Source organism: Ornithinimicrobium carbonis (assembly GCF_050703245.1).
Taxonomy (GTDB): domain Bacteria; phylum Actinomycetota; class Actinomycetes; order Actinomycetales; family Dermatophilaceae; genus Ornithinicoccus.
The window spans coordinates 2,374,956-2,432,626 of the sequence record NZ_CP192647.1 but is presented as its reverse complement, the minus strand read 5'-3'; the positions used below and the strand labels follow the sequence as shown (position 1 = coordinate 2,432,626).

The 57,671-nt window shown below is 73.0% G+C and carries 41 protein-coding genes, 3 rRNA genes and 8 pseudogenes (2 of these 52 cut by a window edge); 45 read left to right on the top strand and 7 right to left on the bottom strand.

Features of this window, described 5'->3' with window-relative positions; translation table 11 throughout:
- From ACQ95T_RS12125 to ACQ95T_RS12105, 5 genes and pseudogenes are all read left to right on the top strand, one after another.
- A pseudogene (locus ACQ95T_RS12125) lies at positions 1–2,091 on the top strand (bifunctional [glutamine synthetase] adenylyltransferase/[glutamine synthetase]-adenylyl-L-tyrosine phosphorylase) (its annotated part extends 870 nt beyond the left edge of the window); the annotation flags it as partial.
- A 201-nt stretch (positions 2,092–2,292) separates the two neighbouring features.
- Positions 2,293–2,964, top strand: a complete 672-nt coding sequence (locus ACQ95T_RS12120) for a hypothetical protein (protein WP_425944226.1) — start codon at positions 2,293–2,295, stop codon at positions 2,962–2,964.
- Positions 2,965–3,031: 67 nt separating this feature from the next.
- Positions 3,032–3,223: pseudogene (locus ACQ95T_RS12115) on the top strand (HisA/HisF-related TIM barrel protein); the annotation flags it as partial.
- On the top strand, positions 3,133–3,747 hold the full coding sequence (locus tag ACQ95T_RS12110; RefSeq protein WP_431473829.1) for a HisA/HisF-related TIM barrel protein: 615 nt from the start codon (positions 3,133–3,135) through the stop codon (positions 3,745–3,747). The pseudogene ACQ95T_RS12115 and the gene ACQ95T_RS12110, both read left to right, overlap by 91 nt.
- Positions 3,744–4,538: an SseB family protein gene (locus ACQ95T_RS12105; protein WP_431472962.1), complete on the top strand. Its 795-nt coding sequence runs from the start codon at positions 3,744–3,746 to the stop codon at positions 4,536–4,538. Before ACQ95T_RS12110 ends, ACQ95T_RS12105 begins: the two co-directional genes overlap by 4 nt.
- Before the next feature lie 78 nt (positions 4,539–4,616).
- Here the strand turns inward: ACQ95T_RS12105 and ACQ95T_RS12100 are convergent, their stop codons facing one another.
- Entirely contained in the window at positions 4,617–6,233 is a 1,617-nt protein-coding gene (locus ACQ95T_RS12100) for a catalase (RefSeq protein ID WP_425944220.1), read from the bottom strand.
- Entirely contained in the window at positions 6,230–6,739 is a 510-nt protein-coding gene (locus tag ACQ95T_RS12095; protein ID WP_425944218.1) for a Fur family transcriptional regulator, read from the bottom strand. The genes ACQ95T_RS12100 and ACQ95T_RS12095 overlap by 4 nt, the downstream gene beginning before the upstream one ends.
- A 391-nt stretch (positions 6,740–7,130) precedes the next feature.
- Between ACQ95T_RS12095 and infC the strand changes: the two are divergent.
- The 4 genes and pseudogenes from infC (at position 7,131) to ACQ95T_RS12075 (ending at position 9,355) form a co-directional block, all read left to right on the top strand.
- Positions 7,131–7,809, top strand: a pseudogene (gene infC / locus ACQ95T_RS12090) (translation initiation factor IF-3).
- Positions 7,810–7,888: 79 nt separating this feature from the next.
- Positions 7,889–8,083, top strand: a complete 195-nt coding sequence (gene rpmI / locus ACQ95T_RS12085) for a 50S ribosomal protein L35 (RefSeq protein WP_425944214.1) — start codon at positions 7,889–7,891, stop codon at positions 8,081–8,083.
- Between the two features lie 43 nt (positions 8,084–8,126).
- Positions 8,127–8,513, top strand: coding sequence for a 50S ribosomal protein L20 (gene rplT, locus ACQ95T_RS12080; RefSeq protein WP_425944212.1), 387 nt, complete (start codon positions 8,127–8,129; stop codon positions 8,511–8,513).
- A 29-nt stretch (positions 8,514–8,542) separates the two neighbouring features.
- The gene (locus ACQ95T_RS12075; protein ID WP_425944210.1) at positions 8,543–9,355 is read left to right on the top strand and encodes a TrmH family RNA methyltransferase; all 813 of its coding nucleotides are present in this window, start codon (positions 8,543–8,545) and stop codon (positions 9,353–9,355) included.
- A 22-nt stretch (positions 9,356–9,377) separates the two neighbouring features.
- Here the strand turns inward: ACQ95T_RS12075 and ACQ95T_RS12070 are convergent, their stop codons facing one another.
- Entirely contained in the window at positions 9,378–10,244 is an 867-nt protein-coding gene (locus ACQ95T_RS12070) for a DUF368 domain-containing protein (RefSeq protein WP_425944208.1), read from the bottom strand.
- A gap of 56 nt (positions 10,245–10,300) precedes the next feature.
- On the opposite strand from ACQ95T_RS12070, the gene pheS reads away from it, so the two are divergent.
- The 26 genes and pseudogenes from pheS to ACQ95T_RS11940 all read left to right on the top strand — a co-directional run bounded on the left by pheS (position 10,301) and on the right by ACQ95T_RS11940 (position 42,576).
- The gene (pheS, locus tag ACQ95T_RS12065) at positions 10,301–11,395 is read left to right on the top strand and encodes a phenylalanine--tRNA ligase subunit alpha (RefSeq protein ID WP_425944206.1); all 1,095 of its coding nucleotides are present in this window, start codon (positions 10,301–10,303) and stop codon (positions 11,393–11,395) included.
- Positions 11,395–14,004 carry a phenylalanine--tRNA ligase subunit beta gene (locus tag ACQ95T_RS12060; protein WP_425944204.1) on the top strand — a complete coding sequence of 870 codons (2,610 nt, stop codon included), beginning with the start codon at positions 11,395–11,397 and terminating at the stop codon, positions 14,002–14,004. The genes pheS and ACQ95T_RS12060 overlap by 1 nt, the downstream gene beginning before the upstream one ends.
- Before the next feature lie 27 nt (positions 14,005–14,031).
- Complete coding sequence (locus ACQ95T_RS12055) at positions 14,032–14,817, top strand: SDR family NAD(P)-dependent oxidoreductase (RefSeq protein WP_425944202.1); 786 nt, start codon at positions 14,032–14,034, stop codon at positions 14,815–14,817.
- Positions 14,818–14,898: 81 nt separating this feature from the next.
- Positions 14,899–15,066 (top strand): annotated as a pseudogene (locus tag ACQ95T_RS12050) (hypothetical protein); the annotation flags it as partial.
- A gap of 107 nt (positions 15,067–15,173) precedes the next feature.
- Complete coding sequence (locus ACQ95T_RS12045) at positions 15,174–15,434, top strand: hypothetical protein (protein WP_431473828.1); 261 nt, start codon at positions 15,174–15,176, stop codon at positions 15,432–15,434.
- Between the two features lie 55 nt (positions 15,435–15,489).
- A complete protein-coding gene (gene argH / locus ACQ95T_RS12040) occupies positions 15,490–16,911 on the top strand; it encodes an argininosuccinate lyase (RefSeq protein WP_425944200.1) in 1,422 nt (473 codons plus the stop codon).
- A gap of 46 nt (positions 16,912–16,957) precedes the next feature.
- Entirely contained in the window at positions 16,958–17,611 is a 654-nt protein-coding gene (locus tag ACQ95T_RS12035; protein ID WP_425944310.1) for a DNA-3-methyladenine glycosylase, read from the top strand.
- A 78-nt stretch (positions 17,612–17,689) separates the two neighbouring features.
- Entirely contained in the window at positions 17,690–19,033 is a 1,344-nt protein-coding gene (tyrS, locus tag ACQ95T_RS12030; protein ID WP_425944198.1) for a tyrosine--tRNA ligase, read from the top strand.
- 362 nt (positions 19,034–19,395) lie between these two features.
- Positions 19,396–20,918, top strand: a 16S ribosomal RNA gene (locus ACQ95T_RS12025).
- Between the two features lie 456 nt (positions 20,919–21,374).
- Positions 21,375–24,513: ribosomal RNA gene (locus tag ACQ95T_RS12020) — 23S ribosomal RNA — on the top strand.
- A gap of 116 nt (positions 24,514–24,629) precedes the next feature.
- Positions 24,630–24,746, top strand: a 5S ribosomal RNA gene (gene rrf, locus ACQ95T_RS12015).
- The 16S, 23S and 5S rRNA genes sit together here, the layout of an rRNA operon.
- A gap of 418 nt (positions 24,747–25,164) precedes the next feature.
- Positions 25,165–25,932: a tetratricopeptide repeat protein gene (locus ACQ95T_RS12010; RefSeq protein ID WP_425943726.1), complete on the top strand. Its 768-nt coding sequence runs from the start codon at positions 25,165–25,167 to the stop codon at positions 25,930–25,932.
- The gene (locus tag ACQ95T_RS12005) at positions 25,929–26,780 is read left to right on the top strand and encodes an HAD-IIA family hydrolase (protein WP_425943725.1); all 852 of its coding nucleotides are present in this window, start codon (positions 25,929–25,931) and stop codon (positions 26,778–26,780) included. The genes ACQ95T_RS12010 and ACQ95T_RS12005 overlap by 4 nt, the downstream gene beginning before the upstream one ends.
- The gene (locus ACQ95T_RS12000; RefSeq protein WP_425943723.1) at positions 26,777–26,974 is read left to right on the top strand and encodes a hypothetical protein; all 198 of its coding nucleotides are present in this window, start codon (positions 26,777–26,779) and stop codon (positions 26,972–26,974) included. Before ACQ95T_RS12005 ends, ACQ95T_RS12000 begins: the two co-directional genes overlap by 4 nt.
- Positions 26,971–27,819, top strand: coding sequence for a TlyA family RNA methyltransferase (locus tag ACQ95T_RS11995; RefSeq protein ID WP_431472961.1), 849 nt, complete (start codon positions 26,971–26,973; stop codon positions 27,817–27,819). Before ACQ95T_RS12000 ends, ACQ95T_RS11995 begins: the two co-directional genes overlap by 4 nt.
- Positions 27,816–28,748, top strand: a complete 933-nt coding sequence (locus ACQ95T_RS11990) for an NAD kinase (RefSeq protein WP_425943719.1) — start codon at positions 27,816–27,818, stop codon at positions 28,746–28,748. Before ACQ95T_RS11995 ends, ACQ95T_RS11990 begins: the two co-directional genes overlap by 4 nt.
- Positions 28,745–30,613, top strand: a complete 1,869-nt coding sequence (gene recN, locus ACQ95T_RS11985; RefSeq protein WP_431472960.1) for a DNA repair protein RecN — start codon at positions 28,745–28,747, stop codon at positions 30,611–30,613. Before ACQ95T_RS11990 ends, recN begins: the two co-directional genes overlap by 4 nt.
- Before the next feature lie 16 nt (positions 30,614–30,629).
- Positions 30,630–31,811, top strand: a complete 1,182-nt coding sequence (gene steA / locus ACQ95T_RS11980) for a putative cytokinetic ring protein SteA (protein WP_425943715.1) — start codon at positions 30,630–30,632, stop codon at positions 31,809–31,811.
- Positions 31,812–32,978, top strand: coding sequence for a copper transporter (locus ACQ95T_RS11975; RefSeq protein WP_425943713.1), 1,167 nt, complete (start codon positions 31,812–31,814; stop codon positions 32,976–32,978).
- A gap of 804 nt (positions 32,979–33,782) precedes the next feature.
- On the top strand, positions 33,783–35,465 hold the full coding sequence (locus tag ACQ95T_RS11970) for a lipid II flippase MurJ (RefSeq protein WP_431472959.1): 1,683 nt from the start codon (positions 33,783–33,785) through the stop codon (positions 35,463–35,465).
- A complete protein-coding gene (locus ACQ95T_RS11965; protein ID WP_425943707.1) occupies positions 35,462–36,667 on the top strand; it encodes a glycosyltransferase in 1,206 nt (401 codons plus the stop codon). The genes ACQ95T_RS11970 and ACQ95T_RS11965 overlap by 4 nt, the downstream gene beginning before the upstream one ends.
- A 16-nt stretch (positions 36,668–36,683) precedes the next feature.
- The gene (locus ACQ95T_RS11960) at positions 36,684–38,378 is read left to right on the top strand and encodes a CTP synthase (RefSeq protein WP_425943705.1); all 1,695 of its coding nucleotides are present in this window, start codon (positions 36,684–36,686) and stop codon (positions 38,376–38,378) included.
- A 33-nt stretch (positions 38,379–38,411) separates the two neighbouring features.
- The gene (locus tag ACQ95T_RS11955) at positions 38,412–39,017 is read left to right on the top strand and encodes an NUDIX domain-containing protein (protein ID WP_425943703.1); all 606 of its coding nucleotides are present in this window, start codon (positions 38,412–38,414) and stop codon (positions 39,015–39,017) included.
- 209 nt (positions 39,018–39,226) lie between these two features.
- A pseudogene (aspS, locus tag ACQ95T_RS11950) lies at positions 39,227–41,060 on the top strand (aspartate--tRNA ligase).
- Between the two features lie 41 nt (positions 41,061–41,101).
- Positions 41,102–41,206 (top strand): annotated as a pseudogene (locus ACQ95T_RS11945) (FAD-dependent oxidoreductase); the annotation flags it as partial.
- A gap of 575 nt (positions 41,207–41,781) precedes the next feature.
- Positions 41,782–42,576: a phytoene desaturase family protein gene (locus ACQ95T_RS11940; RefSeq protein WP_431473917.1), complete on the top strand. Its 795-nt coding sequence runs from the start codon at positions 41,782–41,784 to the stop codon at positions 42,574–42,576.
- A gap of 81 nt (positions 42,577–42,657) precedes the next feature.
- Here the strand turns inward: ACQ95T_RS11940 and ACQ95T_RS11935 are convergent, their stop codons facing one another.
- The 4 genes and pseudogenes from ACQ95T_RS11935 to ACQ95T_RS11920 form a co-directional block, all read right to left on the bottom strand.
- The gene (locus ACQ95T_RS11935; RefSeq protein ID WP_425943697.1) at positions 42,658–43,428 is read right to left on the bottom strand and encodes a hypothetical protein; all 771 of its coding nucleotides are present in this window, start codon (positions 43,426–43,428) and stop codon (positions 42,658–42,660) included.
- Between the two features lie 235 nt (positions 43,429–43,663).
- Positions 43,664–44,011: pseudogene (locus ACQ95T_RS11930) on the bottom strand (hypothetical protein); the annotation flags it as partial.
- A gap of 334 nt (positions 44,012–44,345) precedes the next feature.
- Positions 44,346–45,767, bottom strand: a complete 1,422-nt coding sequence (locus tag ACQ95T_RS11925; protein WP_431472958.1) for an MMPL family transporter — start codon at positions 45,765–45,767, stop codon at positions 44,346–44,348.
- Complete coding sequence (locus ACQ95T_RS11920) at positions 45,689–46,618, bottom strand: MMPL family transporter (protein WP_431472957.1); 930 nt, start codon at positions 46,616–46,618, stop codon at positions 45,689–45,691. Before ACQ95T_RS11920 ends, ACQ95T_RS11925 begins: the two co-directional genes overlap by 79 nt.
- A 109-nt stretch (positions 46,619–46,727) precedes the next feature.
- Here ACQ95T_RS11920 and ACQ95T_RS11915 point away from each other — a divergent pair, with 109 nt between their 5' ends.
- The 10 genes and pseudogenes from ACQ95T_RS11915 to efp all read left to right on the top strand — a co-directional run.
- The gene (locus tag ACQ95T_RS11915) at positions 46,728–48,023 is read left to right on the top strand and encodes a replication-associated recombination protein A (RefSeq protein ID WP_425943738.1); all 1,296 of its coding nucleotides are present in this window, start codon (positions 46,728–46,730) and stop codon (positions 48,021–48,023) included.
- Positions 48,024–48,069: 46 nt separating this feature from the next.
- A complete protein-coding gene (gene alaS, locus ACQ95T_RS11910) occupies positions 48,070–50,763 on the top strand; it encodes an alanine--tRNA ligase (RefSeq protein WP_425943693.1) in 2,694 nt (897 codons plus the stop codon).
- Positions 50,760–51,251 carry a Holliday junction resolvase RuvX gene (gene ruvX / locus ACQ95T_RS11905; RefSeq protein WP_425943691.1) on the top strand — a complete coding sequence of 164 codons (492 nt, stop codon included), beginning with the start codon at positions 50,760–50,762 and terminating at the stop codon, positions 51,249–51,251. Before alaS ends, ruvX begins: the two co-directional genes overlap by 4 nt.
- A 13-nt stretch (positions 51,252–51,264) precedes the next feature.
- Positions 51,265–52,506: an endolytic transglycosylase MltG gene (gene mltG / locus ACQ95T_RS11900; protein ID WP_425943689.1), complete on the top strand. Its 1,242-nt coding sequence runs from the start codon at positions 51,265–51,267 to the stop codon at positions 52,504–52,506.
- A 38-nt stretch (positions 52,507–52,544) separates the two neighbouring features.
- A complete protein-coding gene (locus ACQ95T_RS11895) occupies positions 52,545–53,381 on the top strand; it encodes a shikimate dehydrogenase (RefSeq protein ID WP_431472956.1) in 837 nt (278 codons plus the stop codon).
- Positions 53,374–54,093 carry a prepilin peptidase gene (locus ACQ95T_RS11890; protein ID WP_425943685.1) on the top strand — a complete coding sequence of 240 codons (720 nt, stop codon included), beginning with the start codon at positions 53,374–53,376 and terminating at the stop codon, positions 54,091–54,093. The genes ACQ95T_RS11895 and ACQ95T_RS11890 overlap by 8 nt, the downstream gene beginning before the upstream one ends.
- A 115-nt stretch (positions 54,094–54,208) precedes the next feature.
- Entirely contained in the window at positions 54,209–55,513 is a 1,305-nt protein-coding gene (aroC, locus tag ACQ95T_RS11885) for a chorismate synthase (protein WP_425943683.1), read from the top strand.
- Positions 55,510–56,037 (top strand): shikimate kinase, encoded by a 528-nt coding sequence (locus tag ACQ95T_RS11880; RefSeq protein WP_425943681.1) that lies wholly within the window; start codon positions 55,510–55,512, stop codon positions 56,035–56,037. Before aroC ends, ACQ95T_RS11880 begins: the two co-directional genes overlap by 4 nt.
- Positions 56,034–57,112: pseudogene (gene aroB / locus ACQ95T_RS11875) on the top strand (3-dehydroquinate synthase). The gene ACQ95T_RS11880 and the pseudogene aroB overlap by 4 nt, the downstream one beginning before the upstream one ends.
- A gap of 155 nt (positions 57,113–57,267) precedes the next feature.
- Positions 57,268–57,671 carry the 5' portion of an elongation factor P gene (efp, locus tag ACQ95T_RS11870; protein ID WP_425943677.1) on the top strand. Its footprint extends 157 nt past the window's final position, so 404 of the gene's 561 nt are visible here — the first part of the coding sequence; the start codon lies at positions 57,268–57,270; its stop codon lies beyond the right edge, outside the window.

Sequence of the window (57,671 nt, the reverse complement as noted above, 5' to 3'; positions counted from 1 at the left end):
GGCCAAGACCTGGGAGTTCCAGGCGCTGCTCAAGGCCCGTCACGTCGCGGGGGACCAGGAGCTCGCGGAGCGGTGGGCCGAGCTCGTCGGTCCGCTCGTCTGGGAGGCCGCCGGGCGGGAGAACTTCGTCGACGACGTGCAGGCGATGCGCCGCCGGGTCGAGCGCAACGTCCGGTCGGGGGAGGCCGACCGCGAGCTCAAGCTGGGCCCGGGCGGTCTGCGCGACATCGAGTTCAGCGTCCAGCTGCTGCAGCTGGTCCACGGCCGCACCGACGAGACCCTCCGCTCGCGCACCACGCTGGATGCGCTGGCCGCCCTCCGGGACGGTGGGTACGTGGGCCGCGACGACGCGCGGGTCCTCGACGAGGCCTACCGTCTGCTGCGCACCTTGGAGCACCGGTTGCAGCTGCACCGCATGCGCAGGACGCACGTCATGCCGACCTCGGAGGTCGAGCTGCGCCGGCTGGGCAGGTCGCTGGGGGAGCGGGGCGAGGCAGACCGCGCGGTGGTGCAGCGGTGGCGCGCCGTGCAGCGCGACGTGCGGCGGCTGCACGAACGGCTCTTCTACCGGCCGCTGCTGGGGGCCGTGGCCCGGCTGACCACCGACGAGGTGCGGCTCTCGCCGGAGGCCGCGCGGGAGCGCCTGTCCGCCCTGGGCTTCCGCGACCCCGAGGGTGCCATGCGCCACCTGGGGACGCTGACCGAGGGTCTGAGCCGGCGGGCCACCATCCAGCGCCACCTGCTGCCGGTGATGCTGGCCTGGTTCGCGGACGGGGCCGACCCCGACGCGGGCCTGCTGGCCTTCCGGCGGATCAGCGACGCGCTGGGCACCACGCACTGGTACCTGGGCATGCTGCGGGACGAGGGGACGGCCGCCGAACGGCTCGCGAGGGTCCTGTCCACCAGCCGGTATGCCGTCGACCTGCTGCTGAGGGCGCCGGAGACCGTCGCGCTGCTCGGCGACCCCGGCGCCCTCGTCGTCCCCGAGCAGGAGGCCCTGCTCGCCCGCATGTCCGCCGCGGCCACCCGTCGGGCGGACCCGGGCGAAGCCTTCGTGGCCGTCCGGACGGTACGGGCCCGCGAGCTGGTCCGCACCGTGCTGGGCGACCTCGTGGGCGGGTGGTCCGGTGAGCAGGTCCGGCGCGCCCTGACCGACGTGACCGACGCGACGCTCCGGGGCGCCCTCCAGGTGGCCTCCCGCGTCGTGGAGGAGCGCGACGGCGGGCTCGTCACCGACCTGCTGGTCGTCGGCATGGGCCGGCTGGGCGGGCGCGAGCTGGGCTACGCCAGCGACGCGGACGTGCTCTACGTGCACCGCCCGCACCCGGGGGCCGACCCCGAGCTGGCCACCCGGCAGGCCGGCGACGTCGTGGCCGAGCTGAGGTCCGGCCTGTCCGGACGGGCCGGACCGGACCCGGCGCTGGAGCTGGACGCCGACCTGCGCCCGGAGGGACGGTCCGGGCCGCTGGTGCGGACGCTGGAGAGCTACGCCACCTACTACGCCCGCTGGTCCGCCGGCTGGGAGTCGCAGGCGCTGCTGCGCGCCCGGCCGGTCGCCGGCGACGAGGACCTGGGGCGGGCCTTCACCGAGCTCGTCGAACCACTGCGCTGGCCGCGCGGCGGGGGATCACCCCGGAGGCCGTGCGCGAGATCCGCCGGCTGAAGGCGCGGATGGAGGCCGAGCGGCTGCCCCGGGGGGCGGACCCCCGGGCCCACCTCAAGCTCGGACGCGGCGGCCTCTCCGACGTGGAGTGGGTGGCCCAGCTCCTGCAGCTGCAGCACGCCCACGAGCACGCGGGGCTGCGCACGACCAGCACCCTGGCTGCGCTCGAGGCGGCGGTGGAGGCCGACCTGCTGTCGGCCGAGGACCAGGCGACGCTGGCCCGCGCGTGGACGCTGGCCTCCCAGCTGCGCGACGCCGGGGTGATGTGGCGGGGGCGGGCCGTCGACTCGGTCCCCAGCGCCCTGCGTGACGCCGAGGGGATGGCCCGGGTGATGGGACGCTCCCCCGGCCACGGGTCGGAGCTGGCCGAGGAGTGGCGGCGCACGGCCCGGCACGCCCGGCAGGTCGTCGACCGTCTCTTCTACGGCGACGCGCCACCCTCGCCCGGGGGGCGCAGCCCGGTGTCGACACCGGGGGCCCAGCGGTCCCGCCCGGGTCGGGCGGCCGGCTTCGACCGGGCGCCCGGGGGCCCACCGCGCTCGGCCTCGCGCTTCCCCCGTCCGAGCCGGGGCCGGGGCGGTCACGACGGCGGTCCGTCCGGTGGCCGGGGGCGTTCGTAGGATGTCCGGGTGACCACCCCCAGCACCCGTCCCTCGGACGACCGGACGTCGGCGTCGGCGTCGGCGACGCTGCCGACCGCGCTCCTGCTGCTGGGCGGCCCGCGTGAGCGGGTGGCGGACTGGGTCGGACGGTCCGTGGTCCCGCTGGTGTGGGCACCGGCCGGCCGGTGGAGCCTGGTCGTCGCCGTGGGAGGCACCCGCACCGGCCCGCCCTACGACGACGGCGCCCTCCTGCTGGCCGGGCGCCCCGTGCCGGGCCGGACCGGTCCGGCCCTCGGGTTCTTCGAGGTCGGCGGGCGGGCGGTGGTCACCCTGCACACGGCCGGTCGACGCCGGGGGCCGGGCTGGGTGGTCTGGGAGCCGGAGGTGGGTCTGGTCCGCCCGCCGGGTCTGGACCTTGCCGGCCCGGGGGAGATCGTCCGGGCCGCCGGTTGCCCGGCCCGCAGCAGGGAGGAGCTCGTCGACCTGCTCCACGAGACGAGACCACGCCCGGTGACCATGCTGCAGGCGGTGATGGCCACGCTCGGCCTTCCCGGACCCCGGCTGCTGCAGGATCCCGCCCGGGCCGAGGACCTGCCGGGGGCGGCCCGGCACGAACCCTCCGGCCGTCAGGTGACGTGGTTCGAGGACGCCGTCGCCGACTCCGTCAGGCTGCGGCGCGAGCTGGGGGTGCTCGAATGAGCGGCCGCCCGCGGGCGAGGGTGCCGGTGGGACTCCCCGAGGGGAAGGCGGCGGGGCGGGTCCGCCGATGAGCTCGTTCGAGCTCCTGCCGGCCGTGGACGTGGCCGGACGGCGGGCCGTGCAGGTCGTCGGTCCCGGGCCCGCCGATCCGCTCGAGGTGGCCCGGCACTGGATCGAGGAGGGCGCCGAACGGATCCACCTGGTCGACCTGGACCGCGCGTTCGGGAGGAGCCCGGACCCGGCCTTCCTCGCCGGCCTGGTGCAGGCTCTGCCGGTCCCGGTCCAGCTCTCCGGAGGGTTGGACGACGGCGCGGCGGTCTCGCGCAGGCCCTGGCGACCGGGGCGTGGCGCGTCAACCTCGCGACCACGGCGCTGCAGGACCCGGTCGCGGTGGGTCGGCTGCTCGCGGCCGAGGGCCCGCGGATCGCCGTCGGGGTGGACGTGCTCGGGGACCGGGTGGTCGCGCGGGGCTCGGGCGTCGACCTCGGCCCCCTCGTGGGGGTCCTCGACCTGCTCGTGGAGCTGCTCACCCCGACGACCGCCGGCGCGGTCGTGCTCGCCGACGCGGGCCGCGACGGCCGCCGAAGCGGTGCGGACGTCGGCCTGCTCGCCCGCGTCGTGGCACGGCTGGGGACGCGCGTGCCCGTGGTGTCCTCGGGCGGGATCGCGGAGCTCGACGACCTCCGGGCCCTGCGGGCGGCCGGGGCGTCCGGCGCGGTCCTGGGCGCCGCCCTGTACCACGGCGCCTTCACCCTCTCGCAGGCCAAGGAGGCCGTCGCATGACCCACCGCTTCAGCGCCCACGACCCGCGGGCCGGGCACGACAGCGCAGGGGTCCCCTGGACGGGGCGGACCCTCACCGGCACCGGGTTCGAGGGGGACACCGGTGCGGCGGACGAGACGCTCGCGGCACTCCTCGCGGCCCACGGCCGGGCGGCGTCCGGGGGTGCGGACGCCGGGGTCGACCCGGCCGAGCTCGTCGCCGCCGTGGCCACGGCGCGGCTCGTGGTGCCCGTGGTGGCCGTGCCGGGCGAGGTGGACGACAGTTCGGGCGTGCCCGTGGACGTCTCCAGCGACATGGCCTCGGTGACGCTGGTGGCCCCCGACGGGGCGCGCGCCCTGCCGGCCTTCACCTCCACGGCGGCCCTGGCCGCCTGGAACGCCGACGCCCGCCCGGTGCCGGTGACTGCCCAGCGCGCCGCGCTCGCCGCCGTCCAGGAGGGGTGCTCGGTCATCCCGCTGGACCTGCCCGCGCCGCCGGGCACGGCGGCATACCTGCTCCGGCCGTCCATGGTGTGGGCCCTCGCGACGGGTCGTCGTCCGTGGGTCCCGGCGCACGAGGACGACCAGGTGCGGGCCGCTGTCGCCGCGGCGGTGGCCGGGGAGGAGGCGGTCGTCTCCCACGACTGCGCCGCCGGCCCGGACCTCGCGCTCCAGGTCGGGCTGACGCTCGTGCCAGGGCTGACCCAGGACGAGGTCCGCCGGCTGGTCACGTCGGTGGGGGAACGGATCGCCGCCGACGGCGAGACGCGTGCGCGCATCGACGCGGTGACCTTCCGGCTGCGGGGCGCCTGAGGCCCGGCTGCGGCCCGGACCGACGACGGGCGCGCCACCCCCGCAGGAGCGACGCGCCCGTCCGGACCGGTCCGACGATCAGCTGTGGGCGGCGTGGCCCGGCTGGGCCGAGGCCGCGACCTCGGGCCGCACACCCTCGGCGTCCGGGCTGCCGGTGTCCGCGTCCTTGGGACCGGCGCCCGGGACCTGGTCGCCCTTGGCGGCCCGGTAGGCCTCCTCGACGCGGCGACCGATGCCCTCGTCCACGTTGCGCCAGTACTCGAAGACGCGGGAGAGCACGGGCTCGCGCACGTCGTCGGGCATCAGCGAGCCGACGACGGTCTCCACGAGCCGACCGCGCTGCTCCTCGCTGTACACCTCGCGCACGAGGATCCCCGGCTGGGTGAAGTCGTCGTCGTCCTCGCGCAGCGTGTAGGCCTGCCGCACGAGCTCGCCGTCGGCCTCCCAGCCGTTCTCGACCGGGCCGGTCTCGTCCGACCACGGACGGTCGTAGGAGTTGGGCGCGTAGGTGGGCTGGTTGCCCGAGTGCAGGAACGCCATCGGACCGTCGAACTGGTAGGCGTTCGTCTGCACCTTCGGCTGGTTGACCGGCAGGTGCTGGAAGTTCGCACCGATCCGGTGCCGCTGGGCGTCCGGGTAGGAGAACACGCGGGCCAGCAGCATCTTGTCGGGGGAGACCCCGGTGCCGGGCACCTGGTTGGACGGGGAGAACGCCGCCTGCTCGATCTGGGCGTGGAAGTTCACCGGGTTGCGGTCCAGGGTCAGGGTGCCGACCTTGACCAGCGGGTAGTCCGCGTGCGGCCACACCTTGGTGAGGTCGAACGGGTTGATCCGGTAGGTCTTGGCCTCCTCGTACGGCATGATCTGCATCGACAGCGTCCAGGAGGGGAGGTCGCCCGCCTCGATCGCGTCGAAGAGGTCGCGCCGGTGGAAGTCGGCGTCCTCGCCCGCGAGCTGACCGGCCTCCTCGTTGGTGAGGTTCTCCACACCCTGGTGGCTGTGCCAGTGGTACTTGACGAAGAAGCGCTCACCCTGGGCGTTGACCCACATGTAGGTGTGCGAGGAGTAGCCGTTCATGTGCCGCCAGGTCTTCGGCAGACCACGGTCGCCCATGAGGTAGGTGACCTGGTGGGCCGACTCCGGCGTCGAGGTCCAGAAGTCCCACTGCATGTTGTTCGAGCGCAGGCCGCTGTCGGGCAGGCGCCGCTGGCTGCGGATGAAGTGCGGGAACTTCATGGGGTCGCGCACGAAGAAGACCGGCGTGTTGTTGCCGACCACGTCGTGGTTGCCCTCGCTCGTGTAGAGCCGCACCGCGAAGCCGCGCACGTCCCGCCAGGTGTCCGGAGACCCCTGCTCACCGGCGACGGTGGAGAAGCGCACGAGGGCCTCGGACTCCGCACCCTTCTGGAAGCCGGCTGCGCTGGTCCAGCGGGAGACGTCCTCGGTGACGACGAACCGGCCGAAGGCGCCCGAGCCCTTCGCGTGGGGCAGGCGCTCCGGAACCTTCTCCCGGTCGAAGTGGGCCAGGGTCTCGATGAGGCTCACGTCGTGCAGGAGCAGCGGCCCGTCGGCGCCGACGGACAGGGAGTTGCGGTCCGAGCCCGAGGGCACGCCCGCCGTGGTGGTGGACCCCGTGGTGCGGGGGTGCTCCTCGGAATGCAGCTGGTTGACGAACCCGTGCTGGGTCTGGCTCATGCGTTCTCCTTCGCGTGGTGGATGGGCGTGGTGGTTCGGGTGGTCGCCGGTGGTGCACCGGCGGCGCCGACGTCGTCGGTGCGGCAGTCCGGACAGAGCCCCCAGTAGATGACCTCGGCCTCGTCGACGAGGAACCCGAGGGCCTGGGGTGCGGTGGGGTCCAGGCAGGGCACCGAGCCGGTGGAACAGGGCACGTCGTGCAGGTGGCCGCAGCCGCGGCAGACGACGTGGTGGTGGTTGTCCCCGCCGTCGATCTCGTAGCGGGCCACCGAGTGGGCCGGCTGGATGCGGCGGAGCAGGCCGGCCCCGTCGAGGGTGGACAGGACGTCGTAGACCCCCTGCACCGAGACGCCCGCCGCTCCGGCGGTGGAGCGGGCCCGGACCTGCTCGAGCACCCGGGCGGCGTCGGCGTGCGGGTGATCGGCGAGCACGTCCAGCACGGCCACCCTGGGCCCGGTGACGCGCAGCCCGGCGGCGCGCAGCAGGTCAACGGGGGCGGTCGGCACACCCCCATCGGACCATGTTTTCTTGAACGGTTCATGTGGAGCCCCCGCGCGGGCAGGGCAGTCGGAACGCGGCGGTCGGGCCGAGCGCGGACGGGCGGCTGCGCGTCGCCCCGTCGCGCGGGGCCCCGGGGTGGATCTGCTAGCATGATCAATGACCAGTCGGACGTCCGCGCGTCCGACGTGCAAGAGGGGCCTCGGCCCCCACCCGCGTCGACCTCAGGGTCGCCGGGTCCGGGTCCGGCACCGCAGTGGTGCCAGGGTATGACGTGGCGAACCCACGGCATACCCCTCCTGCCGACCGACGGCCGGGTGGGACCCGTGTCAGGCCTCTTGCGCACCTGGTGCCAGGAGGCCTTTCTGGTGCCTGGTCGTCGCGAACGGACGAAGGAGCATGCACATCAGCGAGCCTCGCATCAACGACCGGATCCGCGTTCCCGAGGTCCGTCTGGTGGGACCGAACGGGGAGCAGGTCGGCATCGTGCGCGTCGAGGACGCGCTGCGGCTGGCGGCCGAGGCAGATCTCGACCTCGTCGAGGTGGGCCCCGGAGGCCCGTCCTCCGGTCGCCAAGCTCATGGACTTCGGCAAGTACAAGTACGAGACCGCCATGAAGGCCCGGGAGTCCCGCAAGAACCAGGTCAACACGGTCATCAAGGAGATCAAGCTCCGGCCCAAGATCGACGACCACGACTACGGCACCAAGAAGGGTCACGTCGTCCGCTTCCTCAAGGGAGGCGACAAGGTCAAGGTCACGATCATGTTCCGCGGTCGCGAGCAGTCCCGGCCCGAGCTGGGCTTCCGGCTCCTGCAGCGCCTGGCCGAGGACGTCGCCGAGCTCGGTTTCGTCGAGAGCGCCCCGCGACAGGACGGCCGCAACATGGTCATGGTCCTGGGTCCGACCAAGAAGAAGACGGTCGTGCGCCAGGAGAAGCGCCGTGAGGCCGAGCGGACCAAGGGCGGTGAGGGCACCGCGACGACCCAGGACGGGACGGCTGCGGCCCCGGCCGATGACGAGACCGTCGGAGCCACCCCCGGGACCGACGTCCCGTCCACCCAGACCGAGCAGGTCTGACGGCGCTGCGGCGCCCCCACCTGCGCACCACCACGCCCGCGGCAGCCCGCGGGGAACCACGCACGAAGGAGATCGGCCCATGCCGAAGATGAAGACCCACAGCGGCGCCAAGAAGCGCTTCCGGGTGACCGGGACGGGCAAGGTCATGCACCAGCGGGCCCGCCACGTCCACAAGTTCCAGGAGCGCAGCTCCTCGGCCGCCCGTCGTCTCGTGAACGACAAGCTGGTCGCCCCGTCCGACGTCCGCAAGGTGAAGAAGATGCTCGGCCTCTGAGCCGCAGCACCTTCCCACCCCAGCACTAGCAAGGAGACATCACGTGGCACGCGTGAAGCGGGCTGTCAACGCCCACAAGAAGCGTCGGGTCGTCCTGGAGCGCGCCAGCGGCTACCGCGGCCAGCGCAGCAGGCTCTACCGCAAGGCCAAGGAGCAGGTCACCCACTCCCTGGTCTACTCGTACAACGACCGCCGCAAGCGCAAGGGCGACTTCCGTCGCCTGTGGATCCAGCGGATCAACGCCGGCGCCCGCGCGAACGGCATGACCTACAACCGGTTCATCCAGGGCCTGAAGGCCGCCGGGATCGAGGTCGACCGCCGCATGCTGGCCGAGCTGGCCGTGCACGACGAGGCCGCCTTCGTGGCGCTCGTCGACCTGGCCCGGGCCAACGTCCCCGCCGAGGGCGAGAAGGCCACCTCGGCCGCCTGAGCGTCGACGCACCCGACCGCCCCAGCCCCGTGACCGAGCCGCCGCCGCTGCGCACCCCGCGCAGCGAGCGCGTCAGGCAGGTCGCGGCGCTGGGGCGTCGTGCTGCCCGGGACCGGCAGGGCCGTTTCCTCGTCGAGGGACCCCAGGCGGTCCGGGAGCTGGTCGGGTATGCCGCGTCGGCGGCGGAGGCCCTGTACGTCACCCCGGCGGCGCTGGAGCGGCACGGCCCGCTGGTCGAGGAGGCCAGGGCCCTCGGCGTGCGCGTGCAGGAGTGCACCGAGGAGGTGCTCCGGGTGATGGCGGGCACCGAGCACCCGCAGGGGCTGCTCGCGGTCGCGGGGCGGGTGGACGTCCCCCTCGACCGGGCGCTGGACGCCGTCGGGACGACCGGGTTCGTCGTCGTCCTGGCCCACGTGCGCGACCCCGGCAACGCGGGGACGGTGCTGCGGGCGGCGGACGCGTTCGGGGCCTCGGCCGTGCTCGTCAGCGCGGCCTCCGTCGACGTCTACAACCCCAAGGTGGTGCGCTCGACGGTCGGCTCGCTGTTCCACCTGCCCGTGAGCGTGGGGACGCCCGTGGGCGAGCTGCTGGAGGCCTGCCGGGCCAGGGGGATCCGGCTGCTCGCGGCCGACGGGTCGGGCCCGACGCCGCTGCCGGACGTGGACCTCACCGGCCCGCACGCGTGGGTGATGGGCAACGAGGCCTGGGGCCTGCCGCCCGAGGTGCTCGACGGGTGCGACGACGTGGTGTCCGTGCCGATCCGACGGGCGGAGTCCCTCAACCTGGCGATGGCGGCGACGGTCTGCCTGCACGCCTCGTCGGCGCGGACCCACGCCGGCTGACCAGCGCGGGCGGGTCCCCGACCTACTCCCGACGGCGTCCGAGGACGGCCAGGACCATGACCACGAGGGCCCCCACGACCGCCAGGGTGACGGTGAGGCCGACCTGCCCGTCGGGGGGGAGGGGGGTGCGGTCCTCCTCCTGCCAGGGCCACAGCGCCCGCAGCGCTCCGACGATCACGCCCGTGAGCACGACGAGCGTCGTCGCGTGGTGGTGCTCCAGGAGCCGCTGCAGCAGGCGGAGGAACGACGCCAGGCCCACGGCCGCCCCGGCCCCGAAGACCAGCAGGTACCCCCAGTCCCGGTCGTTGAGGGCGGCCAGCGTGGGTTGGTAGAGACCGAGCGTCAGCAGCAGGAAGGAGCCCGACAGCCCGGGGAGCGCGAGCGCGCAGACGGCGACCGCGGCGGCGGCGAAGATCACGGCCGGGTGGGCCGGCAGCTCCTGGGGCGGCAGCCCCACGAGGACGGCCGCCACCACGGCGGCCAGCACGGCGAGCCCCACCCTGGGGGCCGTCCACGCCCGGCCGACCATCGTGGCCGGCACGAGCACCGCGGCGGCGCTCATCCCCAGGAACAGCCCGAGCGTGGGCACCGGGTGCCGCTCGGCGACGGGGGCGACGAGCGCGGCCGTGAGCAGCGCGGCGGGGACCATGCCGAGGATCACCGGGAGCACGACGTCCCAGCGCACCCGGGCCAGCTCGGCCCGGGCGGCGGCCCGGTCCGTGAGCAGCAGACGCAGCCCGCCCACGAAGTGCCCGGCCGAGGTGACGAGCCGTTCGTAGACGCCGACGATGAGCATGACGGTGCCTCCGCTGATCCCCGGCACCACCTCGGCGGCGCCGATGAGCGTGCCGCGGGCGGCGTGCAGGAGCGAGGTCGTCACGGGGGGCATGGCGGAAGCCTAGGTGCTCGTCCGGGTCCGTCCCGCCGCCGCCTACACTTGCGCAGGTGTCCGGACCCAACACCAGCTACGACCCCGTCGAGGTCGCCGCGCTCGCCCCGGAGGCGGTCGAGCAGGCCGTCGCCGACGCCCTCGCCGCGATCGCGGCCGCCGACTCCCTGGAGGCGCTCAAGGCAGCGCGGCTCGCGCACGCCGGTGAGCGCTCTCCGCTGGCCCTGGCCAACCGGGAGATCGGGGCCCTGCCCCCCAGCGCGAAGGCGGACGCGGGCAAGCGGGTGGGCCAGGCCCGCGGCCGGGTCGGCGCCGCGCTGACGGCGCGGCAGGCCCAGCTCGAGGCCGAGCGCGACGAGCGGATCCTCGTCGAGGAGGCCGTCGACCTCACGGCGGTGCCCGCCCGCCGGCCGCTGGGTCGCCGGCACGTCCTCACCGTCACCGCCGAGCGGATGGCCGATGCCATGGTCGGTATGGGGTGGGAGATCGCCGAGGGCCCGCAGGTCGAGGCGGAGTGGTTCAACTTCGACGCGCTCAACTTCGACAAGGACCACCCCGCGCGGCAGATGCAGGACACCTTCTTCGTCGACCCGGCCGAGGCGGGGCTGGTGCTGCGGACCCACACCTCGCCGGTGCAGGCCCGGTCCCTCCTCGAGCGCGGTGTGCCGCTCTACGTCGCGGTCCCGGGCAAGACCTTCCGCACGGACGAGCTGGACGCCACACACACGCCGGTCTTCCACCAGCTGGAGGGCCTGGCGGTCGACGAGGGGCTGACGATGGCGCACCTGAAGGGCACCCTGGACCGCCTCGCCGAGGCGATGTTCGGGCCCGGGATCGTCTCGCGGCTGCGCCCCGCCTTCTTCCCGTTCACCGAGCCCAGCGCGGAGATGGACTTCCGCTGCTTCGTCTGCCGGGGGGAGGACGCCGGGTGCCGGACCTGCGGCGGCACGGGCTGGATCGAGTGGGGCGGCTGCGGCATGGTCAACCACAACGTCCTGCGGGCGTGCGGCGTGGACCCGCAGCGATACCAGGGCTTCGCCTTCGGCATGGGGGTGGAGCGCACGGCGATGTTCCGGCACGGCGTCACCGACATGCGGGAACTGATCGAGGGAGACGTGCGCTTCAACGCGCAGTTCGGGATGGAGATCTGATGCGGGTTCCGGTCGACTGGCTGGGCGAGTACGTCGAGCTGCCGCAGGGCGTGACCGGTGCGCAGATCGCCGCCGACCTCGTGGCCGTGGGGCTGGAGGAGGAGGGCCTGCACACCAGCGGGGTGGGCGGCCCCCTCGTCGTCGGGAGGGTGCTCGAGAAGCACCCCGAGCCGCAGAAGAACGGCAGGACGATCAACTGGTGCCAGGTCGACGTTGGGGACGCCAACGGCAGCGGCGAGCCGCAGGGGATCGTCTGCGGTGCGCACAACTTCGAGCCCGGCGACCTCGTCGCGGTGATCCTGCCCGGTGGTGTCCTCCCAACGCCCCAGGGTCCGCAGACCATCGCCGCGCGCAAGACCTACGGCCACGTCTCGGCCGGCATGATCTGCTCGGTCCGCGAGCTGGGGATCGGGGACGACCACGACGGGATCATCGTGCTGCCACGCCTCCTGGGGCAGGACCGGGTCGATGAGCTGGGCCTGGCGCCGGGCGACGACCTGGTGGGCGTCCTCGGCCTGGACCGCGAGGTCGTCGAGGTCAACGTCACGCCCGACCGCGGCTACTGCTTCTCCGTCCGCGGCGTCGCCCGGGAGTACTCCCACTCCACGGGGGCCGCCTTCGTCGACCCCGCGGACCTGCCCGTCGACCCGGCCACCGACGCGGGGTATGCCGTGGAGCTGGCCGACCAGGACCCGCTGGACGGGGTGCCCGGCTGCGACCGGTACGTGGCCCGGACCGTGCGCGGCATCGACCTGACCCGGCAGACCCCGGAGTGGATGGCCCGCCGCCTCACCGAGGCCGGGATGCGCCCGATCGGCCTGGCCGTGGACGTGACCAACTACGTGATGCTGGCGCTGGGGCAGCCGCTGCACGCCTTCGACCTGCAGACGCTCGACAGCCCGATCCTGGTCCGCCGGGCGCGGGCGGGGGAGCGGCTGCGGACCCTCGACGACGTCGACCGGCCCCTGGACCCCGAGGACCTGCTGATCACCTGCGGGTCGGACGGGGAGCGGATCCTGGCCCTCGCGGGCGTGATGGGCGGAGAGGACGGCGAGATCACCCCCGGCACGACCACCGACGTGCTCATCGAGTCCGCCCACTTCGACTCCCGGACCGTCGCCCGCAGCTCGCGCCGCCACCGGCTGTCGAGCGAGGCGGCCAAGCGCTTCGAGCGGGGGGTGGACCCGGCGGTCGCCGACGCCGCCGCCCAGCTGGCCGTCGACCTCCTGGTCGAGCACGGAGGCGGGTCCGCCGACCCGGCGATCACCGACCGGGACCTCCGTGCCGGGGGACCGGCCGTCATCCCCCTCGACCTCGGCCTGCCCTCGCGCTACGTGGGTGTGGACTACCCCGAGGAGCGCGTGCGCGAGATCCTGGGGATGATCGGCTGCCGGCTCGAGGACGCGCCGGCAGAGGCGTCCGACGACCGCGGTGCCCCCGGGTCCCCGGAGACGTCCGCGACCCCGTCCGCCGCCCGGGTGCTCGTCACCCCGCCCAGCTGGCGGCCGGACCTGACCGACGCCCCGACGCTCGTCGAGGAGGTCGCCCGGATCGACGGGTACGACCGGATCCCCTCGGTCGTCCCCCGGGCCGTCGGTGGCCGCGGGCTCACGCACGGCCAGCGGTCCCGCCGGACCGTGGCGGCCGCCCTGGCGGGCCAGGGACTTCACGAGGTGCTCACCTACCCCTTCGTGGGCGAGCAGCGCCTCGACGAGCTGGCGCTGACGGAGAGCGACCCGCGGCGTCGGGCGCTGAGGCTGGCCAACCCCCTCTCGGACGAGTCGCCCCTGATGCGGACCGAGCTCCTGCAGACGCTCCCGGACATCCTGCGCCGCAACCTCTCCCGCGGCGCGAAGGACGTGGCGCTCTTCGAGATCGACACGGTGACCCTGCCGGACGGCGCGGCCGCGGCACCGGTCCCCGGTGTCGGCGTTCGACCGGATGACGGTGTGCTGCAGCAGATCCGGGCCGCCGTGCCCACTCAGCCCTGGCACGTGGCGCTCATCGCCTCAGGGCAGGCCGAGCGCTCCGGGTGGTGGGGGGCGGGCCGTCCGCTCGACGTCACCGACGTGGTCGCCTGGGCCCACACGGTCTGCGACGCTCTCGGTGTGCCGGTGGTGCGACGCCCTGCCGGACGGCCTCCCTTCCATCCGGGACGGTGTGTCGAGCTGGCCCTCCAGGACGGAACCACGGTCGGGTGGGCGGGGGAGCTGCACCCCCAGGTGCTCCAGCGGCTGGGGCTCCCACCGAGGACGGCCGCGGCGGAGCTGGACCTGGACGTGCTCGTCACGGCCAGCGACCACCGCACCCAGGTGCGTCCGCTGTCCACCCAGCCGATGGCGTCCTCCGACGTGGCGCTCGTCGTCGGCCGCGCCGCGCGCTACGCGGACGTGGCCGGGTCGCTCCGGCTCGGGGCGGGCCCGCTGCTGGAGTCGCTCGAGCTCTTCGACGTCTACGTCGGCGACCAGATCGGGCCGGACCAGCACTCCCTGGCCTTCCGGATGCACTTCCGCGCCCCGGACCGGACCCTGACCACCGAGGAGGTCAACGCGGCGCGCGACGCCGCCGTGGCCCGCGCCGCCGAGGACCACGGCGCCGTCCAGCGCTGACCGGCGGGGCGTGGCACCCTGGGCACCATGGACGCCGACGCAGCCACCGACCGGACCGCCCTCGTCACCGGTGCCTCGCGCGGCATCGGGGCCCACGTCGTCGACGCCCTGCTCGGGGCCGGGTGGACGGTCGTGGGCCTGTCCCGCTCGGGCACGGTCGCCCCGGGGGCCGAGGGGCTGGCGTGCGACGTCACGGACGCCCGGGCCGTGGAGGCGGCCGTCGCGCAGGTCCTCGACCGGCACGGGCGGATCGACCTGCTCGTCAACAACGCCGGTCTGATCGAGACCGAGCAGCCGCTCTGGGACGCCGACGTGGACGAGTGGTGGCAGGTCATGGTGACCAACGTCAAGGGCCCCTTCCTGCTCATGCGCGCCGTCGTGCCGCACATGCTGGCGGCCGGCGGCGGTCGGGTCATCAACCTCAACTCCGGGTCCGGCACGCGGGAGAGCGACGTGCTCACGGCCTACCACGCCTCCAAGTCCGCCCTCGCCCGGCTCACGGGCGGGGTCGCCATGGCCGGCGCCGAGCACGGGGTGCTCGCCTTCGACCTGGCCCCCGGCGTGATCGAGTCCGACATGACGCACTCGATGCAGATGCACCGGGACCGCACCGAGTGGACCGACCCCGACGACGTCACGGCGCTGGTCCTGGCCCTGGCCGGCGGCGAGCTGGACGGCTTCAGCGGCCGGTTCGTCCGGGCGGGCACCGACGATCTCGACGTCCTGCGGGAACGCTCACGCGCAGGCCTCGGCGAGGGGGAGCGGATGCTCCGTCTGCGGCCCTGGGGCCAGGACGACCCGCTGCGGGGCTGACGTGCACGGCGCGCGCCCGTCGCGAGGGGCACCTCGGGGGCGGGGCGGCGCGTGCACCCGGGCACGACCGCATACTCATGCATGCTCTTGTATAGTCACGCCGTGACCAGCATTCCGATGACGCGGGCGGCGCGGCACCAGCGGATCGCCGACCTGCTCGAGCGCCACGCGGTGGGGTCGCAGGGCCAGCTGCTCGACCTCCTCGCCGAGGACGCCATCCACGTCACCCAGGCGACCCTGTCGCGCGACCTCGTCGACCTGGGGGCGGTCAAGGTGCGCCGGGGACGCCAGCTGGTGTACGCGGTCCCCGTGAGGGCGGGGACACCACGCCACGACCCGCCCAGGACGCGCAGGAGGTGTCCGCCCGGCTGGTGCGGCTCCTGCAGGAGCTGCTGGTCAGCGCCCGTGCCGTCGGCAACCAGGTGGTCCTGCGCACCCCGCCCGGCGCCGCCCAGTTCCTCGCCGCGGCGATCGACCGCAGCGACGACCCGGACGTCCTCGGCACCATCGCGGGGGACGACACCATCCTGGTCATCACGACGGCGCCGGACGGCGGACCGGGAACCGCCGAGCGGCTGCTCTCCATCGCCGACGTCGGGGACCAGGGCCAGGGATGAGCGCCGGGCGCCCCGGTGCGGGGTCGCACCCCCGGCGATGGGGGAGACTGGGCCCATGACGGTAAGCCTGTGGGGAGGCCGCTTCACCGGCGGCCCCAGCGACGCCCTGGCGGCGCTCAGCAAGAGCACGCACTTCGACTGGCGCCTGGCGCCGTACGACCTCGCCGGTTCGCGCGCCCACGCGCGGGTGCTGCACCGGGCCGGTCTGCTCTCGGACGAGCACCTGGCGGCCATGCTCGACGGCCTGCGCCAGCTCGGTGAGGACGTGCGGACCGGGGCCTTCACCCCGGCCCCCGACGACGAGGACGTGCACACCGCCCTGGAGCGTGGGCTGATCGAGCGGGTCGGTCCCGACGTGGGCGGCCGGCTGCGGGCGGGCCGGTCCCGCAACGACCAGGTCGCCACCCAGTTCCGGATGTACCTGCGCGACCAGGCGCGGCTTCTGTCCGGCAAGGTGCTCGACGTCGTGCAGGCCCTCCTGGACCAGGCGGCGGCCCACCCGGCCACGGCGATGCCCGGACGGACGCACCTGCAGCACGCGCAGCCCGTGCTGCTGGCCCACCACCTGCAGGCGCACGCCTGGCCGCTGGTCCGGGACGTCGAGCGCTGGACGGACTGGGACGCCCGGGCCGCGGTGTCCCCCTACGGTTCAGGCGCGCTCGCCGGGTCCTCCCTCGGACTGGACCCGGGGTCGATCGCGCACGACCTCGGGATGGACAGGTCGAGCGAGAACTCCATCGACGGGACCGCCTCCAGGGACTTCGCCGCCGAGTTCTCCTTCGTCGCCGCCATGGTCGCGGTGGACCTGTCCCGCATCGCCGAGGAGGTCATCCTCTGGGCGACGGCCGAGTTCGGTTTCGTCACCCTCGACGACTCCTTCTCCACCGGGTCCAGCATCATGCCCCAGAAGAAGAACCCGGACGTCGCCGAGCTCGCCCGGGGCAAGGCCGGCCGTCTCATCGGGGACCTCGCCGGCCTGATGGCCACCCTCAAGGGACTACCGCTCGCCTACAACCGCGACCTGCAGGAGGACAAGGAGCCGGTGTTCGACGCGATCGACACCCTCGAGGTCCTCCTGCCCGCGGTGGCCGGGATGCTGGCCACCCTGACCTTCCACCGGGAGCGGCTCGAGGAGCTCGCCCCCCGGGGGTTCTCGCTCGCCACCGACGTCGCCGAGTGGCTGGTGCGCCAGGGCGTCCCCTTCCGCGTCGCCCACGAGGTCGCGGGGGAGTGCGTCCGCGTCTGCGAGGGGCGGGGCATCGGTCTGGACGAGCTCACCGACGAGGACCTCGCCGCCATCAGCCCGCACCTCGACCCGCGGGTGCGCGAGGTGCTGACCGTCCACGGTTCGCTGGCCTCGCGCAACGCCCACGGCGGCACCGCGCCGGCCAGGGTCAGCGAGCAGCACGCCCACCTGCTCAAGCAGGTCGCCCGGCACCGTCACTGGGTCCAGGACCTCCCGCGGGTGCGTGACTGAGGGCGCCCGCGACCGGGCCGCGCACGCGCGGCCGGCCGCTCCGGTGATGGTGGAGCCCGACCGCGACTGGTTGGCGCGTCCCGTCCTCGAGGTGGCACCGTCGCTGCTCGGCGCCCATGTCACGGCCGGCGGGGTGACCGTCAGGCTCACCGAGGTGGAGGCCTACGCAGGCACCCGCGACCCGGGTTCGCACGCGTTCCGAGGACCGACGCCGCGGACCGAGGTCATGTTCGGTCCCCCGGGGCACCTCTACGTCTACTTCTCCTACGGGATGCACTGGTGCTGCAACGTGGTCTGCGGCCCGGACGGTGAGGCGAGCGCGGTGCTCCTGCGGGCCGGCGAGGTCGTGCGGGGCATCTCCTCCGCCCGCGGTCGGCGGGACGCGGGCCGCGCCAGGCCGCACCCCGTCCGCGACCTCGCCCGCGGTCCGGCGCGCCTGGCGTCCGCCCTCGGACTGGCCCGGGAGCACGACGGCCTCGACCTCTTCGACGCCTCGAGCCCCGTCCAGCTGCGGATCGCGACCGGAGGGGTAGGCCCCGTGCGGCAGGGACCGCGGGTGGGGGTCTCCGGGGAGGGTGGTGACGCGCGGCTCCACCCGTGGCGCTTCTGGCTCGACGGGGACCCGACGGTGTCGGCCTACCGACCGGGGGCGACCCGGGGACGCGCCCGAGGGACCGGGACCGGACGGTCGCGGACGTAGGCTGGGCGCGCACCGCACCCTGTCCTGGGGCACCGCGACGACCTCCCAGGACCCGCCCCCCCGGAAGGACCAGCGAGCGTGACCAACATCCTCGACGAGCTGCAGTGGCGAGGTCTGGTGGCACAGTCCACCGACGAGGCCTCCCTCCGCGAGGCGCTCGACGACACCCTCACGGTCTACTGCGGGTTCGACCCCACGGCCCCCAGCCTGCACTTCGGCAACCTGGTGCAGCTGATCGTGCTGCGGCACCTGCAGCGCGCGGGGCACCGGGTCCTGTGCCTGGTGGGTGGATCCACCGGACTCATCGGCGACCCGAGGCCCACCTCGGAGCGGGTGCTGAAGACCAAGGAGACGACGGCCCAGTACGTCGAGCGGATCCGGGAGCAGGTGCAGCCCTTCCTGGACTTCGAGGGGGCCAACCCGGCGGTCGTGGTCAACAACCTGGACTGGACCGCGCCGCTGAGCGCGCTCGACTTCCTCCGCGACGTCGGCAAGCACTTCCGCGTCAACCAGATGATCCGCAAGGAGGCGATCGCCGCCCGGCTGGAGAGCCAGGAGGGCATCTCCTACACGGAGTTCAGCTACCAGCTCCTCCAGGCGCTGGACTTCCTGCACCTCTACCGGGAGCACGGGTGCACCCTGCAGACGGGTGGGCAGGACCAGTGGGGCAACCTGACGGCCGGGGTCGACCTCATCCACCGCGCGGAGGGCGCGACGGCCCACGTGATGACGACGCCGCTCGTCACCGACGAGAACGGGGAGAAGTACGGCAAGTCCGCCGGCAACGCGGTCTGGCTGGCCGCCGACATGACGAGTCCCTACGCGTTCTACCAGTACTGGATCAACGTGGCGGACAGCCAGGTGGGCAAGCTGCTGCGGGTGTTCACCGACCGCGACGAGTCCGGGATCGCCGATCTGGAGTCCGCTGCCGCGGAGCGTCCCCACCTGCGCGAGGCCCAGCGCGCCCTGGCTGCCGACGTCACCACCCTGGTCCACGGGGCGGCGGCGACGGCCCAGGTCGAGGCGGCCAGCCAGGTGCTCTTCGGCAGGGGGGAGCCGTCGGCGCTCGACCCGGACACCGTGCGGGACGCCACCGCCGAGCTGCCGGGGGCCGAGGTGCCCGTCGGGAGCAGCGTCGTGGAGGCGCTGGTGCTGACCGGACTGGCCGACAGCCGGGGAGCGGCGCGCCGGCTCGTGGCCGAGGGAGGGGTGAGCCTGAACAACGCCAAGGTGGCCGACGCAGAGCGCCTCCTGTCCGAGACCGACTTCCTGCACGGCCAGGTGGCGCTGCTGCGTCGCGGACGCAAGAGCCTCGCGGCGGCACGGCGCACCGTCCGCGCCGGCTCGGGGCAGGGCGGCATCACGGCCGAGGAGCTCACAAGCGCGACCGACGGGACCCCGACACCGCCGACAGGGCGCTGACCTGCAGATTTGTGTTCCCCCGAGGAGCGCCCTAAAGTTGTCTCTCGCCGCACCGACAGGGAGGCACGGACACCAGACAGGTGGCCGGTCCCGGGTCGGCATCCTCTCCGACCGCGCGGTCCTCGACCGCGACGCGGACTTGACCGCAGAGCGTCGGAGAGACTAGCCTGAAGAGGTTGCCCCGGATGAGGCTTGCACGGTTGTGTGGGTGTTCTGATGGTGTGTGTCCGATCTTTGAGAACTCAACAGCGTGTCAGTTTATTGATGCCATGTATTTGTTTTGCCACCGCGCTTCTGCCCCCCGGTGGGGTGTGGTGGTTTGTTTGTCAGGAAACTGGGTTCTTTGGTAAGAGTTTTGGTTTTTATCGGAGAGTTTGATCCTGGCTCAGGACGAACGCTGGCGGCGTGCTTAACACATGCAAGTCGAACGATGAAGCGGTGCTTGCACCGTGGATTAGTGGCGAACGGGTGAGTAACACGTGAGTAACCTGCCCTTCACTCTGGGATAACTCCGGGAAACCGGTGCTAATACTGGATATGACTCCAACTCGCATGGGTATGGAGTGGAAAGCTTTTGTGGTGGAGGATGGACTCGCGGCCTATCAGCTTGTTGGTGGGGTAATGGCCTACCAAGGCGACGACGGGTAGCCGGCCTGAGAGGGTGACCGGCCACACTGGGACTGAGACACGGCCCAGACTCCTACGGGAGGCAGCAGTGGGGAATATTGCACAATGGGCGAAAGCCTGATGCAGCGACGCCGCGTGAGGGATGACGGCCTTCGGGTTGTAAACCTCTTTCAGCTCTGACGAAGCTTTATCGTGACGGTAGGAGCAGAAGAAGCACCGGCTAACTACGTGCCAGCAGCCGCGGTAATACGTAGGGTGCGAGCGTTGTCCGGAATTATTGGGCGTAAAGAGCTTGTAGGCGGTTTGTCGCGTCTGCTGTGAAAGCCCGGGGCTTAACCCCGGGTCTGCAGTGGGTACGGGCAGGCTAGAGTGTGGTAGGGGAGACTGGAATTCCTGGTGTAGCGGTGGAATGCGCAGATATCAGGAGGAACACCGATGGCGAAGGCAGGTCTCTGGGCCACTACTGACGCTGAGAAGCGAAAGCGTGGGGAGCGAACAGGATTAGATACCCTGGTAGTCCACGCCGTAAACGTTGGGCGCTAGGTGTGGGTCCCATTCCACGGGGTCCGTGCCGCAGCTAACGCATTAAGCGCCCCGCCTGGGGAGTACGGCCGCAAGGCTAAAACTCAAAGGAATTGACGGGGGCCCGCACAAGCGGCGGAGCATGCGGATTAATTCGATGCAACGCGAAGAACCTTACCAAGGCTTGACATGTACCGGAAACTCTCAGAGATGGGGGCCCCGCAAGGTCGGTACACAGGTGGTGCATGGTTGTCGTCAGCTCGTGTCGTGAGATGTTGGGTTAAGTCCCGCAACGAGCGCAACCCTCGTTCTATGTTGCCAGCACGTGATGGTGGGGACTCATAGGAGACTGCCGGGGTCAACTCGGAGGAAGGTGGGGATGACGTCAAATCATCATGCCCCTTACGTCTTGGGCTTCACGCATGCTACAATGGCCGGTACAGAGGGCTGCGATACCGCGAGGTGGAGCGAATCCCTTAAAGCCGGTCTCAGTTCGGATTGGGGTCTGCAACTCGACCCCATGAAGTCGGAGTCGCTAGTAATCGCAGATCAGCAACGCTGCGGTGAATACGTTCCCGGGCCTTGTACACACCGCCCGTCAAGTCACGAAAGTCGGTAACACCCGAAGCCGGTGGCCCAACCCTTGTGGAGGGAGCCGTCGAAGGTGGGACTGGTGATTGGGACTAAGTCGTAACAAGGTAGCCGTACCGGAAGGTGCGGCTGGATCACCTCCTTTCTAAGGAGCACATCTGGCCCCAGCTGGTCCGTTCCCGTTCGGGGGTGGGCCTGGGGTCTGGTGCCCGTGTCGTGGGCGTTCGTCCCGCGGCGGGTGCTCGGGTGGAACATCGATATTCCGTCGCCTCACCGGCGCTCCTGCTGTCCTGACCTGGTACGGCCCGTCCCCCTTTTCGGGGGGGTGGGTGTGGAACGGTCGGCGCGGGGGTGGTTGGTGCTGGTGCTGACACGTTGTTGGGTCCTGAGGGATCGGGCGGCCCCCGTTGGTGGGGGTCTTCTGGTTGCTCTGGTTCGTCCGGGACCCTGGGTGCTGCCGTACCCGTCCGGTGCCGGTGCGTGCCTCGCGTAGAGCGGGGTGTGGACCGGTGGTGGGTGTGTGGCGGTGGTGTTTGCCTGGGGTTGGCCTGGTCGTGTGTTGAGAACTGTACAGTGGACGCGAGCATCTTTGTGGCTTTTTTGTCAAGTTTACAAGGGCGCACGGTGGATGCCTTGGCACCAGGAACCGAAGAAGGACGTGGGAATCTGCGATAAGCCTCGGGGAGTCGATAACCAGACTTTGATCCGAGGATTTCCGAATGGGGAAACCCGGCTGGACTCATCTCCAGTCACCCGCACCTGAATATATAGGGTGCGTGGAGGGAACGCGGGGAAGTGAAACATCTCAGTACCCGCAGGAAGAGAAAACAACATGTGATTCCGTGAGTAGTGGCGAGCGAAAGCGGACGAGGCCAAACCTCAGCTGTGTGATCACCTGGTAGGGGTTGCAGCTGGGGGGTTGTGGGAGTGTGTGTACCGGTGCTACCACGCCGGTGCGGAGTAAGAAATCGAGTTCATAGGCGAAAGGTCTGGGAAGGCCTGGCACAGACGGTGAGACCCCGGTAGCCGAAATGTTCTCGACTCCGTATCGCACGTCCCAAGTAGTACGGGGCCCGAGAAATCCCGTACGAATCTGGCAGGACCACCTGCCAAGCCTAAATATTCCCTGGTGACCGATAGCGGACAAGTACCGTGAGGGAAAGGTGAAAAGTACCCCGGGAGGGGAGTGAAATAGTTCCTGAAACCGTGTGCCTACAATCCGTCGGAGCCGGCCCGTGGGCTGGTGACGGCGTGCCTTTTGAAGAATGAGCCTGCGAGTTAGTGCTCAGTGGCGAGGTTAACCCGTGCGGGGTAGCCGTAGCGAAAGCGAGTCCGAACAGGGCGAATGAGTCGCTGGGTCTAGACCCGAAGCGGAGTGATCTACCCATGGCCAGGGTGAAGCGCGGGTAAGACCGCGTGGAGGCCCGAACCCACTTAGGTTGAAAACTGAGGGGATGAGCTGTGGGTAGGGGTGAAAGGCCAATCAAACTCCGTGATAGCTGGTTCTCCCCGAAATGCATTTAGGTGCAGCGTCATGTGTTTCTTGCCGGAGGTAGAGCTACTGGATGGCTGATGGGCCCCACCGGGTTACTGACGTCAGCCAAACTCCGAATGCCGGTAAGTAAGAGCATGGCAGTGAGACTGCGGGGGATAAGCTTCGTAGTCGAGAGGGAAACAGCCCAGATCACCAGCTAAGGTCCCTAAGCGTGTGCTAAGTGGGAAAGGATGTGGAGTTGCGAAGACAACCAGGAGGTTGGCTTAGAAGCAGCCACCCTTTAAAGAGTGCGTAATAGCTCACTGGTCAAGTGATTCCGCGCCGACAATGTAGCGGGGCTCAAGCACACCACCGAAGCTGTGGCAACGACACCTTTGCCCGGCCCTCCCCTTCGCGGGTGGGTCCAGGCGTGTCGTTGGGTAGGGGAGCGTCGTGCCGCGGGAGAAGCATCCGAGTGATCGAGATGTGGACGCGGCACGAGTGAGAATGCAGGCATGAGTAGCGAAAGAAGAGTGAGAAACTCTTCCGCCGAATGACCAAGGTTTCCAGGGTCAAGCTAATCTGCCCTGGGTAAGTCGGGACCTAAGGCGAGGCCGACAGGCGTAGTCGATGGACATCCGGTTGATATTCCGGAACCGGCGAAGGACCGCCCAGTACCGAATCATGTGATGCTAAGCGCCTGAAGCCTTCGCAGACCCTGTCCCCTTCGGGGGGTTGGTGAGCGGGGGTGGAACGCGTGGCCCGAGCGTGTAGTAGGTAAGCGATGGAAGGACGCAGGAAGGTAGCCTCCGCGTGGCGATGGTAGTCCACGTCCAAGAGCGCAGGACCGGGGAGAGGTAAGTCCGCCCCATCGGTGTCCGAGGCTTGATGGTGACCGTGTATGCGGGAAGAAGGGTGATCCTATGCTGCCTAGAAAAGTTCCTAGCGAGGTCCGAGCCGCCCGTACCCCAAACCGACCCAGGTGGTCAGGTAGAGAATACCAAGGCGATCGAGTGAATCGTGGTTAAGGAACTCGGCAAAATGCCCCCGTAACTTCGGGAGAAGGGGGGCCCGACGTGTGAGACCCCTTTGCGGGTTGGCACGGAGGGCCGCAGAGACCAGGGAGAAGCGACTGTTTACTAAAAACACAGGTCCGTGCGAAGTCGCAAGACGATGTATACGGACTGACGCCTGCCCGGTGCTGGAACGTTAAGGGGACGGGTCAGCCGCACTTGTGCGGCGAAGCTCTGAACTTAAGCGCCAGTAAACGGCGGTGGTAACTATAACCATCCTAAGGTAGCGAAATTCCTTGTCGGGTAAGTTCCGACCTGCACGAATGGCGTAACGACTTCTCCACTGTCTCAACCACGAACTCGGCGAAATTGCACTACGAGTAAAGATGCTCGTTACGCGCAGCAGGACGGAAAGACCCCGGGACCTTTACTATAGCTTGGTATTGGTGTTCGGTACGGCTTGTGTAGGATAGGTGGGAGACTGTGAAGCGGGCACGCCAGTGTCCTGGAGTCAACGTTGAAATACCACTCTGGTCGTTCTGGATGTCTAACCTCGGTCCGTGATCCGGATCAGGGACAGTGCCTGGTGGGTAGTTTAACTGGGGCGGTTGCCTCCCAAAAGGTAACGGAGGCGCCCAAAGGTTCCCTCAGCCTGGTTGGTAATCAGGTGTCGAGTGTAAGTGCACAAGGGAGCTTGACTGTGAGACAGACATGTCGAGCAGAGACGAAAGTCGGGACTAGTGACCCGACGGTGGCTTGTGGAAGCGCCGTCGCTCAACGGATAAAAGGTACCCCGGGGATAACAGGCTGATCCTGCCCAAGAGCTCATATCGACGGCATGGTTTGGCACCTCGATGTCGGCTCGTCGCATCCTGGGGCTGGAGTCGGTCCCAAGGGTTGGGCTGTTCGCCCATTAAAGCGGTACGCGAGCTGGGTTTAGAACGTCGTGAGACAGTTCGGTCCCTATCCGCTGCGCGCGGAGGAAACTTGAGAAGAGCTGTCCCTAGTACGAGAGGACCGGGATGGACGAACCTCTGGTGTGTCAGTTGTCCTGCCAAGGGCACCGCTGATTAGCTACGTTCGGACGTGATAACCGCTGAAAGCATCTAAGCGGGAAGCACACTTCAAGATGAGGTTTCCATACCCCTTGTGGGTGAGAGGCTCCCAGCTAGAACACTGGGTTGATAGGCCGGACGTGGAAGCACAGCAATGTGTGGAGCTGACCGGTACTAATAAGCCGACAACTTGACTTAAACCCAAGCCCGAAGATGTTACGCGTCCACTGTACGGTTCCCGAGACACGAACCACCACCACCCCCACCACAAAATGTGGGGGTCGGCCCCGGAACGTTCGTGAACTCCATAAAGTTACGGCGGTCATAGCGTCAGGGAAACGCCCGGTCACATTCCGAACCCGGAAGCTAAGCCTGACAGCGCCGATGGTACTGCACCGGGGACGGTGTGGGAGAGTAGGACACCGCCGGACCACCATTGATTGGTCGTGGGCCCTCAGGCCCGGTCAACACCACGTGTTGACCGGAGGCTGGGGGCCCACAGCCATGTCCAGACCAGGTGCACCGGCGTAGGTTTCCGGACCTTCGCCTGAACCGGTCTGCGATGATGAGCCGGTCGTCCCACGAGAAGGAGCCAGGGTGAACGAGCAGCGAGACCGCGCGACAGGGGGGCGGAGGGACCGAGAGCCTGCGCGCCGGGACGACCGTGGGGGGCCCCGTCGTGACGACCGTGATGGGCCCCGTCGTGAGGACCGTGGTGGACCTCGTCGTGACGACCGCGATGGGCCCCGTCGTGACGACCGCGATGGGCCGCGCCGTGACGACCGCGGTGGGCCGCGCCGTGACGACCGGCCCGAGGGGGGACGCGACTGGAAGGAGCGTCCTCGTCGGGTGCCGGAGCCGGAGGTTCCCGAGGACGTCGAGGCCGGCCAGCTGGACAAGGTCCTGCGGGCCGAGCTGCGCACCCTGAGCAAGGACAACGCCGAGGGGACCGCCCGTCACCTCGTGGCCGTCGGTCGTGCTCTGGACGCCGAGGACTTCGACCGGGCCCTCGCCCACGCGCAGGCCGCCGCCAAACGGGCCGGTCGGGTCGCCGGGGTGCGGGAGACGCTGGGCGTGGTCCACTACCGGCGGGGGGAGTGGACCAAGGCGCTGGGCGAGTTCCGCACCGCGCGACGGCTCTCGGGGCAGGATCACCTGCTGCCGCTCATGGCCGACACCGAGCGGGGCCTGGGACGGCCCGAGCGCGCCCTGGATCTGGCGGCCGGCCCGGAGGTGCGCCGGCTCCCGGCCGCCGAGCAGATCGAGATGGCCATCGTCGTGTCCGGCGCCCGGCTCGACATGGGCCAGACGGCGGCGGCCGTGCAGAGTCTGCGCGAGCTCGTCATGGCGGGCAAGGAGACCTCCGCCTGGGCTGCGCGGCTGCGGTACGCCTACGCGGCGGCGCTGGAGGCGGACGGACAGGCCGAGCAGGCTCAGGAGTGGTTCGCCCGGGCCGCCGCCCTGGACGAGGAGGGGAGCACGGATGCCAGGGAGCTGCTGGGGATGGAGGAGGATCCCGAGCTCGTCGACCTGCTCGAGGGCGAGGAGGGCGACGCGGAGGAGGCGGACCGCGCAGGTGAGGCGCGCCGCCCTGGCTCCTCCGGGGGCGCGGGATGACCGCGGCGCTCCGCGGGATCCTGTGCGACCTCGACGGAGTCGTCTACCGCGGCGACGAGCCGTGCGAAGGTGCCACCGAGGGACTGGCCTCCGCCCGTGAGGCCGGGGTCCGGATCCTCTACATGACGAACAACGCCTCCCGCACCCCTGCGGCGGTCGCCGACCAGCTCGGCGCGCTGGGTGTGCCGGCCGGACCCGAGGACGTCCTCACCGCCTCCCAGGTCGCCGCGACGGAGGTGGCGTCGATGCGCACCGGGGGACGGCTGACGGTCGGGCCGGAACGTCCCGTGCTGGCTCTCGGCGGCGCCGGCGTCGGCGTGGCCCTCGAGGAGCTGGGTCTGGCGTGGATCTCCACCGCCCGGCAGCGGGAACGGTCGGGGGCAGGAGTGGCCGACGTGTCGGCCGTGGTGCAGGGGTACGGGCCCGAGCTCGACGTCCAGGACCTCACCGAGGCCGCCTACGCGATCCGCTCCGGTGCGGTGTGGATCGCGACGAACGACGACACCACCCTGCCCACGGCGCGCGGGCTGGCCGTCGGCAACGGGTCGCTCGTCGCCGCGGTCCGCACGGCCACGGGCGCGACCCCGACGGTCGTGGGCAAGCCGTACGCCAGCGCCTACCAGGTGGCCCTCGACCGGCTCGGCCTGACGGCCGGGGAGTGCCTGATGATCGGGGACCGCCTGGACACCGACATCGCCGGCGCCTCCCGCGCGGGGGTGCCGAGCGCCCTGGTCCTCACCGGCGTCTCCACGGCCGAGGAGGTGGTCACGCTGGCACCTTCGCTGAGGCCGGGACACGTGGTGGAGACCATCGGCGACCTGGCCCACCTGTGGGAGCGCGTCGCATGACCGGCGAGCCGGACAGACCCACCACGGGCGACGACGTCGTGGACCAGGCCCTCGTCGAGCTGGACGCACGCCTCGACGGCGGCGCCGACCCGCTCGAGGCGGTCGTGGAGGCCCACCGGGTCCTGCAGCAGCGCCTGACGGCGCCGCCCGCACCGCCCGCTCCTGGGCAGGCCCGGCCGGGCCGCCCAGGATGAGCGGACGTCTGGACACCACCCTTGTGTTGCGGGGTCTGGCGCGCTCGCGGACGCAGGCCCGCCTGCTCGTCCAGGACGGACGGGTCCGCGTCGACGGGACCCTGGTCGACCGGCCGGCCGCACCGGTGGACCCCGCACAGCAGGTCGTCGTCGACGAGGCGTCCCCAGACGCCGCCAGCGCGTGGGTCACCGAGGGCTGGGTCGGGCGCGGTGCCCTCAAGCTTCGCCACGCGCTGCAGGTGTGGGGGCCCTGCGGGCTGAGCGTCGAGGGATGTCGCTGCCTGGACGTGGGTGCCTCCACCGGCGGATTCACCCAGGTGCTGCTCACCCACGGTGCGGCCCACGTCGTGGCGCTCGACGTGGGGCACGACCAGCTCCATCCGGACCTGCTCGCCGATCCACGGGTGACCGACCTGTCGGGGACGAGCATCCGTGACGTCGTCCCGGACCAGGTCGGCAGCCCCGTCGACGTGGTCGTGGCGGACCTGTCCTTCATCAGCCTGCGCACGGTCCTCCCGGAGCTGGGTGCGCTCCTGGCCCGCGACGGGGAGGCCGTGCTCCTGGTCAAGCCGCAGTTCGAGGTGGGGCGGACGGTCCTGGCCCGCGACGGGGTGGTCCGTTCCGCGGCGCAGCGTCAGGACGTCCTGCGTGCGGTGCTGGCCACGGCGACGGAGCACCGCCTGACGCTGCACGGGATCGAGCGCTCCCCGGTGACGGGCTCGCACGGCAACGTCGAGTACCTCCTCTGGCTGCGGCCCCGTCGGAGCGACATGATTGGCTGGGGCCTGACCCGGGAGGCGATCCAGAGCCGGATCCGGACCCTGAGCGAGGAGGAGGACCCATGACCCGCCGCATCATGCTGGTGACCCATCCCTCCCGCCCGGAGATCCCCGGTCTGGCCGAGACGTTCGAGCAGCAGCTGGCCTCGCACGGCATCGCCGTGGAGGTCGTGCCCGAGGGAGAGCCCACGCACGAGATCGTCCGCACCGACCGGGTGGTCTCGGCCAAGAACCCCGTGCCGCCGCACGTGGATGCGAGCGGGTGCGAGCTCGTCGTGGTCTTCGGCGGGGACGGCACCATCCTGCGGGGGGCCGAGATCGCCCGTCCGGCCGGCACGCCACTTCTCGGGGTCAACATGGGCCGGGTCGGGTTCCTGGCGGAGGCCGAGCGCGACGACGTGGAGACCATCGTCGAGCGCATCGTCGAGCGCGACTACCACGTGGAGGAGCGGATGACCCTCGAGGTCGACGTCCTCCACGACGGTCGGGTGGTGGCCCACAACTGGGCTCTGAACGAGGCGTCCGTGGAGAAGTCGGCGCGCGAGCGGATGCTCGAGGTGGCGGTCGAGGTGGACGGCAGGCCGCTGTCCACCTGGGGCTGCGACGGGGTCGTCATGGCCACGCCGACCGGCTCGACCGCCTACGCCTTCTCCGGCGGAGGCCCGGTGGTCTGGCCCGACGTCGAGGCGATCCTGCTCGTCCCGATCTCGGCGCACGCCCTCTTCGCCCGCCCGCTGGTCCTTGGTCCTCGCACCCACCTGGCCGTGGAGGTGGTGCCCCACTCATATGTGGCCGGCGTGATGTGGTGCGACGGTCGACGCACCGTCGAGCTGCCGCCCGGGGCGCGGATCGAGGTCCGCCGCTCCTCCCAGCCGGTCCTCCTGGCCCGGCTGGGACACGAACCGTTCGCCGACCGCCTCGTGGCCAAGTTCGCGCTGCCGGTCACCGGCTGGCGCGGCCCCGGTCCCACCCTCGTCGAGGACCCTCCGGTATGACGTTGCGCCGGATCCGGATCCAGGGGCTGGGGGTCATCGACGAGGCCGAGCTGGATCTGAGCGAGGGACTCAACGTCATCACCGGGGAGACCGGTGCGGGCAAGACGATGGTCGTCAGCGGCCTGGGACTGCTGCTGGGCGCGAGGGCCGACGCCGGGCTCGTCCGTGCCGGTGCCGAGCAGTCCGTCGTCGAGGGCGAGGTGGACGTGCCGGTGGAGCATCCGGCGGCCCTCCGGGTCGCCGAGGCCGGAGGGGACGCCTCCGACGGGGTGCTCCTCGTCCGTACCGTCGCCGCCGGGGGACGGTCCCGCGCCTACGTCGGGGGCCGGACCGCGCCGGTAGCCGTGCTGGCCGAGGTCGGGCAGCACCTCGTGGCGGTCCACGGGCAGGCGGACCAGTGGAGGCTGAGGGACGCCGAGCAGCACAGGATCCTGCTCGACTCCGCCGGCGGTGCCGATCTCGCCCAGGCCCTGCGTGCCTACGAGGACGCGTACGACCAGTGGCAGGCCTCCCGCGCCGGGCTCGTCGTGGAGATCGAGCGCGGTGCCGCCGAGCGCAGCCTGCGGGTCGACGCCCTCCGAGCTGCGCTGACGGAGATCGACGAGCTGGATCCCCGGGAGGGGGAGGAGGACGACCTGCGGGCCGAGTCCGAGCGGCTGACCCACGCCGAGGAGCTGCTCACCGCCTCACGCGCTGCGCACGACGCCCTCGTCGGAGCGGACGACCCCGGGACGGAGGTCCAGAGCGTGGCGCAGCTGGTCTCGGCCGCCTCCGTGCTGCTCGGCCCGGCCGCCGCCCACGATCCCGAGCTGGCGGCGCTCCGACGACGGGTCGACGAGATCGGCTACCTGGCCTCGGACCTGGCCTCGGACCTGTCCGGCTACGCCTCGGGCGTGGACGTGGACGGCGAGCGGCTCGACGCCGTGCACCGCCGGCGCGCCGACCTCACGGCCCTGCTGCGCAGGTACGGACCCTCCACCCAGGCGCTGCTGACGTTCGCTCGCGGCGCCCGGGACGAGGCACGGCTGGACCTCTCCGACGACGACGTGGCCGAGCTGCGCCGGCGGACGGAGGCGCTCCGCCTGGAGGTGGGGCGGCTGGGCGGCGAGCTCTCGTCCGCGCGTGCGCGGGTGGGGGAGAGGGTCGGCCGCGCCGTCACCGAGGAGCTCAGCCACCTGGCCATGGGTGCCGCCGAGGTGGTCGTGCACGTCGCGCCCCGGAAGGTGTCTGCCGAGGGCGCCGCCGGGCGCGTCGGAGGGGATGGGCCGGCAGACAGGGCCCTCAGGGCCGGCAGGGCCGAGGGGGCCGACGGGGCCGAGGGGGCCGAGCGGGCCGACGGGGCTGGTACCGGACCCGCGAGCTGCGTCCCGCTGCCCGACGGACGGCTGGCGTCGCCCCGCCGGCACGGTCTCGACGAGGTGGAGATCCGGCTGGCGGCCAACCCCGGCGCGCCTCCTCGCTCGGTCGCCCGGGCGGCGTCCGGGGGCGAGCTGTCGCGCGTCATGCTGGCCCTGGAGGTGGTCTGCGGCGACGGGAGCGTGCCCACCTACGTCTTCGACGAGGTGGACGCCGGCGTGGGCGGCAGTGCGGCCCTCGACCTGGGTGCCCGGCTGGCGCGTCTGGCGCGCACCGCGCAGGTCGTCGTCGTCACCCACCTGGGGCAGGTGGCTGCCTACGCCGACCGCCACCTCGTGGTCCGCAAGAGCAGCGACGGCCAGGTCACCAGCAGCGACGTGGTCGTCGTCGAGGGAGCCGAGCGCGAGGCCGAGCTTGCCCGCATGCTGGGCGGGATCGCCGACTCCCGGGCGGCGGTCGAGCACGCCCGCGAGCTCCTCGCCCGTCGCGGAGAGCAGGCGAGCGCATGAGCGGGGTGGCAGGACCGTGAGCCGCGCCACCCGGTCGCGCCGGTCCGTCTCGGAGGACCCGGCCCCGGTGACGGGTCCGGCCCGGGTCGACGCGCGCACGAAGAACCTGACCAAGCGCCTGCAGGCGGGGGACGTCGCGGTCATCGACCACGACGACCTCGACCAGGTCAGCGCCCACGCACTGGTGGCCTGCCGGCCCGTCGCGGTGGTCAACGCCGCGCCGAGCACCACCGGGACCTACCCCAACCGCGGTCCGCAGATCCTCCTCGAGGCCGGGATCCCCGTGCTGGACCTCACCGGCCCGGAGGTCATGGACATCGCCGAGGGCACGGCCGTGACCGTGGCCGGGGACGAGCTGCGGGTCGGGGACCAGGTCCTCACCCGAGGGGTGCGGCTGACCCCGGCCCTGGTCGAGGCCCAGCTGCAGGACGCGCGCGCCAACCTCTCGGACCAGATCGAGGCGTTCTCCCAGAACACGATGGACTACGTGCGGGCCGAACGGGACCTGCTCCTCGACGGCATCGGGATCCCGCCGCTGCGCACGGACCTGGCCGGGCGGTACGCCCTCGTGGTCGTGCGCGGCTACCACTACAAGGAGGACCTGCACACCCTTCGACCCTTCATCCGGGAGGCCCGACCGGTCCTCATCGGTGTGGACGGGGGAGCCGACGCCCTCCTCGAGCAGGGGCTGACGCCCGACCTGATCGTCGGGGACATGGACTCGGTCTCCGACCGGGCCCTGACAAGCGGGGCCGAGCTGGTGGTGCACGCCTACCGGGACGGAACGGCACCCGGGCTGGAGAGGGTCGAGGCGCTCGGGGTCCGGGACGCGGTCGTGATGCCCGCGCCCGGGACGAGCGAGGACATCGCAATGCTGCTCGCCGACGACAAGGGCGCCGAGCTCATCGTGGCCGTGGGCACCCACGCCACGCTGGTGGAGTTCCTGGACAAGGGCCGCCAGGGCATGGCCAGCACCTTCCTGACCCGGCTGCGGGTCGGCAGCAAGCTCGTCGACGCCAAGGGCGTGAGCCTGCTCTACCGCTCACGCATCTCGACGGGCTCGCTCGTGTGGCTGGTGCTCGCCGGGTTGACGGCGCTGCTCGTCGCCCTGGCGGCCACCCCGGGAGGACGGGCCTTCTTCGGGGTGCTGGCCGTACGATGGGACGATGTCTGGGCCTGGGTCGAGGGACTGTTGTAGGTGATCGACTTCCGCTACCACCTGGTCTCGCTGGTGGCCGTCTTCATCGCGCTCGCGGTCGGCATCGTCCTGGGCGCCGGCCCGCTGCGCGAAGGACTCTCCAGCACGCTGGAGGGGGAGGTCTCCCAGCTGCGCGAGGAACGGGTCGCGCTCCGCGCGGACGTCGACGAGGCCCGTCGCCTCGCCGAGGCCCGGGAGCAGGCGCTGCACCGCACCGGGACGCGCGCGGTCGCCGGGACCCTCACCGGCACCCGCGTGGGGCTCGTCGTGCTCCCCGGGGCCGACCGCGAACCCCTCGACGACCTGGCCGAGCGCCTCGAGGACGCCGGGGCGCAGGTGGCCGTCACCGTCGACGTGGACGCGCGCTGGGACGTCTCGCCGCTGCCCGAGGACCGGTCCGAGCTGCTCCAGAGGCTGGCCGGCGGCCTCGCCGTACCGCAGATCGGGGAGGCGGAGGGGCCGAGCGTGCCCACCGTCCTGGCGGCCGCCCTCGCCGGCGCCGACCAGGACGGTCAGCTGGGGGCGTGGCTGGTCGCGCTCGACGACCTTTCCGGGGCGGACCTGGTCGACGTGACCTGGGAGGAGGACGACGAGGAGACGGAGCGGGACCGTCGACCCCCGGACGCGGTCGTCGTCCTGGCCGGAGGTCTGGACCCGGCGGCGGTCGGGGCGACCCCCGGCGACGCGGGTGCCGAGGCGCTGGCCCACCGGCTGGACCTCCTCTCCGCCCTGGCCGAGCTGGAGATGCCGACCGTGGTCACCGGGACCGGCACCGACTCCCGCCCGGCGCTCGGACCGGACGGCGGGGCCGAGGACGGTCTCGACGTTCTGCTCGCCGTGGTCCGGCAGGACCGCGAGCTCGGCGGGGAGGTGTCCACGGTGGACAACACCGAGGGCGTCTCCGGCCGGCTGGCCGCCGTCCTGGCGCTGGCCTGGGAGACCCGTGACCGGGCCGGCCACTACGGGCTCGGCCGGCTGGCCCAGGCTCCCGTGCCGGTCGCTCCTCCGGTCCGCAACGAGCTGGAGGTCGGTGTGCCGGGGACCGGGGAGCTGGGGGTCGTGCCGGCGCCCGCACCGGACACCGTGTCACCACCGGACCCCGGCGTGGCGCCGGGGACCACGCCGACCGGTCCGGACGTCGGGGTCCAGGAGACCTCCCCCCCGTGAGCCGCTCCCGTCCCGTCGTCACCGCAGCCTCGGCCCTGATGGCGGTCGCGGCCACCGAGGGTGTCCGCCGGCTGGACCGTGCCGGCCGGCTCCCCGGCGGACGGGACCGGTGGGCCCGCACCAACCACGCGGGCGCCCCGGTGTCGCTCGTGGAGGGGGTCGCGCTCGCCGTGGGCACCGCGACGGCCCTGCTGCCCGTCCGTCCGGCGGTGGCCGGCGCGGTGGTCCTCGCCGGTGTCGCAGGAGCGCTCGACGACCTCGTCGACGACGGCGCCGCCCGTGGGCTGGGCGGCCACCTGGGTGCGCTGCGTCGCGGACGTCCCACCACCGGGGTCCTCAAGATCCTGGTCCTCGGGGCCGGCGGGATGCTCGCGGTCGTCGTGCACGACGCCCGGTCCCCCCGGGGGACGGGCCCGCACACGCTGGCCGGTGCCGGGGTGGTCGCCGCGTCGGCCAACCTGGCCAACCTGTTCGACCTGCGTCCCGGGCGGGCCCTGAAGGTGGCGCTGCTCCCCGCCCTGCCCCTGGTGGTCCTGGGGCAGCCCCCAGCCGCCGCTGTCGGCGGGGCCGGCCTGGTCGTCCTGGCCGACGACCTCGCCGGCCGCACCATGCTCGGGGACACCGGCGCCAACCCTCTCGGCGCGGCCGTCGGCGCCGCGGCGGCGCACCGGCTCGGGGCCGGGGGACGGTGGACGGCGCTCGCGGTCCTCACCGGGCTCACCCTGCTCAGCGAACGGATCAGCTTCAGCCGGGTCATCGACTCCGTCCCCGTCCTGCGTGAGCTGGACGGTGGGGCCGTCCTCGGTGAACGCCCCCGCGAGGACGTCGGCGGGAGGCCTGCTGGCCGCCGCCGGCCTGGTCGCCGGCATCACCCTGCTGGCCCGGGCCGTGGGCCTGGTGCGGTGGGTGGTCTTCTCCCACGCCGTCGGGGCCACCTGCGTGGGCCAGGTCTACGCGACGGCCAACCTCGTGCCCAACGTCCTGTTCGAGGTCGCCGCCGGGGGCGCGCTGGCCGCAGTGGCCGTGCCGCTCGTGGCGGGCCACCTGCACCGGGGTCGCACCGACCTGGCCGGCCGGACCGCGTCCGCCCTGATGACCTGGACCGTCACGGTGCTGCTGCCGCTCGCCGTGGTGGTGGCGCTGGCCGCCGGGCCGCTGACCACGTGGCTGCTGGGCACCCAGGAAGGGTGCTCCCCGGAGGACGCCCGGGCGGCCGGCCGGCTGATGCTGCTGCTGTTCGCCCCCCAGGTCCTCCTCTACGGCCTGGGGATCGTGCTCACCGGGGTGCTGCACGCCCACGGCCGGTTCCTGGCGGCGGCGACGGCACCCCTGCTCTCGAGCCTGGTCGTCGTGGCCGTCTACATCGCGTTCGGTGCCCTGCACGACCCGACCCGTCCGTTGGGTGAGCTCCCGGCGTCGGCGTACTGGCTGCTCGCGGGCGGGACGACGCTCGGCGTCGTCGCCCTGACCCTGCCGCTCCTGGCCCCGGCCCGGCGTCTGGACCTGCGCTGGCGGCCGACCTGGCGCTTTCCGCAGGGCTCCGGTGCCCGCGCCGGGCTGCTCGTCGTCGCGGGGGTCGGGGTCGTCCTCGCCCAGCAGACCACCACGGTCGTCGTGCTCCTCCTCACCAACGCGGCGAGCGGGGTGGCGGCCATCACCGTCTGGACCTACGCCCAGACCGCCTACCTGCTGCCCTACGCGGTGCTGGTGGTCCCCCTGGCCACCGTCGCCTTTCCCCGGTTCAGCGGGGACCGGGTCCGCGCCCGCCGGGTCCTGCGGCAGACCCGGGCGGCTGTCGTGGCCGCGGCCGTCGTCGCCGCGGCCGTCCTCGTCGCGGTCCGCCGGGAGGTCGGCCGGGCCTTCGTGCTCCTGGACGCCGGGGCCGGGGGGCCGGGGGCAGAGACCCTCGCAGCCCTCCCGGCCACGCTGGGTCTCCTCGCGCCGGGTCTGCTCGGGTTCGCGGTCGTCGCGGTGGCCACCCGTGCCCTCTACGCGCACGGGTCGCCGCTGCGGGCCGCGGCGGCGGCGGCGGCGGGGTGGGCGTCGGCGGGGCTGCTGCCCCTGGTGGTGGCGCCGACCGGTGGGTCCGTCGAGACCACCCTGCGGGTGCTGGCGCTCGGGTCCTCCGTCGGTATGACGGTCGCCGGGCTCCTGCTGCTGCGCGAGCTGCGCGGGGCCTGGGGTGCGGAGGCGACCCGCGGCACGGTCCGGGCCGGGACCGCCGTGCTCGTGGGCACGCTCCCCGTGGTCGTGCTCGCCGAGCTGGTCCTGGGCGACCCCGCCGGTGGATGGGTCCCCACCCTGGGTCGGGCCGCGCTCGTGGCGGTCCTGGTGCTGACGGGAGCGATCGTCGGCCTGCGCACGGTGGACCCCGGGACGGCGGCGCAGGTGGTGCGCCGGGGAGGGTCGCGACCGGCACCCCCCGCGGACGGCACCCCAGGGCGGTCTCCCCTGCGGGCGGCCCGCCGGGGCCGGGGCGGCCGATGACCGGGTCCGTCGAGCCGCTGCGCGTGCTGCTGGTGACCGCCCTGGTCGCCGGCGGCGTGGGCCGGCACGTGCAGATGCTGGCGGCCGGACTCGCCGCCGACGGGCACCACGTGGCCGTCGCCTGCCCCCCGGAGGTCGCCGACCGCTTCGACCTGGACCGGCACGCGCGGGTGGTGCCGCTGCCGGTCGGTGCTGCCCCCCACCCCCTCCGTGACGGCCGTTCCGTCCGGACCCTGCGCGCCGCCGCTGCCGGTGCTCACGTCGTGCACGCCCACGGCCTGCGCGCCGGAGCCCTGGGCGCCCTCGCCCGCCGCGCCGGCCCGCCCTCCCTGGTGGTGACCACCCACAACGCGACGCCGGAGCGGGGCGCGGCCAGGCTCCTTTACACCGGTATGGAGCGTCTCGTCGCCGCACGCGCCGACCTGGTCCTGGGCGTGTCGCCGGACCTGGTCCGGCGCGCCCGGTCCGCGGGGGCCCGGGCCGTCGACCTCGCCGTGGTGCCCGCACCCCCGTGCCCGCGCCTGGACGGCGCCGACGCCCGGGACCACCTGCGCCGGGTGGCCGGCCTGGACCCGGGGGCGACCGTAGTGCTGCTGGTGGGGCGCCTGGCCGCCCAGAAGGGCTTGAACCGCGCTGTGGCCGCGCTGGACCGGCTCAACGGTCCCCGCCCGACCACGACCCGCCCGGGCGCCCGCCCGGGCACGGTCGGCGACAGCGGCGGCTCCCCGACGGTGCACCTCGTGGTGGCGGGGGAGGGGCCGGAGCGGGACGCGCTGACGGCCGCGGCCCGGGTCCGGGCCGACCTGCACCTGCTGGGCCACCGCGACGACGTCCCCCGGCTGCTGGCCGGGGCCGACGTCGTGCTGTCGACGGCGCGGTGGGAGGGTCAGCCGGTGTGGCTGCAGGAGGCTCTGCAGCAGGGGGCGGCGGTCGTGGCCACCGATGTGGGCGGGACCGGGCTCGTCGTCGGCGACGCGGCGGCCCTCGTCCCGGACGAGGGCGACGACGAGCAGGTCGCAGCGGCGGTCGCGGTGGCGCTGGGGGACCTCCTGGGGGACCCGGCGGCACTGCTCGCGCTGCGGCACCGGGCCACGGACAGGGCCGCGCAGCTGCCCACCGGGGCGGACGCGCTCACGGCGGCGCTCACGGCATACCGTGGGGTCCTGGCGGACCACCCCCGGACCGGTCCGTCCCGACCGTGACGTAGACTGGCAGCCCGTGGCGGAGACGACGAAGCACATCTTTGTAACGGGGGGCGTGGCCTCCTCGCTGGGGAAGGGTCTGACGGCCTCCAGCCTGGGGTTCCTGCTCCGCTCGCGCGGGCTGCGGGTGACGATGCAGAAGCTGGACCCCTACATCAACGTCGATCCGGGGACGATGAACCCCTTCCAGCACGGCGAGGTCTTCGTCACCGAGGACGGCGCCGAGTGCGACCTGGACATCGGGCACTACGAACGCTTCCTCAACACCAACCTCTCGGGTCGGTCCAACGTGACCACGGGCCAGGTCTACAACGACGTCATCGCGCGGGAGCGGCGCGGGGAGTACCTCGGCGACACCGTCCAGGTCATCCCGCACGTGACCAACGAGATCAAGGCACGGATGCGGGCGGCGGCCGACGCCGACGACGCGGATCGTCCGGACATCATCATCACCGAGATCGGCGGCACCGTCGGCGACATCGAGTCGCTGCCGTTCCTGGAGGCCGCCCGTCAGGTCCGGCACGACATCGGCCGGGCCAACTGCTTCTTCCTGCACGTCTCGCTCGTGCCCTACCTGGCGCCCAGCGGCGAGCTCAAGACCAAGCCCACCCAGCACTCGGTGGCGGCCCTGCGGCAGGTCGGCATCACCCCCGACGCCCTCGTGCTGCGGGCCGACCGCGCCATCCCCGAGGGCATCAAGCGCAAGATCTCGCTGATGTGCGACGTGGAGAACGACGGCGTCGCGGCCTGCATCGACGCCCCGAGCATCTACGACATCCCCCGGGTGCTGCACGCCGAGATGCTGGACGCCTACGTCGTGCGCCACCTGGGGATGCCGTTCAAGGACGTCGACTGGTCGGCCTGGGACGCCCTGCTCGAGCGGGTGCACGAGCCGGAGCACCGGATCGAGATCGCCCTCGTGGGCAAGTACGTGGACCTGCCCGACGCCTACCTCTCGGTCACCGAGGCGCTGCGCGCCGGTGGTTTCCGGCACGACGCCAAGGTGGACGTGCGGTGGGTCGCCTCCGACGAGTGCCGCACCGACGCCGGTGCCAGCACGGCCCTCGGCGGTGTCGACGCCGTCCTGGTGCCCGGCGGCTTCGGGGTCCGGGGCATCGAGGGCAAGATCGGGGCCCTGCGCTGGGCCCGGGAGCGGGGGGTGCCCACGCTGGGCATCTGCCTGGGGCTGCAGGCCATGGTCATCGAGCACGCCCGCCACGTCGCCGGCATCGAGGGAGCCAGCTCGACCGAGTTCGACCCGCAGACCGCCGAGCCGGTGATCGCCACCATGGAGGAGCAGAAGTCCTTCGTCGAGGGTGCCGGGGACCTGGGCGGCACCATGCGGCTGGGGTCCTACCCGGCCGCCCTGCGGGAGGGGTCGGTGGTGGCCGGGGCCTACGGCACCACCGAGGTCACCGAGCGCCACCGCCACCGCTACGAGGTCAACAACGCCTACCGCGACCGCCTGACCGACGCGGGTTTGGTCATCAGCGGGACCTCGCCCGACGGGTCCCTGGTGGAGTTCGTCGAGCTGCCGTCCGACGTGCACCCCTACTACGTCTCGACGCAGGCGCACCCCGAGTTCAAGTCCCGCCCCGACCACGCCCATCCGCTCTTCGCCGGGCTCGTGGCCGCGGCCCTCGACCAGCAGCGCGCCCAGCGCCTCGTCGAGGTGGAGGGCCGCCACCACCAGCACGAGCTGCCGGAGTGAGCCGGCCGTCGGAGCACCGCCTACCGTAGGGCCATGAGCCTGGACGCCCCCCGCCTCAGCGCCGCCGACCTGCAGGACCTGCCCGGGCGCCGTCCCGTGGTGAGCACCGAGGTCCCCTTCAGCGGGCGGGTCTGGGACGTGCGCCGGGACGAGGTCGACCTGGGTGGGGGTGGCGTCGTCACCCGGGACTACGTGGAGCACGGCGGCGCGGTCCTCGTGCTCGCCGTCCGGGAGGACCGCGGGGAGCCCGAGGTCCTCGTCATCCGACAGTACCGCCACCCCGTCGGCGCGGAGGACTGGGAGCTGCCCGCGGGGCTGCTCGACGTGGAGGGGGAGGCGCCCCTGGAGGCCGCCCGGCGCGAGCTGGCCGAGGAGGCCGACCTGCGGGCCGGCCGGTGGGAGGAGCTGTTCGCCTTCACCCCCTCCCCGGGGAGCCTGGGCGAGGTCATCACCCTGTTCGTGGCGACCGGGCTCTCCGAGGTGCCCGCCGAGGAGCGGCACGAGCGGGAGCACGAGGAGGCGGGTATGCCGGTGGGCTGGGTGGGCCTGTCCGACGCGGTGGCCGCGGTGCTGGGCGGGCAGGTGCGCAACGGGCCGCTGGTCGTCGGTGTGCTGGCGCTGGCGGCGCGGTTAGACTGACCTCTCGTGCGCAGGGCGGAGTGACGACCCGCCGGGATCCCTCGAGGACCCCGACCTGCGCACCGCGCGTCCGGCGGACCGACGAGAGGCCGAGGATCCCTCGGCGAAGGTGTGGTGGCACCGCGACCTGGCCCCCGCCCACACCTTTGCGGGCTGCCTTCCGGACGGGCACCCCGCCCCTCCGGGACACGACCCGAGAGGAGACGAACATGCTTCGCACCCACGAGGCCGGCACGCTGCGCGCCGAGCACGTCGGGACCACGGTCACCCTCGCCGGGTGGGTGGCCCGTCGTCGCGACCACGGAGGCGTGGCCTTCGTCGACCTGAGGGACGCCAGCGGCGTCGTGCAGGTCGTGGCGCGCGACGAGGTGCTCACCGGCGGGAACATGGTCCACGACCTGCGCAGCGAGTACTGCATCACGGTGACCGGCGAGGTGACCGCCCGCGCGGACAAGGACGTCAACCCCGACCTGCCCACCGGCGCGGTCGACGTGGTCGCCACCGGCATCGAGGTGCTCAGCGAGTCGGCTCCGCTGCCCTTCCAGATCGACGAGCGGGTGAGCGTGGGGGAGGAGGCCCGGCTGCGGCACCGCTACCTGGACCTGCGTCGTCCCGGGGCCAGCTCGGCGGGCGCCAACCTGCGGCTGCGCTCGCGGGTCAACGCCGCCGCCCGCACCGTGCTGGCCGAGCGCGACTTCGTCGAGATCGAGACGCCCACGCTGACCCGCTCCACCCCGGAGGGCGCTCGCGACTTCCTCGTCCCGGCGCGCCTGCAGCCCGGGAGCTGGTACGCCCTGCCCCAGAGCCCCCAGCTGTTCAAGCAGCTCCTCATGGTCTCCGGGATGGAGCGGTACTACCAGATCGCCCGCTGCTACCGCGACGAGGACTTCCGCGCCGACCGGCAGCCGGAGTTCACCCAGCTCGACGTCGAGATGAGCTTCGTGGACCAGGACGACGTCATCGAGCTCGGTGAGGCCCTGGCCCGGGCCGTCTGGGGGGTGCAGGGGATCGAGCTGGACACCCCCTTCCCGCGGATGACCTACGCCGAGGCGATGGCCCGCTACGGGACCGACAAGCCCGACCTGCGCCTCGACCTGGAGCTGACCGACTGCACCGAGTACTTCTCCGGGACCCCGTTCCGGGTGTTCCAGGCCGAGCACGTGGGCGCCGTCGTCATGCCCGGGGGCGGGTCGCAGCCGCGCCGGCAGTTCGACGCCTGGCAGGAGTGGGCCAAGCAGCGGGGGGCCCAAGGGGCTGGCCTACGTCACCGTCGGCGAGGACGGGACCCTGGGCGGCCCGGTGGCCAAGAACATCTCCGACGCCGAGCGGGCCGGCCTCGCCGACCACGTGGGGGCCTCCCCGGGTGACGCCGTCTTCTTCGCGGCCGGCCCGACCAAGCCCTCGCGGGCCCTCCTGGGCGCCGCCCGGCTCGAGATCGGTCGGCGCGCGGGACTGATCGACGAGTCGGCGTGGAGCTTCCTCTGGGTCGTCGACGCGCCCCTCTTCGAGCCGGCCGGCGACGCGGTCGAGGCCGGGGACGTCGCCGTGGGCTCCGGCGCCTGGACCGCCGTCCACCACGCGTTCACCTCGCCGAAGGCGGAGTTCCTCGACTCCCTGGAGGAGGACCCCGGTTCGGCCCTGGCCTACGCCTACGACCTGGTCTGCAACGGCAACGAGATCGGCGGCGGCTCCATCCGTATCCACCGCCGCGACGTCCAGGAGCGTGTCTTCGCCATCATGGGCCTGTCGGCGGAGCAGGCCCAGGAGAAGTTCGGCTTCCTGCTCGAGGCGTTCAAGTACGGCGCGCCGCCGCACGGCGGCATCGCCTTCGGCTGGGACCGGATCGTGGCCCTGCTCGCGGGCACGGACTCCATCCGGGACGTCATCGCCTTCCCCAAGACCGGGGGCGGCTTCGACCCGCTGACCGAGGCGCCCGCCCCGATCACCCCCGAGCAGCGCAAGGAGGCCGGGATCGACGCCGTGCCCGAGCAGCCGGCGCCGGCCCCGCAGGGGGCGCCCGAGGTGTCACCGACCCGGAGCTGAGTCGACCGGCGGGGTGCCGGCCCTCCCGTTAGCGTGGGGTCATGACTCCCCGACCCGTGGACGCCGTCGTCGTGGGCTCGGGCCCCAACGGGCTGGCCGCCGCCGTCACGCTGGCGCGCGCGGGGCTGCGGGTCACCGTGCTGGAGGGACAGCCCACCCCCGGCGGCGGAGTCCGGACGCTGCCGCTGGAGGGTCCGCGCGTCCCGGCGGGGGAGGGGCTGGTGCAGGACGTCTGCGCGGCCGTCCCCGCGGCCGTGTCCGGCTCCGCGTTCTTCGAGGAGTTCGACCTGGCGGCGCGTGGGGTCGAGCTCCTGGTGCCGGAGGTCTCCTACGCCCAGCCCCTGGACGGTGGCCGGGCGGGCATCGCCTGGCGGGACCTGGACCGGACCGCCGAGGACCTCGGGGTGGACGCCGGCGCGTGGCGGCGGCTCGTCGGCCCCCTGGTCCGGCACCGCCAGGAGGTGGCCTCGATCGCCCTGTCGGACAAGCGCTCCGTGCCGTGGTCCGGTGCCGGCACGCCAGCCGGCGCGGCCGCCTTCCTCCAGGCCCTGGCGGTGCTCTCGGGACCCGGCGGCGAACGGTGGTGGCGCACCGAGGAGGCCCGGGCGCTGATCACCGGCGTGGCCGCGCACACGATCACCCGCATCCCCTCTCCGGCGGCGGCGGGCACGGCGGCATACCTCGGCGCTCTGGCTCACGGCCCCCCACCGGGTGGCCGCTGGTGCGCGGGGGCATCGGCCGCATCACCGACGCGCTTCTGGCCGATCTGCGCGCCCACGGGGGCGAGGTCGTCCCCGACCACCCGGTCCGCAGCGGCCAGGACCTGCCCTCCGCCCGGGCGACCCTGCTGGACACCCACGCCCGGGTCGCCGCGGACCTGCTGGCCGAGCCGTACCGCTCGCGCCTGCGGTCCCTGCCCGTGGGAGCCGGCGTGTGCAAGCTCGACTACGTGCTGTCCGGACCGGTGCCCTGGAGCCGGCCGGAGGTCGCGCTGGCCGGCACCGTGCACGTGTGCGGCGACGTGGGGGACATGCGCCGCGCGGAGGCCGAGGTGGCGGCGGGCCGGCACGCCGAGCGTCCCATGATGCTGCTGAGCGACCCGGTTCCGCTCGACCCGGGACGACTGGGCCGCACCGGTCTGCGACCGGTGTGGGCCTACGCGCACGTCCCCCGGGGCTCCTCCCGGGACGTGCGTGCCCAGGCCGACGCCCAGCTGGAACGGTTCGCCCCCGGGTTCCGCGACCTCGTCGTGGACTGCGTGGTCACGCCCGCCTCCCGGATGGCCGAGCACAACGCCGCCTACCCCGACGGTGACATCTCCGGAGGGGCGATCTCGTTGTGGCACATGATCTCCCGGCCCACCGCACGGATGGACCCGTACGCCGTCGCGCCCGGCGTGTGGCTCTGCTCGGCCTCCACCCCTCCGGGCCCGGGCGTGCACGGCATGTCCGGGCTGCACGCCGCCCGCCGGGTCCTGCGCGCGCTCGGACGCCCCGTGCCCTCGCTCGCTCCCTGAGACGCCGCGCCGAGCACCCGGGGCGGGGACGGCTCAGGCCCCGCCCCGAGAGATCCGGGGGCGGGGCCTGTGCGGCGCGGGTCAGGCGGTCTGGTCGACCAGGACCCGACGGTCCTCGTCGCTGTCGGCGACCGGGCCGTCACCGTCGCTGCGGCGGGCGCCGGCGGCCCAGAACAGGCCCGCTCCGGTGAGGATGTTGATGACGCCCAGCCCGGCGACGAGGGCGGTCATGCCCAGGGCCAGCTTGAGCGCCGAGGCGGTCACGGTGCCCACGCCGAGCTCACCGACGAGTCCGTGGACGGTGCCGGTCCAGATCTCGCCGCGGGCGGCGGCGTCGGCCGGGTTGGTGCGGTCGAAGTCGTTCCAGTACTTGCCGCCGTTGGGGTACTCGACGGTCATGCCCTCGGCCGGGACGGGGTCGGGCACCGGCACGGTCTCGTCGCCGACCTGCAGCTCGGTGAGGGCGTTGCCCTCGGCGTCGACCAGCTGCTCCTCGGTCAGGGTGACCTCGGTGGTGCCGTTGATGACGTGGTGCACGACGGTGGCCATCTGGAACATGTACTCGCTCGCGCTGTTGACCAGCGGGTCGTCTGCGTTCATCTCGCGGCCCGAGACGGGGTAGCCCCACTCGTCCTCGAGCATGGCCATGATCGCGTCGGCCTCCTCGGTGGTGCCGCGGTCGACGAGCTGGCCGTCCTCGTTGTACGAGAGCTCGACGCCCTGGACCTCGCTGAAGCTCTGCAGGGAATGCCTGCCGTCCTGGTACATCTTGAAGGCGACGCCGGAGCCGATCAGGAAGACCAGACCGAAGACCATGAGCATGATCCCGACGAGACGAAGACGTTGTGCCATGGGGAAGGAACCTCCTCCGGGCAGGGGACCCGGATCGTGGTGTCCCGCCGGACGGGCCGGCGGCGTGCCCGGGAGGGGCATGGCTCCACCCTGACGCATCTCCTATCGTCGGTAGTAGGGCCAAAGGTCCCGGATCCGCAGGACGGACGTCACCCCTGCAGGAGCGGCGGCTGTGCCAGGCGCGGGCGGTGCGGTAGCCCAGGCGCCGGTAGACCCGCAGAGCAGCCGTGTTGTCCGCGAAGACGCCCAGCGTGCAGACCCCGTGCTCGCCCAGGGCCCACCGGGTCAGGGCGGCCGTGACCACGCCGCCCCAGCCGTGCCCTCGCAGGCCGGTGGCGGTGACGATGCCGGCCAGGTGGGGCACGCCGCCCGCCTCCCGCTCGGCCCCGCCCACCGCGGTCAGGTGCCCGGCGTCGTCCCGCCTCCCCACCCAGCGGACCACCCGACCGGTGCCGATCTCGGTCCAGACGCGGGGATTGTGCCGGCGGGTGAACGCCGACAGCTCGGCCGCGTCCTGCCCGTCGTCCAGCTCCTCGAGCTCGGCCTCCCGGGCGTCGGCGGGGGGAGGGGTCGCGGACCACATCCAGTCCCAGTCGCCGCCGTCGCCCAGGTCCAGGACCTCGTGGGCGACGGCGGCGTGGGAGCGGACCACGGAGACGGACCGGCTGCGCAGACGGTGCAGGTGTCCGCCGTCCCGCAGCGCCCCCAGGGCGGCGCGGACGTCCTCGGGGCCGACCTCGGCCGGGCCTCCCAGCGGGGCCACCCAGAACCCTCGCCGCTCCCCGAGCCGTTCGACGAGCATCACCGGTCCGTGCACCCACGCCTCTCCCGGCAGCGCCGGGTCCAGCGCCCAGCGGACCCAGGGGTCACCCCCGGAGAGCGCCACCAGCTCCGCGTGCGTGCGGACCCGGCGCACGTCATACCCCCGCCGCGGGAGCGTGCTCGGAGACCCCCACCCGCGCGTGCACCCGGCGCAGCCAGTCCGGGGCCCACCAGTTCCACCGGCCCAGCAGCGTCATCGTGGCCGGGACGACGAGCATCCGCACGACCGTGGCGTCCACGAGGACGGCGGCGGCCAGGGCGAACCCGGTCTGTTTGATGGCCAGCATGTGGCCCGCCGCGAACCCGGAGAAGACGACGACCATGATGACCGCGGCCGAGGTGATGATCCGCCCGGAGCGCTGGACGCCGAGGCGGACCGCGGTGTCGTCGTCGTGGCCCTGCTCGTGCAGCTCGATGATCCGCGAGAGCAGGAACACCTCGTAGTCCATCGACAGCCCGAAGCCGAACGCGAGCACGAGCAGCGGGATGACCGACTCCAGGGCACCCACCGACTCGAACCCCAGAAGACCCTCGAGGTAGCCGTGCTGGAAGACCAGGACCGTCAGGCCCAGGCTCGCCCCCAGCGAGACGACGTTGAGCACCAGGGCCTTGAGCGGGATGACGACCGAGCCGCTGAGGAGGAAGAGCAGGACGAGGGTGGCGCCGCCGATCCAGGCCGCGGCCCAGGCGGCCCGGTCCCAGACGGAGTCCACGAAGTCGGCGAGGGAGGCGGCCTGCCCACCCACCCACACCGCGCCACCGTCCGGGCCGGTGCTGGACCTGAGCGCGGTCACGACCTCGCGGGCCGGGTCCCCCAGGGGCCCGTCCTCCACCCGCACCCCGACGCGCCACAGCGGGTCGTCCGGGTCGGCGCCGTCCGCGAGCGGGACGTCGGCCGGCCACGCCCCCAGGTCCTGCGGCGGGTCGACGTCCCTGACCCCGGGCAGGCTCGAGACCTCCTCGGCCCAGGTGAGGGTCTCTTCCCGCGGTGCCTGGACGAGGGCCACGACGTCGGGGGCGGCCACCAGGGGGTAGTCCTCGTCCAGCTGCTCGAAGAAGACGCGCTGGTCGGCCCCGGGCGGCAGCAGGTCGGTCCCGGAAGAGGTCAGCCGCAGGCCGAGCGCGGGCCAGGCGAGCGCGAGCAGCACGGCGGTGCTGGCCACGACGGTGATCACCGGGCGTCGCTGGACCGCGGTGGCCAGCCGGCTGAAGATCCCCTCGTCCGCGGTCGCGCCGGCTCCCCGGCGGTGCCCGAGGCGGCGCGCCCACGTGGCGGCCAGCGCGGGGACCAGGGTGAGCGCGACGAGCAGCGCGACCACCACGACGGCGACCCCGGCGGCCCCGATCGCCCGCATGATCGGTGCCTCGAAGAGGACCAGCCCGGACAGGGCGATCCCCACGATCAGGCCGGAGAAGAGCACCGTGCGGCCGGCCGTCGTCAGGGCTCCGACGACGGCCGCCTCGATCTGGTCCTGGGACAGCTCCCGGTGGGGTACCCCCGGGGCGACCGCCTCCACTGCTCCCGGAACCGGGAGACCAGGAGGAGGCCGTAGTCGATGCACAGGGCCAGCCCCATGACCGTGACGATGTTGACGACGGTGGCGTCGAGGTCGATCAGGTAGGAGAAGCCGAGCAGGATCGCCAGGCCGCCCCCGATGCTCGCGACCGCGCCGAGGACCGGCATGAGGGCGGCCAGGACGCCACCGAAGACCACGACCATGACGACGAGGGAGATCGGCAGGGCGATGCCCTCGCCCCGTTGCAGGTCGACCTGGATCTGGTCGGTGATGTCGTCGACGAGCAGGGGGACGCCGCCCCAGTCCACCGCGCCCGTGTGGTCCGCCAGGAGCTCCTCGTATGCCGCCTCCAGGCCGACCAGCACGTCCCGGGCCTGCGGGAAGGTCACCTCGGGCTCCAGCTCGACGGTCAGCAGGAAGGCACCGCCGGAGGGGTCCTGGTCCCGGACCGCGACGAGCGCCTCGGGAGCGGTGGGCCACTCCGGGTGCAGGACGGGGGCGACGACCCCCGCCACCCCGTCGACGTCCGCGGCCCGCTCCGCGAACCCCGCCACCGCGGCCACGAGGGCGGGGTCCTGCAGGTCGGCACCGGTCACCGACCCGAGGAGCGCCGGTCCCTCCTCGTCGGCGGCGGTGATCTCCTGGACGACCTGGGCCGCACCCGGGGCCTCGATCGCCCCGGAGGTCAGGCGGTCGAAGAGGCCGGGGCCCGGCCCGAGGCCCAGGGCGGTGACGAAGGCGGCGACCACCAGCACCGACCAGGTGAGCAGGTACCACCATCGGTGGCGGACCGTCGACCGGCCGAGCACGGCCAGCGCAGGACGGCGGGGAGGGCGGTGCGAGCCGGCCACGGGTAGCCTCACCAGGGTGTCGAGTGGTGGATCAGACCTGTTCAGCGTATCCACGGGCGCCGACGGGACCGCGGCCGAGGGGGACCTGCGGCCACCGCTGGCGGTCCGGATGCGGCCGCGCACGCTCGACGAGGTCGCCGGCCAGGAGGACGTCCTGCGACCCGGGTCCCCGATGCGTCGGCTCATCGAGGGCCACGCCGGGGTGGCCGGGCCCCTGTCGGCGATCCTGTGGGGACCGCCGGGCACCGGGAAGACCACGCTGGCCCACCTCGTGGCCGCAGCGGGCGACCGTCGGTTCGTCGAGCTCTCCGCGGTCACGGCCGGGGTGAAGGACGTGCGGGCGGCGATGGAGGAGGCCGTGCGCCAGCGGTCGCTGCACGGGCGGGCCACCGTGCTCTTCCTCGACGAGATCCACCGGTTCACCAAGGCCCAGCAGGACGCGCTCCTGCCGGGCGTGGAGAACCGGGTGGTGATCCTCGTGGCGGCGACGACGGAGAACCCCTCCTTCTCGATCATCGCGCCCCTGCTCTCGCGCTCGGTCATGGTGCGGCTCGGGTCGCTGACCGACGAGCAGGTCGCGGGGGTGGTCCGGCGCGCGCTCACCGACGAGCGGGGTCTGGCGGGGGAGTTCACCCTCGACGACGACGCCCTCGACCACGTGGTGCGGATGGCCGGCGGGGACGCGCGGCGGGCGCTCACCACCCTCGAGGCCGCCGCCGGCGTGGCGGCCGACGAGCGTCCGGCCGGTCGCGAGGACCAGCCGGCCCTCATCGCGCTGGCGACGGTCGAGCAGGCGGTGGCCACCGCGGCGGTGCGCTACGACCGGGCGGGGGACCAGCACTACGACGTGGCCAGCGCGTTCATCAAGTCGATGCGCGGCAGCGACGTCGACGCGGCGCTGCACTACCTGGCCCGGCAGCTGGAGGCGGGGGAGGACCCCCGGTTCATCGCGCGCCGGATCGTTCTCGCCGCGAGCGAGGACGTGGGCATGGCCGACCCGACGGCGCTGCAGACCGCCGTCGCCGCGATGCACGCGGTCGCCCAGATCGGGATGCCGGAGGCCAGGATCGTGCTGGCCCAGGCGGTGGTGCACAACGCGCTGGCGCCCAAGTCCAACGCGGCCTACGCCGCGATCAACGCGGCCGTGGCCGACGTCCGGGCCGGTCGTGGCGGGGCGGTGCCGCCGCACCTGCGGGGGAGCGGGTATGCCGGGGCCGCCCGCCTCGGGCACGGGGAGGGTTACCGCTACAGCCACGACGAGCCGGCCGGGGTCGGGCCCCAGCAGTATCTCCCGGACGACCTGCTCGAGGCCGACGTCGACTACTACCGTCCCACCACGCGCGGGTGGGAGGAGCGGCTCGCGGCCCGGTGGGCCGAGCTGCGGCGGATCGTCCGGGGCCGGTGACGGCGGCTATTGTGGCAAGGTCCGTCTGCCCCCTGGTGAGGAGACCATGGAAACCGCCGAGATCCGCCGTCGCTGGTTGAGGTTCTTCGAGAGCAAGGACCACGCCGTCGTCCCCAGCGCCCCGCTGGTCTACGACGACCCCAACCTGCTGTTCGTCAACGCCGGCATGGTGCCCTTCAAGCCCTACTTCCTGGGCCAGGAGAGCGCGCCGTGGCCGCGGGCCACCTCGGTGCAGAAGTGCGTGCGGACCCTCGACATCGAGGAGGTCGGGCGGACCACCCGGCACGGCACCTTCTTCCAGATGAACGGCAACTTCTCCTTCGGCGACTACTTCAAGGACCGGGCCATCGCCTACGCCTGGGAGTTCGTCACCGGGTCGCAGGACGACGGGTTCCTCGGCTTCGACCCCGGGTCCGTGTGGGTGACCGTCCTCGAGGGCGACGACGAGGCCGCCGACCTGTGGCACCGGATCGCCGGGCTGCCCCAGGAGCGCATCCAGCGGCGCGGGCCGGCCGACAACTACTGGTCCATGGGGGTGCCCGGACCGGGCGGACCCTGCAGCGAGATCTACATCGACCGCGGTCCCGAGCACGGGCCCGACGGCGGGCCCGTCGTGGACGAGGACCGCTACCTGGAGATCTGGAACCTCGTCTTCATGCAGGACGAGCTGTCCGCGGTCCGCTCCAAGACCGACGTGGACATCGCCGGGGAGCTGCCGACGAAGAACATCGACACCGGGATGGGGCTGGAGCGGGTGGCCTACCTGCTCCAGGGCGTGGACAACCTCTACGAGATCGACGAGGTCTACCCCGTCATCGAGCGCGCCGAGGACCTGTCCGGTCGCGCCTACGGCAAGGACCACGACGACGACGTCCGCTTCCGGGTGGTCGCCGACCACGTCCGGTCCGGGCTGATGCTCATGGGCGACGGGGTCACCCCCGGCAACGAGGGCCGCGGCTACGTCCTGCGCCGGCTCCTGCGCCGCGCCGTGCGCTCGATGCGCCTCCTGGGCGTCCACGACCCCGCCCTGCCAGAGCTCCTGCCGGTGAGCAAGGACGTGATGAAGCAGTCCTACCCCGAGCTGGAGCGGGACTGGGCCCGGATCAGCGAGGTGGCCTACGCCGAGGAGGAGGCCTTCCGGCGCACGCTGGCCAGCGGCACCACGATCCTGGACACCGCCGTCGCCCGGGCCAAGGAGTCGGGGGTCACCCGGCTCGCCGGCGGGCAGGCCTTCCAGCTGCACGACACCTACGGCTTCCCCATCGACCTCACCCTGGAGATGGCGGCCGAGCAGGGCCTGTCGGTCGACGAGGAGGGCTTCCGCACGCTGATGACCGAGCAGCGGCAGCGGGCCAAGGCCGACGCCCGGTCCAAGAAGGCCGGGCACGGCGAGGTCACCTCCTACCGGCAGGTCGCCGACCGGCTGGGTCGTCCGGTGGAGTTCACCGGGTACGAGCAGACGAGCGGCGAGGCCCCGGTCGTGGGACTGTTCAGCTCCGGCCAGGAGGTGGACCGGCTCAGCGCCGTCGGGCAGGACGCGGAGACCGGTGGCACCGAGGTCGAGGTCGTCCTGGGCAGCACGCCCTTCTACGCCGAGGCCGGTGGGCAGCTGGCCGACCACGGCGTCCTCCGGTTGGCCGGCGGCGCGGTGGTCCAGGTGACCGACGTGCAGCGGCCGACACCCGGTCTGGTCGTGCACCGTGGGCGTCTCCTCGAGGGCGAGGTCGCTGTCGGCGAGCGCGCCACCGCCGAGATCGACTCGGTCCGCCGGGCCTCGGTGTCCCGCGCGCACACCGCCACGCACATCGTGCACAAGGTGCTGCGGGAGGCCCTCGGGGACTCGGCGACCCAGGCGGGGTCCGAGAACGCCCCGGGGCGGCTGCGTTTCGACTTCCGTTCCACCCGCGGGCTCGGCGGCGAGGAGCTGGCCGCGGTCGAGGCCCGGATCAACGAGCGGCTCATGGACGACCTCTCGGTCAGCGCGGCCGAGATGCCGCTCGCCCAGGCGCGGGAGATGGGCGCGATGGCGCTCTTCGGGGAGCGCTACCCCGACGTGGTGCGCGTCGTCTCGGTCGGCGGCCCGTGGTCGCTGGAGCTGTGCGGCGGGACCCACGTGCTCAACTCCGCCCAGCTGTCCCTCGTGAAGATCATGGGCGAGGCCTCCATCGGGTCGGGGGTCCGCCGCGTCGAGGCCCTGGTCGGTGCGGACGCCTACCAGCACCTGGCGCGGGAGAACGTCATCGTCAACCAGCTCACGGACTCCCTGAAGGTTCGTCCCGACGAGCTGCCGGACCGCATCGGCCAGCTGATGGCGAGGCTGAAGGAGGCCGAGCGTCAGATCGCCGCGGCCAAGGCCCAGCAGGCCCTGGCGGCGGCGGCCTCGCTCACCGACCGTGCCCGCGACGTGGACGGCGTGACCTTCCTGGGTCACGACCTCGGCGAGGGGTCGACCGGGGACGACCTGCGCCGCGCGGTGACCGACCTGCGGGGCCGTCTCGGTACCGACCGGCCCGTGGTCGTCGCCCTCACCGGCACCTCCGGCGGACGCCCCCACGTGGTGGTCGGGACCAACGAGGCCGCCCGCGGCCGGGGGATCCGGGCCGGCGCCCTCGTGAAGGTCGCCGCCCAGACCCTCGGCGGCGGCGGCGGGGGCAAGGACGACCTGGCCCAGGGGGGTGGCCAGGACCCGTCGCGGACCGCCGACGCGCTGCGTCGCATCGAGGACGAGCTGAGGCCGTGACGACCGACCCGGGGGTGCTGCTCGGCGTCGACGTCGGGGAGGTCCGGGTCGGCCTGGCGGCCAGCGACGCCGTCGGCCTGCTGGCCCACCCGGTGGCGACCCTGCCCCGGGACCCCGAGGGCCTGACCGACCTCGGTGCCATCGCCGAGGAGGTCGCCGGACGGGGAGCCGTCGGGGTGGTCGTGGGCCTGCCCCGTTCCCTCTCCGGGGAGGAGGGCTTGGCCGCACGCCGTGCCCGCGACTACGCTGTTGCGCTGCAGCGGCGTCTGGAGGTGCCGGTGCGTCTGGTCGACGAACGTCTGACCACGGTGGACGCCCACCGGAACCTGCGCCGCAGCGGGGTCCGGGGACGCGAGCACCGCGGAGTCGTGGACCAGGCGGCCGCCGTCCTCATCCTCCAGTCGGCGCTGGACGCCAGACGCGCCGGCCGTCCCCCCGGTGAACCCCTGAAGGCGCGCAAGCCCCGGACCCCCCGGTCCGGCCCCTGAGCAAAGGACACGGATGAGCCATCCTCCGCACGAGGACTGGGACGAGCACGACGTGCACGGCACGGCGTCCGGGACCCGGTTCGACGACGACGTCCTCGGACTGCGTGGCGTCCACGACCACGACGAGTCGTTGGCCGACGACGTCCTCGAGCCCGAGGAGCAGCTGTTCCGCCGGCGACGCCGGCGACGGCGCAACCCGGTCCTGGTCGGCATCTCGCTGCTGCTCGCCGGGGCTCTCGTCGTCACCGCCTCCGTCTTCGCCGTCGGCTGGATGCGCGACCTGCTGCCCGACGTCTCGATCGGGGAGCCCACCGCGCAGGACTACGAGGGCTCCGGGACCGGTGAGGTCATGGTCGAGGTGCCACCCGGCGCCGGCGGCGGGGAGATCGCCCAGCTGCTGGTGGAGAACGACGTCGTGGCGTCGGCCGGGGCGTTCACCGCCGCGCTGCAGGCCGACCCCCGGTCCTCCTCGATCCAGCCGGGCACCTACCGGATGGCCGGCCAGATGAGTTCGCAGGCCGCGCTCGGGCGGCTCCTGGACGGCAACTTCCGGGAGATCGACGGCGTGACCGTCCGTGAGGGCCTGTGGGTGGCCGAGACCTTCGCCGCGCTGGCCGAGGCCACCGGCCACGAGGTCGCCGACTACGAGGCGGTCGACCCCGCCTCCCTCGACCTGCCCGACGCCGCCGAGGGCGAGCTGGAGGGCTTCCTCTACCCGAGCACCTACGAGTTCGGGCCGGACACCACCCCGGAGGAGCAGCTGCAGACGCTCGTCGACCAGGGCAGGCAGGTCTACGCCGACCTCGGGATCGCCGACGACGAGCTGCGCGAGGTCATCATCAAGGCGAGCATCGTCCAGGGCGAGGGCATGTTCTCCGAGGACCTGCCGAAGGTGGCGCGGGTCGTCGAGAACCGCCTGCAGCCCAACCCGGAGACCAACGGCTACCTGCAGATGGACTCCACGGTGCACTTCATCTTCCAGGAGCGCGGCCTGGCCGGCACGACGGACGAGCAGCGCGCCGACGACGACCCCCACAACACCTACGCCTACCCGGGGCTGCCGGCCGGTCCCATCAACAGCCCGGGCGAGGAGGCGATCCGCGCGGTGCTGGAACCGGAGCCGGGTGACTGGCTCTACTTCGTCACGGTGGACCCCTCGACGGGGGAGACCCGTTTCGCCACCGACTGGGCGGGGCACCAGGAGAACGTCCAGCTCTTCCAGCAGTGGTGCCAGGACAACCCGGACCAGTGCTGACCGCGGGTCCTCGGCGGGCCGCGGTGGTCGGGTCCCCGGTGGCGCACTCCCTCTCACCGGTGCTCCACCGGGCGGCCTACCGCAGGCTCGCGCTCACCGGGTGGGAGTATGCCGCCACCGAGGTCCCGCCGGGCGCGCTGGCCGGGTTCGTGGCCGGCCTGGGTCCGCAGTGGGCCGGGCTGTCGGTGACGATGCCCCTGAAGGACGAGGCTCTCGCGCTGGCCGACCACGCCGACGACGACGCCGTCCTCACCGGGAGCGCCAACACCCTCGTCCCCTCGGACGGCGGGTGGACGGCCTTCAACACCGACGTCCACGGCGTGGGGGCCGCGCTGGCCGAGGCCGGCCTGCTCCGGCCCCGACGGGCCGTCGTGCTGGGCGGCGGGGCGACCGCCCGCTCGGTGCTGGTGGCGCTCGACCGCCTCGGCGTGGAGCAGGTGCGGCTGCTGGTGCGCGACCGCGCCCGTCCGGGCACCGAGGAGCTCCTCGGGCGGCTGAGCGCCCGGACCACCGTCGCCACGTTCCCGGGGACGGACCGCGGCGGCGGCGCCCCGGACGTCGTCGTGAACACCCTCCCGGCCACCGTCGACCCCGCCGCGGACACGGTCCGCGCGGTGCTCGGCGGGGGGTGCCCGGTCGTGATGGACGTGGCCTACGCCCCGTGGCCGAGCGGCTTTGCGAGGGCCGTCGCGTCCGCGTCGGAGGGCCTGGTGCCCGTCCTGCGCGGCACCGCGATGCTCGCGCACCAGGCCGCCCGCCAGGTGCGGCTGATGACCGGGCATGATGTCCCGGTGGAGGTGTTGCGCACGGCCCTGCTCGAGGCCGCCGGTGCCTCTCCGACGACCCGGTGGTCGGAGGGACCGACCGGTGTCTGAGCAGGTGGCCCTCGGCCTCGTGGCGCTCGTCGTCGGGGTGCTCGGCATCCCCGTCGCCCGCTGGCTGGAGGCGACCACCTACCGCAAGCCCGACGAGGCGGACGTGCCTTACCCGGGCAACCGGTGGTGGGTGCCGTTCGCGCTCGCAGGCGCCTCGACGCTGGTGGTGCACCGTGTCTGGATCGTCGACGACGACGCCGTGCCCGGCTGGCCGGTGGCCGTGGTGCTCACCGCCACGCTGCTGCTCGTGACGCTGGCCTGCGTCTGCCTGGCGGCCATGGACCTGGACGTCCACCGCCTCCCGGACCGGATCATGTGGCCCACGATGGCGTTCCTGGCCACCGGCATGCTCCTCGCCGCGCTGGTGGGCGGAGGGCTGGAACCGTGGGTGCGCTCCATGGTGGCCGGGGTGGCCAGCGGGGGCTTCTACCTGCTGCTGGCCCTGCTGTCCCTGGCCCGGGGCTCGCTGGCCCTGGGCCTGGGCGACGTCAAGCTCGCCGTCGTGCTGGGCGCCGGCCTGGGGTGGTTCGGCTGGCCCGAGGTGGTCGCGGGCATCTACGCGGGATTTCTCGTCGGCGGGCTGCTGGCCGTCCTGCTCCTGCTGACGCGCCGGGTCGGGTGGAAGGGCGACTTCGCCTACGGGCCCCCGATGATGGTCGGGGCGCTGCTCGGCCTCGTGCTCGTCCCCGGCCCCACGGCCGGTCTGTTCTGACCCGCCGTGCGCCCGGTGGTTCCCCGGCAGGGGCCCGCCGGTCCCGGGCGGCGCCCGGGGCCTCGGCCTCGGCCGCCGGACGGTCGCACCGCCCGCCCGTGGGAGAATCGCCCGCATGCTGCGCTGGTTGACCGCCGGGGAGTCCCACGGCCCCGCCCTGACCGCCGTCCTCGAGGGTCTGCCCGCCGGGGTGCGGGTGGACCGGTCCGCCGTGGAGGGTGCGCTGGCCCGACGCCGCCTCGGCCACGGCCGGGGCGCCCGGATGTCATTCGAGGCCGACCAGCTGCGTTTCCTGGGCGGGCTGCGGCACGGGCTGAGCATCGGCTCCCCCCTCGCCCTGCTCGTGGAGAACAGCGAGTGGGCCAAGTGGCAGGCCGTGATGAGCCCCGAACCGGTGCCCGAGGAGGCGCTGCGGCGCGCCGACGACGTCGGTGCGCCCCAGGAGCTGGCCCGCAACCGCCCCCTCACCAGGCCCCGTCCGGGCCACGCCGACCTGGTGGGGATGACCAAGTACGGCTTCGACGAGGCCCGTCCCGTGCTCGAGCGCGCCTCCGCCCGGGAGACGGCGGCCAGGGTCGCCCTCGGTGCCGTCGCCGCGGCCTTCCTGGAGCAGGCCGTCGGCGTCCGGCTCGTCTCGCACACCGTCAGCATCGGACGGGCCGGCACCCCGTCGGTGGACGACGACGCCCCCGCGCTGGAGGACCTGCCCCGCCCGGACGACGTGGACGCGCTCGACGCCGACCCCGTGCGCACCCTCGACGCGGGACGCTCGGCCGCGATGGTCGCCGAGATCGACGCCGCCCGCCAGGACGGCGACACCCTCGGTGGCGTGGTCGAGGTCCTGGCCTGGGGGCTGCCCCCGGGTCTGGGTTCGCACGTCCACTGGGACCGGCGGCTCGACGCCCGCCTGGCTGCCGCGCTGATGGGGGTGCAGGCCATCAAGGGCGTCGAGGTGGGGGAGGGGTTCCGCACCGCCGCCCGCCGCGGCAGCCGCGCCCACGACGAGATCGTCGTCGACGGGGACGGGAGGGTGGCGAGGACCACCCTGCGCAGCGGGGGGACCGAGGGCGGGATGAGCACCGGCGAGGTGCTGCGCGTCCGTGCGGCGATGAAGCCGATCTCCACCGTGCCCAGGTCGTTGCGCACCATCGACACCACGACCGGCGAGGCCGCCACGGCCATCCACCAGCGGTCCGACGTCTGCGCGGTCCCGGCCGCCGGCGTGGTGGCCGAGGCCATGGTCGCCCTCGTCCTGGCCGACGCGGTCCTGGAGAAGTTCGGCGGCGACTCGGTGGCCGAGGTCGCGCGCAACCACGCCGCCTACCTGGAGCAGGTGCCGCCCCACCTGCGACCCGCGCCCGCCACCGCGCACTCCGCCACCGCTCACTCGGCCCCCGTCGACCCGGAGGGGACGGCGTGAGCGGCCCGATCGTCGTCCTCGTCGGCCCTCCCGGAGCCGGCAAGAGCACGGTGGGCCGCGGGCTCGCGGAACGGTGGGGCGTGCCGCTCGTCGACACCGACGTCGAGGTCGAGACCGCCGCCGGGCGCACGATCAGCGACATCTTCGTCCAGGACGGCGAGGCCTCCTTCCGCGACCTGGAGCGGGCCGCGGTGCTCCGCGCGCTGCAGGACGGACGCTCCTGCGTGCTGGCCCTCGGCGGAGGAGCGGTCATGCAGGAGGCCGTGGCCCAGGCCCTGGAGCAGAGCCCGGTCCCCGTCGTCTTCCTCGACGTCACCATCGCGGACGCGGCCTCCCGGGTCGGCTTCGACACCTCCCGCCCGCTGCTCCTGGTCAACCCCCGCGCCTCGTGGACCCGGCTGATGAACGTCCGTCGGCCGGTCTACGAGCGGCTGGCCGACCACCACGTGCAGACCGGAGGTCGGACCCCCGCGGCCGTCGTCGAGGAGGTCGTCGAGCGGGTGGGGGAGCGGCAGGAACCATGAGCGTGCGCACCGTCCACGTCGGTCCCCCCGCGCAGGGGTATGCCGTGCACGTGGGCGCCGGCGCCCTCGACCGGCTGGGCGAGCACGCCCGGCCCGGCCGACGGGTGCTCGTCGTCCACCAACCGGGGCGCGAGGAGCTGCTGGCGGAGGTGCTGCAGGTGCTGACCGCCGGCGGCGCCCGCCCCGTCGCCGCCCGGGTGCCGGACGCCGAGGCCGCCAAGGACGCCAGGGTGCTCGTGGACCTGTGGGGCGTGCTCGGGCGCGAGGGGTTCACCAGGGACGACCTCGTCGTCGGGCTGGGCGGAGGCGCGACCACGGACCTGGCCGGCTTCGTGGCGGCGACCTGGCTGCGCGGGGTGGAGGTGGTCCAGCTGCCCACCTCGCTGCTGGGGATCGTCGATGCCGCCGTGGGTGGCAAGACCGGGATCAACACCGCGGAGGGCAAGAACCTCGTGGGCGCCTTCCACGAGCCCTCGGCCGTGCTGTGCGACCCGTCCTGGCTGGCCACGATGGCCCGGCCGGACTACGCCTCCGGCCTGGCCGAGGTGCTCAAGTGCGGCTTCGTCGCCGACCCGCACGTCCTGGACCTCGTGGAGGCCGACCCGGGAGCGGCGCTGGACCCCGTGGCCGCCCCCGAGCTCGCGGCCGAGCTGGTGGTCCGGGCCGTGCAGGTCAAGGCCGACGTCGTCGCCGCCGACCTGCGCGAGGCCTCGGTGCGCGAGATCCTAACTACGGCCACACCTTCGCCCACGCGGTCGAACAGGTCGAGGACTACACCTGGCGGCACGGGGACGCCGTGGCGGTGGGGATGGTCTACGTGGCCGAGCTGGCCTCCCGGCGGGGGCTGGTGGACGCCGAGCTGCTCGCCCGGCACCGCCGGGTGCTCTCGGCGGTCGGGCTGCCCACCTCCTACGGCCCCGGCCGCTGGCCCGAGCTGCGCGCCGCGATGGGTCGGGACAAGAAGGCGCGGGGGGCGACGCTGCGGTTCGTGGTGCTGGAGGGGCTCGCGCGGCCGACCCGGCTGGAGGGGCCGGACGAGGCCGAGCTGAGGGCCGCCTACGACGCCCTGCACTGACCGAGCCGCCTCAGCCGGGCGTCGGCCGCTGTGCCGCAGGACGATGCGGGTCGCCGCCGGAGTCGCCGCTAGACTTGTCCGGGTTTGGGTCCGTGTCCGCGCCGGCCCTCCCCGACGACCTGACCGACCTGACCGACCTGCGAAGGAAGAACGCTGTGGCAACCACGAACGACCTCAAGAACGGCATCGTCCTGGACATGGACAACGGGCTGTGGCAGGTGCTGGAGTTCCAGCACGTCAAGCCCGGCAAGGGCCCGGCGTTCGTGCGCACCAAGCTCAAGAACGTCACCTCCGGCAAGATCATCGACAAGACGTTCAACGCCGGCACCAAGGTGGAGACCGCGACCGTGGACCGGTCCGACTTCCAGTACCTGTACAACGACGGCACGGACTACATCTTCATGGACGAGAAGTCCTACGAGCAGATCCACGTCTCGCCCCAGGCCATGGGTGACGCCGCCAGGTTCCTGCTGGAGAACGGCCGCGCGATGATCGCCCAGCACGACGGGCAGGTGCTCTACGTCGAGCTGCCCGCCTCCGTCGTCCTGGAGGTCACCCA

What these genes read in the sequence shown, in the direction of transcription:
- recN (WP_431472960.1), top strand. Translation starts at nt 28,745, where the DNA reads ATGACGTTGCGCCGGATCCGGATCCAGGGGCTGGGGGTCATCGACGAG.
- ACQ95T_RS12060 (WP_425944204.1), top strand. Translation starts at nt 11,395, where the DNA reads ATGCGGGTTCCGGTCGACTGGCTGGGCGAGTACGTCGAGCTGCCGCAG.
- alaS (WP_425943693.1), top strand. Translation starts at nt 48,070, where the DNA reads ATGGAAACCGCCGAGATCCGCCGTCGCTGGTTGAGGTTCTTCGAGAGC.
- ACQ95T_RS12105 (WP_431472962.1), top strand. Translation starts at nt 3,744, where the DNA reads ATGACCCACCGCTTCAGCGCCCACGACCCGCGGGCCGGGCACGACAGC.
- aroC (WP_425943683.1), top strand. Translation starts at nt 54,209, where the DNA reads ATGCTGCGCTGGTTGACCGCCGGGGAGTCCCACGGCCCCGCCCTGACC.
- ACQ95T_RS11995 (WP_431472961.1), top strand. Translation starts at nt 26,971, where the DNA reads ATGAGCGGACGTCTGGACACCACCCTTGTGTTGCGGGGTCTGGCGCGC.
- ACQ95T_RS11935 (WP_425943697.1), bottom strand. Translation starts at nt 43,428, where the DNA reads ATGGCACAACGTCTTCGTCTCGTCGGGATCATGCTCATGGTCTTCGGT.
- ACQ95T_RS12005 (WP_425943725.1), top strand. Translation starts at nt 25,929, where the DNA reads ATGACCGCGGCGCTCCGCGGGATCCTGTGCGACCTCGACGGAGTCGTC.
- rpmI (WP_425944214.1), top strand. Translation starts at nt 7,889, where the DNA reads ATGCCGAAGATGAAGACCCACAGCGGCGCCAAGAAGCGCTTCCGGGTG.
- ACQ95T_RS12055 (WP_425944202.1), top strand. Translation starts at nt 14,032, where the DNA reads ATGGACGCCGACGCAGCCACCGACCGGACCGCCCTCGTCACCGGTGCC.
- argH (WP_425944200.1), top strand. Translation starts at nt 15,490, where the DNA reads ATGACGGTAAGCCTGTGGGGAGGCCGCTTCACCGGCGGCCCCAGCGAC.
- ACQ95T_RS11915 (WP_425943738.1), top strand. Translation starts at nt 46,728, where the DNA reads ATGCGGCCGCGCACGCTCGACGAGGTCGCCGGCCAGGAGGACGTCCTG.
- ACQ95T_RS11955 (WP_425943703.1), top strand. Translation starts at nt 38,412, where the DNA reads ATGAGCCTGGACGCCCCCCGCCTCAGCGCCGCCGACCTGCAGGACCTG.
- ACQ95T_RS11965 (WP_425943707.1), top strand. Translation starts at nt 35,462, where the DNA reads ATGACCGGGTCCGTCGAGCCGCTGCGCGTGCTGCTGGTGACCGCCCTG.
- ACQ95T_RS12100 (WP_425944220.1), bottom strand. Translation starts at nt 6,233, where the DNA reads ATGAGCCAGACCCAGCACGGGTTCGTCAACCAGCTGCATTCCGAGGAG.
- ACQ95T_RS12035 (WP_425944310.1), top strand. Translation starts at nt 16,958, where the DNA reads ATGGTGGAGCCCGACCGCGACTGGTTGGCGCGTCCCGTCCTCGAGGTG.
- ACQ95T_RS12070 (WP_425944208.1), bottom strand. Translation starts at nt 10,244, where the DNA reads ATGCCCCCCGTGACGACCTCGCTCCTGCACGCCGCCCGCGGCACGCTC.
- ACQ95T_RS12000 (WP_425943723.1), top strand. Translation starts at nt 26,777, where the DNA reads ATGACCGGCGAGCCGGACAGACCCACCACGGGCGACGACGTCGTGGAC.
- ACQ95T_RS11990 (WP_425943719.1), top strand. Translation starts at nt 27,816, where the DNA reads ATGACCCGCCGCATCATGCTGGTGACCCATCCCTCCCGCCCGGAGATC.
- mltG (WP_425943689.1), top strand. Translation starts at nt 51,265, where the DNA reads ATGAGCCATCCTCCGCACGAGGACTGGGACGAGCACGACGTGCACGGC.